This is a genomic window from Thermoactinomyces intermedius (assembly GCF_013912365.1).
GTDB classification, from domain to species: domain Bacteria; phylum Bacillota; class Bacilli; order Thermoactinomycetales; family Thermoactinomycetaceae; genus Thermoactinomyces; species Thermoactinomyces intermedius.
This window is the reverse complement of record NZ_JACETT010000063.1, coordinates 1-56,249: the sequence shown is the minus strand read 5'-3', so window position 1 is coordinate 56,249 and position 56,249 is coordinate 1. Positions and strand designations below refer to the sequence as shown.

Here is a 56,249-nt window from a genome sequence, read left to right as displayed (position 1 = left end):
ATCTCTCCGGAGACCTGCGGGACACCATTGACAAGATGAAAGACCGGATGGACTTTGTCACCGTCCATCAACAAGAACAGATCCCTTTTTTGAAACCATTGCTGAAAGCGGCGGTCCGGCAGGAAGTGTTAAACATCCGGTATCAAACGGGTGAAAAAACCAGTTGCCGGAAGATTCAACCGGTCGGGGTTTATGCCAGAGACGGAAAATGGTATTGTCCGGCTTATTGTTTTTTGCGAAAAGAATACCGGGTTTTCCGGTGTGACCGGATCCTGTCGGCGGAAGTTGACGAAAACACGAAGCCGGTCGATTTATCGGAGGTCGGTTTGAAAAATCGTTTTTCGCTGATGAACCGGAATCGGGAAATGATGGAAATGGTTGTGGAGCTCACCCGAAACGGGACAGAAAAATTTCAACCGGTTCCGTGGCCCGGTCTGTCGCTGGAAAAACGGGAAGACGGTTCGGGTTTGATTACGGGGAGAATTGCCAAAGACGATCTTCCTTTTTTCGCAGACTATTTTCTGGCATACGGCGAGCATGCTTTGGTCAAGAAGCCGCTTGCATTAAAAAAGCTTCTGAAAGAAAGATTGGCAAAAGCTCTTGAACAATACCGCACGGTTTAGTTTCTTGCAGGCGGTGAACGGCCAACGGGATGGATGCGGCACAGGTTGTTTGTGTGGCAAGCAGAGGTTGCATTCTCTTACATTGACTCCTTAAAATAAGCGGATGTATAATAAAATTCAATGTGATTCTTATCGGATGGAGGGTACACAGGTGTTAACGACAATTAAAGAAATAGCCAGCCATGTGGGAAAAGAAGTTAAACTGGGCGGATGGCTTTACAATAAACGTTCGAGCGGAAAAATCCAATTTTTGCAGCTTCGGGACGGAACCGGCTTCATTCAGGGGGTGCTGGTTAAAAGTCAAGTGGCTCCGGAAGTTTGGGACGCCGCCAAACAATTGACACAAGAAAGCTCATTGTACATATGGGGAACCGTGCGGGAAGATGAACGGGCACCCGGCGGTTTTGAGTTGGATGTGACCAACCTCGAAGTGATTCAGGTGGCGGAAGAATACCCGATTGCGAAAAAGGAACACGGGGTGGACTTTTTGTTGGACCACCGCCATTTATGGATCCGTTCCCCCCGGCAACGTGCCATTTTGACCATTCGGGCTGAAATTATCAAAGCCTTGCAACAATACTTGAATGACGAAGGCTTCACATTGGTGGATCCGCCGGTTTTGACGCCGTCTTCTTGTGAAGGGACCACCAACCTGTTTCACACCAAGTATTTCGATGAGGACGCCTATTTGACGCAAAGCGGCCAGTTGTACATGGAAGCCGCCGCGATGACGTTGCGAAAAGTTTATTCATTCGGTCCGACGTTCCGTGCGGAAAAATCCAAAACCAGACGTCATCTGATTGAATTTTGGATGATCGAGCCGGAAATGGCTTTTGTGGAACATGAAGAAAGCCTGAAAATCCAAGAGAATATGGTGGCCCATGTTGTCCGGCATGTATTGGACAACTGCGAAGCGGAATTAAAAACATTGGGACGGGATATCAGCCGCCTGGAAAAAGTGACTGCTCCGTTCCCGCGCATCACTTATGATGAAGCCGTGGAACTTCTTCACAAAGAAGGATTTTCCGATTTTGAGTGGGGGGAAGACTTCGGGGCGCCCCATGAAACGAAAATTGCCGAAAGCTTTGAGAAACCGGTCTTTATCACCCACTATCCGACAGAGATCAAGGCTTTCTATATGAAGCCGGATCCGAACCGACCGGAAGTGGTTTTGTGTGCGGATTTGATCGCTCCCGAAGGCTACGGGGAAATCATTGGCGGAAGCCAGCGGATTGATGATCCGGAACTGATGCGTCAACGATATGAAGAACATAACTTGCCGAAAGAAGCTTATCAGTGGTATATGGATTTGAGAAAATACGGAAGCGTCCCCCATTCCGGATTCGGATTGGGATTGGAAAGGACGGTGGCCTGGATTTGCGGATTGGATCACGTCCGGGAAACCATCCCGTTCCCGCGGATGCTCAATCGGTTATATCCATAATAGAAAAGGATAAAGCATCGGTTTTTTTGCCGGTGCTTTTATCCATTTTTCAAGTCTGTCTCGGAAAACCGGATCATGGTATAGTGGAGGATAAGAGAGGTGTGAAAGAGCATGGACCGGAAGGAAACGGTGCAAGCGGCAATGGTTCATCTCCTGAAACAAGGATTCGTGTCTTTGCCCGTTCTTTTGTTTACGGAGTATAAACGGCTCGGACTGACGGAAACCGAAGCCATGTTGCTGATTCATCTTTATATTTATCAGGAAAAAGAAAACAAGACGTTCCCGACTGTGGCGGAATTGGAAGAGCGCATGAGCCTCAGCCAACATCAAATCGTGGACTTGATTCAGCGTTTGTTGCACGGCGGATTTATCCGGATTGAAGAAGGTCACGAACACGGGATCCGGAGTGAAAGTTACGAGTTGACCCCGCTGTTTCAGCAATTGGTCTCATCGTATCTGGATCATAAACAGAAAAAAACCGAATCGGACAGCGAAAGTTATCAACAAATATTCCGCATGTTTGAACTGGAATTCGGCCGGGCCCTGTCCCCGATGGAATGCCAGATGTTGTCCCAATGGATTGATGAAGACGGCTATTCAGAGGAGATCATCGAAGCCGCTCTCCGCGAAGCCGTGTTTTGCGGGAAAGTGAATTTTCGTTATATTGACCGGATTTTGCTGGAATGGCATAAAAACAATGTGCGCACGGCGGAAGAGGCGGCCGAGTATTCGCGCAAATTCAGGCAAAAAGGAAGTTTATATCAGGCCAATGTGAAGGAAAAGCCGGTTCTGAGTGAAAATGGGTTTTCTTTTTACAACTGGGTGAATCAAGAGTAGCGGAAGAACGTTCTTCCGTTCTTTTTTTACCTGCATGCGAAATGGAATTTTATATGTAATTAATTTATATTGAAATAATATTTCATATTGGATATAATGAAAGCGCATTCAAGATTGGGGGGTATTACATGGAAGAAGAGCTGAGTCGTCTGACGACCGAGTCCCGAAATGAACGAAGCAAACAGATTGACAAGATGGATACAATAGAGATTTTAAGACAGATCAATGCGGAAGATCAAAAAGTGGCTCAAGCCGTCAAGGAGGTGCTTCCGGATATTGAGGTGGCGGTGGAGTATGTTTGCGATTCTTTTTCCCGCGGAGGGCGGCTGATTTACATGGGAGCCGGAACCAGCGGACGGCTGGGGGTTCTCGATGCCGTTGAGTGCCCGCCCACCTTCAGCACGCCTCCGGAACAGGTTGTCGGTTTGATGGCGGGGGGCGAAAAAGCGTTTGTGAAAGCCGTTGAAGGGGCGGAAGATAACGAAAAACTGGGGGAAGAAGATTTAAAGACGATTGGCTTGACGGAAAAGGACACAGTCATCGGCATCGCCGCCAGCGGAAGAACCCCGTATGTGATCGGAGCACTCCGGTATGCGCGAAGCATCGGAGCCCACACGGTGGCCCTTTCCAGCAATCGCGATGCACGCATCAGCCAGGTGGCCGGTCATGCCATTGAAGTTATTGTGGGACCCGAAGTGTTGACGGGTTCGACCCGGATGAAAGCAGGAACCGCCCACAAAATGATTTTAAACATGATTTCCACCACTGCGATGATTCGCATGGGGAAAGTGTATGAAAATTTGATGGTGGATGTCAAAATCAGCAATTACAAATTGCAGAAACGGGCCATCAACATCATCCGCACCATTACCGGCTTGTCCGGACGGGAAGCGGAAGACTTGCTCCGGCGTGCCCGGAATGAAGTGAAAACGGCCATTGTGATGCATTTGTCTGAAACCGGCTATGAAGAAGCCAAAGGATTGCTCGAAAAGTCCAACGGGCACGTCCGCGAAGCCATTACGCTCGGGATCCGGTCCCGTTAACGGGAGGGAAGGAAGTTGTCTGCAGGAGGACTTCATCGTTTGCGCTTGATGTTGGATCAATTGTCGGCGGCCGAGCGGAAAATCGCCGAATATATTTTGGCTCATCCACAGGAAGCGGTTCACGAGACTGCGGCCGGGTTGGGGAAACGGACGGGCACCAGCGGGGCAACGGTGGTCCGTTTATGCAAGTCCCTGCAATTAAACGGGTTTCAAGATTTAAAAATGCGAATCGCCGGTGATCTGGCCAAGCCGGAGGAAAGCGGCTACCGGGATATCCGGCCCGAAGAGCCGGCCGGGTTGATATTGCAAAAAATGACCATCAACAGTGTGCAAAGCTTGCGCGACACGGCCGAGGTTCTGGACTTGAAAGAGTTGGAAAGGGCGGTGGATGCTTTATTAAAAGCCAACCAAGTCCACTTTTTCGGAGTGGGGGCTTCCCACATCATCGCTTTGGATGCCAGACAAAAGTGGCTGCGAATCAACAAAGGGGTGACTGCTTTTTCTGACTTGCACCTGGTTGCCACCCAAATTGCCAACGCCAAACCCGGGGATGTGGTGTTTGCCATTTCATATTCGGGGGAGACCCCGGAAGTTGTGAGGATTTTGCGCTTGGCCAAAGAGTATGGACTCAAAACCATCAGCCTGACCAAATATGGTTCGTCCACGGTGGCTGATCTATCGGAAATCCGCTTGCATATCGCTTCTTCCGGGGAAGCCGTTTTTCGCAGCGGGGCGACTTCTTCCCGGATTGCGCAGCTTCATGTGATTGATACCTTGTTTTTGGCGATGGCCGGAAAAGAGTATGACCAAACCGTCCGCTTGTTGGATAAAACCCGGAAAGCCACCCGGCGGCTGAAAGAAATTTAACCGGCAGGAAGGAGAATTGGGATGGGAAAAGACAACAGCGTGCTGGCGCAAAAGATTTTGCAGCATTTGGGGGGAGCCTCCAATATCGCTTCTTACACCCACTGCATGACGCGGCTTCGCGTCAAACCCAAAAATGAAAGCCTTGTCAATAAAGAGGCATTGAAGGAAATCGAAGGCGTCATCGGTGTGGTGGAGGAAGAAACGCTGCAAATTATTTTGGGGCCCGGAAAAGTGGCAAAGGTATACGAGGAATTCAAAATATTAATGAAAAATGCGGGCGAGTGGGATTTAAACGAACAAGCAAAGCAAAAGAGGGAAGAAATCAAGGAGAAAAACAAAACCCCGTTTAAACTGTTTTTAAGAAGAATCGCCAACATTTTCATCCCCTTGATTCCGGCTCTGGTGGCTTCGGGGCTCATCACGGGGATTACGAAAAGTGTGATGCAGGCCGGTTGGATTGCGGAAACTTCCATGATCGCAACCGTCTTGACCGTGATGGGATCCGGATTGTTTTCATTCCTCGGGATTTTGGTCGGTTTAAATGCGGCCAAAGAGTTCGGAGGTTCCCCGGCTTTGGGAGCGTTGGCCGGCATTTTGGTGATCAACCCCGAAATTGCGAACATCACCTTGTTCGGGGAAGAATTGGTGCCGGGACGCGGCGGTCTGATCGGTGTCATGTTTGCCGCCATTTTTATTGCTTTTTTGGAACAACGGATTCGCCGCATCGTCCCGCAAGCGCTGGATATCATTGTTACGCCGACAATGGCCTTGCTGATTACCGGAATCATCACCTATGTGGTCTTTATGCCGATTGGCGGTTTGATTTCCGACGGGATTACCAAAGGATTGATGGCTATCCTGGATACCGGCGGAGTGATTGCCGGATTTGTGCTGGGAGCCACCTTCCTCCCGCTGGTGGTGACCGGTTTGCACCAAGGTTTGACCCCGGTTCATCTGGAATTGATCCAATCCATCGGCAATGACCCGTTGCTCCCCATTCTGGCCATGGGAGGCGCGGGGCAAGTCGGGGCGGCCTTTGCCATCTATGTGAAAACAAAGAAGAAACGGTTGAAAAGGGCAATTGGCGGGGCGCTTCCGGCCGGTTTGCTCGGCATCGGGGAACCGCTGATTTTCGGGGTGACCTTGCCTTTGGGAAGGCCTTTTTTGACGGCGTGTCTGGGAGCAGGCGTGGGCGGGGCTTTTCAAGCTGTGTTTAAAGTGGCCACCATTGCCATCGGGGTTTCCGGTCTTCCTCTCACCTTTTTGGTGCTGCCCGGCCAAATCCTGTTGTATTTAAGCGGATTGGTCTTGTCTTATGCGGCAGGGTTTTTGTTTACCTATTGGTTTGGTTTTCGCGATGAAATGGCCGGCGGATTTGAATGATCGCGCTAAAAATACAGCCCGCTCCGGGCTGTATTTTTTCTTCTGTATAGATTGCATCTTCCTTTCGGATACTAAACAGGACAATCAAGAATTTGCGGAGGAAGATTTCCAATGAGCTGGTATTTGGTTGTGCTCAAAACCGCTTTTACGGTTGTGATCCTTTTGGTTCTCACAAGATTGATCGGAAAAAAGCAAGTTTCCCAACTTTCCCTGTTTGAATACATCACGGGAATCACTTTGGGAAGTATTGCGGCATATATCCCTTTGGAATCGGAACCGACTTCATGGTATTTGGGGGCGCTATCCCTTCTGGTGTGGGTGATCATGGCATTTGTCATCGAATATCTGGAGATCAAAAGCAAAAAAATGAGAAAGTGGATTATCGGGACAGAAACGGTGTTGATCAAGCAGGGAAAGGTGCTGGAAGAAAATTTAAAGAAAGAGCGGATGACTGCGATCGAATTGATGAGCAAATTGCGGGCGAAAAATATTTTCAACTTGTCGGAAGTAGAGTTTGCCATCATGGAGCCGGACGGATCGGTCAATGTGATGCTGAAAAAAGAACATCAGCCGCTAACGGCCAGCATGCTTCATCTCCCTGTGAACCGTGAACGGGAGCCTGAAATGGTCATCATTGACGGACAGATCGAAAAGGAAGTATTGTCGCGCATTGGGAAAAACGAAAAATGGTTGTTGAAAGAACTGGAAAAACAAGGGTTAAAACTGGAAGATGTGTTTTTGGCCCAGGTGGATTCGTCCGGGAATTTGTGGACGGACCTTTATCAGGACCGTTCTTCTTCCCGTTCACGGCCCCACTGGCGGGCAAACCTCATACAGGCATTGGAAACGTGTGAGGCCGAGTTGAAAAAGTCGGGGCAATTGGCCCAAGATCCGGATGAGAAACAAATGTACCTGAACACCGCCCGCGATCTGAAGGAGATCACCAAGGACATCCAGTCCCGTTTTTTATCACTGTCATGAGAATCATTGCATTTTCTGTTGGGTTTCTATTATTATTTTTACAGGCCTATTTATAAAAAAAGAGGTGCAAACCATTGGAACAATTTACATTTTATAACCCAACCCAAGTGTTTTTTGGCAAAGGCACTTTGGCAGCAATCAAAGAACAAATCCCCCGTTACGGCAAAAAAGTATTGCTGGTTTACGGAGGCGGAAGCATTAAAAGAAATGGGATCTATGATCAGATCATGAAATATTTGCAAGAAATCGGGGCAGAAGTTCTGGAATTGTCCGGGGTTGAACCCAATCCGCGCTTGTCCACGGTACATAAAGGCGTGGAAATATGCAAGAAAGAAAAGGTGGACTTTTTATTGGCGGCCGGCGGCGGCAGTGTGATTGACGCCACCAAAGCCATTTCTGCAGGAGCCAAATATGACGGGGATGTGTGGGACATCATTATTAAAAAAGCCGTTCCCAAAGATGCTTTGCCGTTTGGAACGGTTTTGACCTTGTCGGCAACCGGTTCGGAAATGAACAGCGGTTCGGTGATCACCAATTGGGAAACCAAAGAAAAAATCGGCTGGGGCCATCCGTTGGTCTTTCCGAAGTTTTCGATCCTCGATCCGGTTCACACCTTTACCGTTCCCAAAGATCAAACCGTTTACGGAATTGTGGACATGATGTCCCATGCGCTGGAACATTATTTCAGTCCAGCCCCCAATGTTCCTTACAACGAGCGAATGGTGGAAGGATTGCTGTCGACGGTTATCGAGACGGCACCCAAGCTGCTTGAGGACCTGGAAAATTATGAAGCCAGAGAAACGATCATGTTTTGTGGAATGATGGCTTTAAACGGAGTGATTAACCAGGGAATGCGAGGCGATTGGGGAACGCATGGAATCGAGCATGCCGTTTCCGCCGTTTATGATATCCCGCATGGCGGAGGTTTGGCGATTTTATTTCCCAACTGGATCCGGTACAATCTGGATGTGACCGAAGCCAAAATGAAGCAATTGGCGATTCGTGTGTTCGGTGTGGATCCGCAAGGAAAATCGGACCGTGAAATCGCGGAAGAAGGAATTGACCGCTTGCGGGAATTCTGGAGTTCCATCGGCGCTCCCAGCCGTTTGGCTGATTACGGAATCGATGATTCCAAACTGGAACTGATGGCAGAAAAGGCAGTGGCTCACGGTTCATTGGGACGGATGAAAAAATTAACCAAAGAAGATGTTTATGAGATTTATAAAATGTCCTTATAAAACAAAGGCCGGGAAAACCGGCCTTTGTCCAGCTGTGTTTTGTAAGCGTTTTAACGAAAATGGCATGATTCCATGTTTTTCCATAAAGTGGTTTGTTGACAGTGGGGAATAAAAGTTTTTATAATGCATTGTACTGTTAAATTATAGTCTGTAAATAATAAATATACTGAAAATGCACAGAAGAAAAAAAGTTCGCCTGTGCATTTCAAAATGCGGCAATGGTTGCAACAGAACAAAAAGGAGACATCTTCAATGCTTAAGAACACCAAATTACTCACAATCGGTTTGATGTTGTTTTCATTATTTTTTGGCGCCGGAAATTTAATTTTTCCGCCGCTGTTGGGGCAAGGGGCCGGAGACCAGTTCTTCACGGCGATGCTTGGTTTTGCGGTCACCGGAATCGGCCTTCCGTTGTTGGCTGTGATTGCAGTCGGTTTGTCTGACGGCGGTTTGCAAGAAATCGGAAGCCGCATCCATCCGGTATTTGGTCTGATTTTAAGTTTGATTGTTTATTTGTCCATTGGTCCTTTCTTTGGAATTCCCCGGACCGGAACGGTTTCTTTTGAAATGGGCTTGTCTTTCCTGCCGGATGCCATCCGGGAAGCGGTATGGGCTTTGCCTGTTTTCACAATTATTTATTTTCTGATTACATTGTTGATCAGTTTGAACCCTTCCAAAGTGATTGACCGTGTCGGAAAGATCCTGACCCCGGTCTTGTTGACGTTGATTGTCGTGCTCTTTCTCCGAAGCTTGTTTCATCCGGTCGGAGATTTGGGAACCCCGACGGATGCCTATGCGCAATTTCCATTTTTCCAGGGATTTCTTGACGGCTATTTGACGTTGGATGCGCTGAGTGCATTGGTGTTTGGGGGAATGGTGGTGGCAGCCATTCGCGATGACGGAATCCGTGACCGGAAAAAAGTGGCCGCCACAACACTGAAAGCCGGTTTGATAGCGGTTACTTGTCTGGCTTTTGTGTATTTTTCACTGGCTTATATGGGAGCTACCAGCCAGCAGTTGGGGATGATGGACAACGGCGGTGAAATTTTAACGGCGATTGCTTTTGAACTTTTTGGCTCATACGGTTCCGTTCTTTTGGGGATCGTTGTTTTGCTTGCTTGTTTGACGACTTCGGTCGGGCTTTCGACATCCTGTGCGCAATTTTTAAACCGGGTTTTCCCGAAACTTTCCTATAAAAAATGGTTGTTGATTGTAACCGTATTCAGTGCCTTTGTTGCCAATGTCGGATTAACCCAGCTGATTGCATTTTCCGTGCCGGTTCTCAGCATGATTTATCCGGCGGTGATTGTCTTGATCTTATTGTCTTTCCTGCACTCATCCTTTCATGGTTATCGTGCGGTGTATGCCGGAGGAATATCAGGCGCCTTTCTGATCAGTGTTTTGGATACGCTTACCGGTATCTTCGGGTTTGATTTTTCATGGCTTGAGGTATTGCCGCTTTATGACCAGGGAATCGGTTGGCTGGTGCCGGCAGTGATCGGAAGCTTGCTGGGATATGTCATTGGAAAAGCATTCGAAAAAAAAGCTGCCCTTACGTAAGGAAAGGGCGGCTTTTTTCCGTTACAGCCTTTTTAATTGCCTGACGAGCTTTTCGAAATGCAGGGAACGGGAGGCTTTGAAATAGATGACTGCATTTTTCGGGGTTCTTGCCAAGTGGTGCAATGCTTGCCGGAAATCATCACAAGCCAGAACCCTTTGGGGGCTCATTCCATTGGCGACAGCGGACCGTGCGATGATTTTTCCGCGTTTCCCCAAAGTGATGAGTTGGGTCAATCCCAAGCGGGCCGCATATTTCCCTGATTGCCGGTGAGCTTGATGTGAATATTCCCCGAGCTCCAGCATATCGCCCAAAACGGCAATCTTGGGGCGGGATCCGCTGACATTTTTCAGGACGTCCAATCCGGCTCTGAGAGCTGTTGGATTGGCGTTCCAAGCATCATTGATCAGGATGCGCCCGGATTTTGTACGGATGAATTCCAAGCGCATTTTCGGCGCTTTAAAGGTGGCGAGCCCTTTTTGAATTTCCGGAATCGTGGTTCCATAAGCCCAGGCAACCCCGATGGCGGTCAGGGCGTTATAAACATTGTGTGTGCCGAAGACAGGGATCCGGACGGGGAACGAACGTCCCTGAAGCACGGTGTCAAAGGCCATCCCGTTTCGGGTATAACGGATGTTTTTTCCCCGGATGTGGGCCGGATTGCGGATGCCGAAGGTAAGGATTTTTCCCTGGAAGCGGTTGGTTTTCAGTTTTCTTGACCGCGGGTCGTCCGCATTTAAGATCAAGGTTCCGTTTTTGCGGACACCATCCACCAGTTCCTGTTTGGCTTTTACGATGAGATGAAGTCCACCCAAGCTGCCCGCATGCGCTTCTCCGACATTGGTGACGGCACCGATCTCGGGCCGGACGATTTGGCATTGTTTGCGGATGTTATTGAGCGATTTCATTCCCATTTCCAAGAGGAGCAATTTTTCTTTGCCGGTCAACCGGGTCAGATACGTTGGCAAAAAAGAAAACGTGTTCAAGTTGCGATGGGTTTTCACCATCGGCGCACGATATTTCAAAATGGAAGCCACCATTTCGGTCGTGGTCGTTTTGCCCGCACTTCCCGTGATGCCGATCACTCTGGCCGGGCATTGTTTCCAGTTCCAAAGACCGGCTTTAAAAAAAGCCTGATAAGCATCTTGCACCCGGATGATCGAAGTGCCCGGCGGGATTCCCCGGGAAGAGAGGTGTGCGGGAAGCACGACGGCGAGCGGGCGGATCCGTTGAATGGCCGGCAGTTGCTTTTCGTGCCACCGGATTTTGCGGGTGTAAAAGTACACTTGGTGCGGTTTCAATTGTTTTGGATTTCCAAAATTGAGGGACTGGACGATTTTTGACGGGGAACCTGCAGTCAATCTTCCGCCCATGATTTGGGCCAGTTTGTTTAATTGGATTGCTTTCATGTATATATCCTCCCATGGCGAGACGATCTCATGGATCCATGTGTGACTATCCTATTCAGAAGGCAATAAACCGGCTTGGATGAAAGCCCATAAAAAGAAACCGGTCATTTTTGCCGCTTATTTTGAGGACAAAAAAAGCAGCGCCTTTTCATGGCACTGCTTTTTGAAACGGGTTATTCATGGGTTGAGACGACAGGCTTTTTGCTAAGCTTCACTCGGGTGTCACCCATGAACAGAATGGCTATGGCCGCCAGCACGATCGGGATCAAAGCCAGGGCAAAGATATGGGTGATCGATGAAGACATGGCGTCCACGATTTTATCCAGAATGAAATCGGGGATCGCGGCACGGGCACCGGGCTCAAAGAGTCCTTGCGGGTCGTTGAGGTCAAAAGATGGCCCGTGTCCTCTCTGCATCCCGCCAAAATCCAATTGATCCGTAAAAAAGCGGTTTTGCAGGGAGCCGAATAAGGTGATCCCGATGGTCATGCCGAGAGAGCGGAAGAAGGAGTTGGTTGAGTTTGCCGAACCGCGGTGTTTGGCATCCATGTTGTGCACGGATGCGATGGGCAGCAGTGAAAAAGAAAATCCGACTCCAAATCCGGCGATGACCATGTAGATGGTGACCAGCCACCGTGCCGTTTTGGGCGTCATGGTGCTGAGCAAGGTCATTCCGGCGGCATAAGCAATGATCGAGAGGATCATCAGATTACGATAACTGGTCTTGGTTTGGAAGATACCGCCGATCGCGCTTCCGACAACCGACCCGAGCATCATCGGGGTCAGGATCAGTCCCGCATTGGTGGCGGACCCGCCGTACACCGCTTGCACAAAGATCGGGATATATACGGTCAACACGACAAAAGTGGCGCCATATAAGAAAACGGCGATTTGGCTGGCGGCAAATAACCGGCGTTTAAACATCCAGAAGGAAATAATCGGTTCTTTTGCTTTGGTTTCAACGTACAAGAACACAAGAAAAAAGACCGCAAAGATGACAAATAAACTGATGATGGGAAGGGAGTTCCAAGCATACTCTTTACCTCCCAGTTCGAGGGCAAACATGAGGCTGACCACGGCAGTGACCAGGGTGACGGCTCCCCACCAGTCAATGGATTGTTTTTCATGGTTATCCGACTCTTTGTAAGCTGTGAGAATCAGAACAAGGGAAATGATTCCGATGGGTAAATTGACATAAAAAATCCAATGTCAGCTGATGTAATCGGTAATATAAGCACCGAGCAGGGGGCCGGCGACACTGGATGAACCAAAAACCGCCCCGAGCAATCCGGTCATTTTCCCTCTTTGTTCCGGCGGGAAGATGTCAAAAACAATGGTAAAGGCAATGGGCATCAAGGCGCCGCCGCCGATTCCCTGGATGGCCCGGTAAATGCTCAGCTGGACAATGGTTTGTGCGGTTCCGCAAAGTGCTGAACCGATCATGAAGACTGCCAGACCGAAGATAAAAAAACGTTTTCGCCCGTACATGTCCGACAGTTTTCCGAAGATGGGCATTCCGGCCATATATGTGACCATGTAAGCGGAGGTGACCCAAACGAATTGGTCCAATCCCCCCAATTCCCCGACGATCGTCCCCATGGCTGTCGCGACAATGGTATTGTCCATGGCCGACATGAAGATCGCCAGCAGTAAAGATGCGACGACAAGTTGAAAGTTGCTTTTTTTTGAGTTCATGATGTTCCTCCTTTGTTGTGGCACACAACAACATTATAATCCCAACCGGTTATTTAATATAAGTAATATTTAACATACGAAATAATGATGAAAATTTCTGTGAAAGACAAAGGGTTTTGCATCGGAAAGATTGATTTTGGTTAAAAATAAAAAGGTTACCAACTATTTTTAACAGATGGCAACCTTTTCACAATAATTCTGACAATTATAAATTATGTATTTACACAGCCGGGGGCTCGCCACAACAAAGTTTGTGGAATCGCATGATTTCACCTCGCTTGATCATTTTCTATTACTTTATTTGCGATGTGTGTTTAAAATCCTGCTAATCCGATAAATTTTTTAAACCGATTTCTCCGCGAATTCGCAAAATGGCTTCAGTCAGACCGTGATAGGATGCGGATTTTTCATTGAGCAATTCCGATAATCCGCACTTTTCAGCACATTTTTTGCAAACTTTGACCCCGTCTTCAAAAAGCCCCTCGGGATCTTCAACGATGCGTATATGTAAACGGTGTGTTTTTTTGTAACAAAGAGAGCAGTTGTCCATCACTTCGGTCAGATGAGGTTGAGGAGCATAATTTAATAATTTTTGCAAAATCTTTTCTTCTTTATCCGCAATGGATTGGATTTTTGCTTTCCATTGTGAATTCACGGTCCATCTCCCTTCTCGAATCAGAAATCTTCATTCAAAATTCTATCGCTTTCGTCACTATTATACAACCGATTTTAACCAAATTTTTTTAAAAAACCGGTTCTTTGCCCGGGATAATGTTTGAGGTTTTTAAATTTATTTTTGAGATGTTTTTTCTTTAATGTTTTTTGGCGAACTCCGTAGCCGGAAATCCGTTTCACCGGCGCGCCGGTGCATCGGGATGTTCATTCAAAGATGACAATGACATCATGTCGGAGAAAGTTTTTATAAAGGCGGAAGGATGCATGAGAAAAGAAATCAGAGGGATATTATAGACAGGGTGATTCAGATGAAAAAATTTTTAATTGTGATGTTTTCCGTACTGATTGCGTTGACGGGATGTGCCAAAAACCAAGGAAGTCCGGAGCATGATGCCACTCCCCGGCAAGTGGTGGACCGGAACGGTCAACCCGGGAATGAGCCCATTTCAAGCCGGGGAAGGGTCTTGCCGGATGAAAGAGGAGAAAATGAGCTGAATCTGAAAGGAAAAACCAAACGCATCGAAAGCATCGGCTTTTTGGAAGCCACTTCCCCGGATCAAGCGGTGGAGGATGCATTGGAAGCGGTCCGCGATTTAACATATGTTGCCTTTTTCAGTTACCAGGTCCGGCCGGATGGGAGTTTGATCCCCCTGAAGGATGAAAAACCGCTTCAGGCCATTCAAAACAAGGCCGTTCCGATGCTGGTGCTGACCAATTTTGCAGATGGAAATTTCCAACCCGATTTGGCTCATCAAATTTTTACAAACCGGCAATCCCTCAACCGGCTGATGAATCAAGTCGAACAAGTGATGAAGGAAAAAGGGTACAAGGCGATCAACATTGATTTTGAACACATCTACGAAAAAGATCGTGAGCTGTACCACGGGTTTTTGGAAACCTTTGTGCCCCGGATGAAAAAACACGGATATGTGGTGTCGACTGCCTTGGCTCCCAAAAGCAGCGACGAACAGGCCGGAGCTTGGCACGGGGCACATGATTATGCGTTTCATGGGAAGATTGCCGACTTTGTCATTTTAATGACGTATGAGTGGGGATGGACCGGCGGACCTCCGATGGCTGTGGCTCCACTTCCCCAAGTTCGGAAAGTGGTGGATTATGCCGTCCAAAAAATTCCCCCGGAAAAAATTGTGATGGGAGCGCCGCTCTACGGTTATGACTGGACGCTTCCCTATAAAAAAGGAGGCCCTCCGGCGAAACGGATTGCTCCGCATGAAGCCGAAACGTTTGCCAAAAAACGAGGGTTGAAGGTGGAGTATAACAACCGGGATGAAGCTCCTTACTTTTACTACCGGGATGAACAAGGGAAAAAGCATGTGATTTGGTATGAAAATGAACAAAGCATGCAGGCGAAGCATAATCTGATCAAAGAATACGGTCTCCGGGGTGTCAGTTATTGGGTTTTGGGTGAGGATTTCCCGGAGAACTGGAAGCTTCTGCGCCAAAATTTCAAGATCAACAAATATTGATGTGAAAGCAGCCTGGATGGGAAATCCGGGCTGCTTGTTGCTTCCCGGGAGTTTAAAAATTTGTCAAAGGGAAGGTTCCTTGAAAGGAATATGATTTGACAAAATGGAAGGAAAATGGAGCCACCGGTTGCATACGGTGGGGGGGTATCCTATAATAAAGATGTAAGAAGATGTAAAAAACTTTGTAACAGCAGGAGGAACAGATAAAATGAAGGAACAAATTCGGGTTGCCGGAATGTCCTGTGAGCATTGCGTCAAATCGGTCGAGGAAGCATTAAAACGAATCGGGGTTGCAGCCAAAGTTAATTTGTCCAAAGGAATGGTCGATGTGGATTTTGATGAACAGACGGCTGATTTGGACAAAATCAAGCAAACCATTGAAGATCAAGGGTTTGATGTCCTTTCATAAATTGCATCACAGCAGGAGGCGTTTTCGTTGTCCAGTGAACTCAGCTCGATTCGGTTGCCGGTGGAAGGGATGTCTTGTGCGGCCTGTGCCAACCGGATCGAAAAACGTCTTTCAAAGTTAAACGGTGTCGATTCGGTCCATGTTCACTTGGGCATGGAAGAAGCCCATATCGTTTATGACCCGAAGCAAGTCCGGTTGCCGGAGATGGAGAAGATCATTCAAGATCTCGGCTACCGCGTTCCCAAAGAAGAAGTGGATATGGAGATTACCGGGATGACCTGTGCCGCCTGTGCCAGCCGGATTGAAAAAGTGTTGAACCGGATCCCGGAAGTTGCCAATGCTTCCGTCAACCTGGCAACTGAATCGGCGCGGGTCGCTTATTACCCGGGGACCTTGGCCGTATCCGACGTGGTGCAACGGGTGGAACGGTTGGGATTCGGGGCAAAGCCGAAAAGTGCGGAGTCAGGGAAGCGGAAAGAGGAAGAATGGAAGAAAAAAAGAGTCCGGTTTTATGCGGCGTTGGCATTTTCCATCCCGCTTCTGTGGACCATGGCCGCCCATTTTTCTTTCTTTCATTGGATCCCGGTTCCGTCTGTTCTCATGAACCCTTGGGTCCAATGGATTTTGGCCACACCGGTGCAATTTGTGATCGGGGCTCCGTTTTACCGCGGAGCATGGAAGGCGTTGCGCAACCGCAGCGCCAATATGGATGTGCTGGTGGCACTCGGCACCTCGGCGGCCTATTTTTACAGTTTGTATGTGATGTTGACTCAACCGGCTTCCCGCATTCATGAGCAGGGATTGTACTTTGAAACCAGCGCCGTTTTAATCACACTCATTTTGCTTGGCAAATTGCTGGAATCCCGGGCCAAAGGAAAAGCCTCGGATGCCATATCCAAGTTGATGCGGTTGAAAGCCAAAAAAGCATTGGTCTTGAAAGACGGCAAGGAGGTAGCCGTCCCGGTGGAAGAAGTCAAGCCGGGGGATCTGATTCTTGTGAAGCCGGGCGAGCAGATCCCGGTGGACGGAGAGGTGGTCAAGGGACGTTCGTCCGTCGATGAATCCATGTTGACCGGTGAAAGCATCCCGGTGGAAAAACAGGCGGGCGACCCGGTGATCGGCGCCACCATCAACCGGCAAGGCCGGCTCCTCTTTAAGGCGACAAAAGTCGGGGAAGAGACGGCGCTGGCACAGATTATACGGGTGGTTCAGGAAGCGCAAGGCTCCAAGGCGCCGATCCAACGGATTGCAGACCGGATTTCGGGGATTTTTGTTCCCGTTGTGTTGGGGATCAGCGTGCTTACGTTTTTGCTTTGGTTTTTCGGTTTGGAGCCGGGTCAATTTCAGGGCGCCTTGGAGAAAGCGATGGCTGTGTTGGTGATTGCCTGTCCTTGTGCCTTGGGGCTGGCCACGCCCGTTTCGATTATGGCCGGTTCCGGCCGGGCTGCGGAATGGGGCATTTTGTTTAAAGGCGGCGAACATTTGGAAAAGGCGCAGCAAATCACGATGGTTTTGTTTGATAAAACCGGAACGATCACCCACGGGAAACCTGAATTGACCGATATCATCATCTTTCATCCGGAAGAGAGAGAAAACGTTTTGCGCCGGGCCGGATCGGCGGAAAAACATTCCGAGCATCCGTTGGCGCAGGCCATTGTGAACGGGATTGTGAAAGAAGGAGTGACATTGCAAGATCCCGACTCCTTTGAAGCAATACCCGGCCACGGGGTCAAAGCCGTGCTGGACGGACGGGAAGTTTTGCTGGGAACCCGCCGGTTGATGGCACAAAACGGAATTGAAACGGATTTGATTGAGGAGGAATTGGTCCGGCTCGAAAAACAAGGGAAAACAGCCGTGATCATCGCAATAGACCAAAAATGCGCCGGGATTTTGGCCGTTGCCGATACGGTGAAAGAAACTTCCCGCGCAGCGATCGAAAAGTTGAAACAAATGGGGCTGAAAGTGAGGATGATCACAGGCGATAATGAACGGACGGCCCGTGCCATTGCCAAACAGGTCGGCATTGAAGATGTTTCGGCCGAAGTGTTGCCGGAAGGAAAAGCGGAAGTGGTTTATCAGTGGCAGAGACAAGGGGAAAAAGTGGCGATGGTCGGGGACGGCATCAACGATGCGCCGGCTCTCGCGGCGGCCGATCTGGGCATTGCGATGGGAACCGGAACCGATGTCGCGATGGAAACCGCAGATGTCACCTTGATGCGCGGGAATCTCGAGCAGGTGGCCGATGCGCTGTGGATGAGCCGGAAAACCATGGCCAATATCAAACAAAATCTGTTCTGGGCTTTGGCGTACAACAGCTTGGGAATTCCCGTCGCCGCGGCCGGATTCCTGGCTCCCTGGCTGGCAGGAGCGGCCATGGCTTTCAGTTCCGTCTCCGTGGTGCTGAATGCCCTCCGGTTGCAGCGGGTCAAAGCTTTGTCGTAAGTTGTTCAGTCCATCGGAAAGATGGGCTGTTTTTTATGAATTAATTTGGTGAATTTTCATTTTTTATATTATGATTGAAATAGATTCTATTAACAAAAAATAATAACGCAGCCGTTTGGAGGGGTTCAAATGGAAGAAAAAACCGTTGTCCTGACCATACAAGACGGCGTCGGCCTGATCCGGCTGAACCGTCCCCAAGTGTATAATGCCATCAACCGCCAATTGGCCGAAGAATTGACAGCAACTTTGCGAAAGGTAAACGAAGATCCGAAAGTCCGGGCCGTGGTTTTGACCGGGGAAGGAAAAGCGTTTTGCTCGGGACAAGATTTGAATGACCGGTCGGCCATTGTCACCAAGGGGGATGAAATTTCATTGGGCGAGAGTGTGCGCTCCCGTTATAACCCTTTGATTCAAGCTATCATGGATCTGAAAAAACCCATTATTGCCGCGGTAAATGGCGTGGCGGCCGGGGCCGGTTGCAGTTTGGCGCTGGCTTGCGACCTGCGTGTGATCACCCCTCGCACCCGTTTTGTCGAAGCTTTTGTCAGGATCGGATTGGCTCCCGACAGCGGTTCCAGCTACTTTTTGCCCCGGTTGGTCGGGCTGGGAAGGGCATTGGAGATCGCGATGACCGGACGGGATGTGGAAGCGGAAGAAGCCGTCCGGATCGGGCTGGCCAACCAATTGGCGGAGGAAGACAAACTGCTGGATGAGGCGATGGCACTGGCCAAGCAGTTGGCACAAGGGCCCACGGTGGCCATCGGATTAACGAAAAAAGCGATTTACCGCGGGATGGAAACGACGATTGAAGAAGCGCTGGAGTATGAAGCCGTGGTTCAGGAACAAGCGGGGAAAACCAAAGACTTCCTGGAAGGCATTCAAGCTTTTGGCGAAAAAAGAAAGCCGAATTACCGCGGAGAATAGCATCCTTTTCAAACAAAAGCCGGTTTTGTTGATAAATCGGCTTTTGGTGTTTTCCGGCATTTTAAAGAACGGTTAAAGACTTTGGCACCACTTTGACCGTGATGGGGGTTTCATCCAGGATTTCGCCATCCACATGGGCCAGACAAGAACCTTGCGGCGTGATGGTGAATTCTTTGCCGCGGTGGAAAATCACGGATTTGTGCCGGGTGTGCTTGCCGGAATAAGCCGTCGGGAACAGGCGGAGAAACTCAAAGGAGCTGAGGTTTTGAATGCAACAGAGATCCAGCAGGCCGTCGTTTTTTTCCGCCTGGGGGCATATTTTGATTCCGCCGGCAAAGTTCGGAATGTTGGACACCGCAATCAGCCAGACATGTTCGTAATCATAGCGAACGCCATCCACGGTCAGGGTGACGGGCTGCGGAGTGTACGAACGGAAGACTTTCAAGGCTTCCAAGCCGTAAGTCAAGCGCCCGAACCACTGCTTTTCCCATCTTTTCATTCGGACCGCATTGGCCACTTTGGCATCAAATCCCGCACCGCCGAAGCTGATCAGGCAACGGTTGTTCATTTTGGCGGTGTCCACCTGGTAGGTTTGGTGCCGCAAAATTCGTTTTAATGCAAATTCCGGATCCAGGGGAATCTGATGCCCCAAGGCAAAATCATTTCCGGTTCCGGCCGGGATATACCCCATGGGAATATCGGTGCCGATGAGCCCGCTTCCCACTTCGTTCACGGTGCCGTCCCCGCCGACGGCGACCACGGCTTTGACCGGGTGATGTTGTTTGATGTCATTGACAATCCGGGTGGCATCTCCCGCTTCTTGCGTGAAGAATGCCTCATATTCCACGCCCAGTTCTTTTAATCTGCGATGGATATAAGACCAGACCGTTTTTCCCCGCCCATTGCCGGATAATTGATTGACCACGAAAAAATACATGGTGACACTCCCCCTTAAATTTCAGATACGGAATGAGATGGACTTTTGTGCGGGTTTGGGTCCAGTTGCCGGTAAATTCGCCGGGTGGCCCAAAAATAAAGGGAGGGAAACCATTTACGCAATTGAAGCGCCCATTTCAACTTTTTGGGAATCACCACAGTTTTGGGATGCTTGATCATTTTCAAGGCATAACGGGCGACTTCCTCGGCCTTTAACATTTGGCCGGCGATCAGGGGAGGGAAATGGCGGCGGGGATTTTCTCCCCTGAAAAAAGGCGTCATGACGGGTCCCGGGCAAAGAACTCCCACCCGGATCACCGGTGCGTACTCCAAATTCAGAGCTTCCGAAAAGCCGATCAAGGCAAATTTGCTTGCACAATATCCGGCGAGGTTTGGGATGCCGGTCAATCCGGCCAGGGAAGCGATGTTGATGATCCGTCCGTGCCCGGCACGCAGCATGTGCGGCAGGACGTGGCGGACCATACGGACGGCGCCCAAATAATTGGTCTCCATCATCCCCCGGTAGTCCTCCGGCGAAACATCCAAAAACCCGCCAAAACACCCATAGCCGGCATTATTGATCAACACGTCAACCCGGCCGTAAGTTTGGATGATTTCCTCCACGACCGGTTTGACTTCCGCTTCGTTGGTGATGTCACAGGGATAATAAGATCCCCGGTTGAGTTCGCGATGGATTTCTTTTAAACGGGAGGCTCTCCTTCCGAGCAGAACCGGGACATATCCCTGATCCGGCAACTTTCGGGCAATGGCTTCTCCGATCCCGCTGGTTGCGCCGGTTACCAGAACAACAGGGTTGCTCATTCCATTTCCTCCTTTTAACTCATCGGAACCTGCGGAATGATTTTGCCTTCAATCCGTTCAAAAATATCGTCAAGGTCTCTTCCGGTAATGGTCAGGCCGTGGTTTTTCAACCCGATCACGGCCCGGGATGGATCTTCGGCTTCGCGGATCAGGCCGGCAACCGCTTCGGCCAGTTGTACGGTTCCGCATGGATAATTGATTTCCGTGGAAGGGACTCCTTCCATCCAAGCGTGGATATGCACAATGGCTCCGACTTCAGGGTGCTCGTTGTAAATCATCCAATGCTCGATGGCATCCACCGAAACGCGGTTGGGCTTGATATTGGAAGGAACGCTCAATTCCATGGCCGACTGGTCTTCATCATACCCTTTCACCAGCAAAATATCCTTTCCGATCCGTCTCAGGTTTCCTTTGTTGACACCGCTGGCGCTCATCCAGAATTCATTTTTATCCCGACGGGCACTCAGGTTGCCGTAACTGAGCCCGCCGATGCCGTATAAACGCTTGATATGGCGGAATTCTCTGGGAGGCAACAATTCCTGGATCGGAAACGGCGCGGGAAGCAGGTTCATTTCATCCAGTTTTTTGCCCGCCCGGGAGATGCTTTCGCTGGTTTCATCCCCCTCCCACAGGTCTTCGGGGAGATCGGGGTGAAAAATATTGTTGATGACCAGACGGGAAGTGGCCAAGGGACGCAAGCGCTCGAAAACTTCTTGGAAATAGCGGTCATCGTCTTCCGGACGGGAGACGGCGTAACATCCCTGTTCCAGCGTGATGAAATGCGTGGACGAAACGGGACGGGAACGATCAATGAAAATCATCAGGTTTCCCAGGGAACGGATCAAGATCGGATAACCGGTTTTCAGGGTATCGGATACGGGCTCATCAACCTCGGTGATGGACACGACAAACGTTCCGTTTCCTTTGCGGCGAAAAGGTTTCGGACGGTTTGGATCCACGAAATTCAGCACCAATTGAAGTTGCGGAAACTCGGTGGATACCCGTTTAAAACCGTGTTCTTCCATCTCTTGTTGGATGCCTTCGGCAAAGCGTTTTAAATCCGGTGTTCTTTCATAATCTCCAAACAATGCGAAGTGAATCATTGTGCTAAACCCCTCCTTTAATACAAGACCTAGTTTCCCGAAGGATTTGGAAAAATATACATCTTGGCGCCGGGACTTTCAGAAGGAGATTCAGAAAATTGAACCGCGGGACCGGAAAAAATGGTATGTTAAATTTCGAGGATTCCTTACTGGGGAGGATTGTTTATGTATACCATCCGAAATATTTATTGCATCGGCAGAAACTACCGGTTGCACGCGAAAGAGTTGGGCAATGAAGTGCCGGAGGCCCCGTTGGTTTTTTTAAAGCCGACCCATTCACTGGCCAAAGCGGACGGAAGGGTTCTTTCGCTTCCGGGAACCAAAGGGGAAGTGCATTATGAAGCGGAGTGGGTTTTAAGGATTTCCCGCCCGGTTGCGTCAGGGACACCCGTGGATGAAGTGGTGAGTCACATGGGGCTCGGCATCGATTTTACCTTGCGGGATGTACAGAGTGGGTTAAAGAAAAAAGGACATCCCTGGCTTCCGGCGAAAGGGTTTCCTAATGCAGCGGTGTTAACGGATTTGAAACCGTTCCCGGGGCTTGCAGCATGCGCATCGAAATCGTTTTCGTTGTTTAAAAATCAAGAAAGAGTGCAAAGGGGAAGCATCGATGACATGGTATTTTCCCCGCAACAACTGGTGGATTTCTGCGCGGAACACTTTGGGCTGGGCGAAGGAGACATTATTTTTACCGGTACGCCGGCCGGTGTGGGAAAAGTGGAGGACAACGATCATTTCAGGCTGTATTGGGAAAACGAACCATGGGGAGAATGCCGAATCCGGTTGAAATAAAAAGGAAACCGCCTTGGAGCAAGGCGGTTTTTCAGTGTGAAAACAAGTCAGTTTCCGTTTTTTTGTAACCACTTTTGTTCAGCCCGTGCAAAGTTGGCGGGGCCGTCATGCTCCAAGGCATCATAAACGAATTCATATGCATGGGAATCAAAGGCGATACCGAGGTGAGCCGCCAGATCAGCCGGCACTTGATCCTGAATCGTAATATTGGACACTTGGTCTTCGGGTCCATCCAAAAAGGCGGAGGTGTAGGGAACGACAATTTCATCGTATTTGGTGCTGATCACGGTGTATGAAACATCTCCCGGGGTTTCATCGCCGGCGTTTAAATCATTCAGGAAGTCAGAGCCGGTTTTTTGCTGATCGCATGCCGTGCATCCCAAAAGACCCGGAAGAATCATAATGGGTTCAATGCCGAGAACCCCGATGGTTCCGTGGTTGGATGGAGCCAGTCCGATCAGGTCTTCCACTTTTTCCGCCCCGCCCAGGTATTTGATATAGTAGCGCGGCATCATGCCTCCCTGGCTGTGCCCGACAATGGAAACTTTCTCCGCGCCGGTTTGCTCCAACACCTGATCGACAAACGCTTTCAATTCTTCGGCCGATTTTTCAATCGGTCCGGTACTGAAGCCGAGATGGGTGATGCCGTAGTTTAAAGCATATACGCAATAACCTTTCTTCGCCAAAAGGGGTGACAGTTTGCTCCAGTTAAATGCCATGCTTTCAAAAGTGCCCGGCACCAGGATGACCGGATAAGGATGTTCCTCGCTCGGCTTGCAATCGGGAAGATTGGCGCCGGGAGGTGACAAAGCGGCTTCTTTCAGGATGTCTTCATCCGTTTGGGCATGGGCGGATGAGACCCCGAAGAGACAAGGAGCCAGTGTCAACACCGAAATCATGAATATTCTGAAAATAAATCGGAAGGCAGACATCGTCTCTCCCCCTTCTTTGGATTTTTAATACTTATCTATATTAAATTTTATCTTACTGAAACAAATCAGGGAAGGGGAGAGGAATAAAAAATCAGATCATTCAATCATTTTTTGCGGCATGGTTCCTTGGAAGATTGGAACCATTTCATTTTCGGGGCGATTCACCGGGAACGGGGACAAAGTCGAAGATTTCTCCGCTTTTAAAGGTGTTTGCCAACTGGCGGAGCCAGGCATAATACCGTTTGGCATTGGCCAGTTTTTCAAGGTCTTGTTCCACTTGTTTTTTCTCTTCATTTTTGACCCCGGAATCATGAAGCAGTTTTGTCAGCTTTTCTTCACTGGCACGAAGCGCTTTCTCATTCAGCTCAATTTCTGTTTCCCACAGGTGGACGAAAAACTCGATAAAAGACCGGAACTGGTCTTGTTCGGCCTGGTACAAATCTTTCCGGACGCCTTTGATCCATTTTTTTTGCACCAGTTTTAAACGGGATAATTCCCGTACCCCCGTACTCATGCTTGTTTTGCTCATGCCGGTGCGCTGGCGCATTTCATCCAGTGTCATCGGTTCCTGATGGAAAAACATGATGCCGAACAGCCGGCCCATGGAGGGACTGAGTCCGTACATCCGCATCGTTTCAGCCAATGATTCGATGTAATCGCGTCTTGCTTCTTCCAATTGATCCATCGCACATTCCTCCAATCGCTTGCGTGTCCTTTTGTTTAATCCAATCATCCGAAGCAGGTGCCCACATCTTAAACATAAGGGAGGATTTTGTCAAACCGAAGGGGAGGTTGCGGAAGAAAAAAATTCATGTTAACGTAATTTATATACAGTTTGTACAGAAAAAACTGCACAAAAGGAAATTGATGGTTAAAGGGGGAGGGGAAATGTTCAAGCGCATGTTCATCGGCGGAAAGTGGATTGAAGCTGTCACGGGGGAAGTGCGGTCCATTTTCAATCCGTTTAACCAGGAAGTGATCGGAGAAGTGCCGGAAGGCGGGCGCGAAGATGCGAAAAGAGCCATCCAAGCCGCCCGTCAGGCGTTTGATAAAGGAAGCTGGCCGGACACGCCGGCTGCTGAACGGGGAGAGAAGTTGTTCCGGCTGGCGGAGGAGATACAAAGGAACAAACAGGAACTGGCCCGGTTGGAAACGTTGAATACCGGAAAGACACTGACGGAAAGTGAGGCAGATATGGACGATATCGCCAACGTGTTCCGGTATTACGCGGGGCTGGCGGATAAGGACGGGGGAGAAATGCTGTTTCCTCCGGCCAAGCATGCCGAAAGCAAAGTGGTTCGTGAACCGGTCGGTGTTTGCGGAATGATCACCCCTTGGAATTATCCGTTGCTGCAGGCGGCTTGGAAGCTGGCTCCGGCTTTGGCTGCCGGTTGCACGATGGTGTTGAAACCGAGTGAACTGACGCCGCTGACCACGTTGAAGTTGGCGGAATTGATCGAAAAGGCGGGCATTCCTGAAGGTGTGGTAAACATCGTGACCGGCCCGGGGGAAACCGTGGGGGCCGAACTGTCCGAATCGCCGGACGTGGACCTGATTTCGTTTACCGGCGGAATCGAAACCGGCAGAGCCATCATGCAAGCTGCCGCAAGCAATATGAAGAAAATCACTTTGGAATTGGGAGGAAAAAACCCGAACATCGTTTTTGCCGACAGCGACTTTGAGGCGGCGGTGGATTATGCGCTGAACGCGGTCTTTTTCCATGCCGGACAGGTGTGCTCGGCCGGGGCCCGGCTGCTGATCGAAGAAACGTGGCATGATGCCTTTGTCGGGGAACTGGTGAAAAGAGCCAAGCAAATCCGGTTGGGCAACGGGTTGGATCCAAATACACAAATGGGACCGCTCATTTCAGCCGAACACCGGGCCAAAGTGGAGAAATATATCGGGATCGGGCAAAAGGAAGGAGCCGTTTTGTTAACAGGCGGAAAACGGCCGGTATCAAAGGAACTGGCCGGCGGCTTTTTTGTGGAACCGACGGTGTTTGACCATTGCACAAGTTCCATGCGTATTGTACAGGACGAAGTTTTCGGCCCGGTTTTGACGGTGGAAACTTTCCGTACAGAAGAAGAGGCGGTGGCTTTGGCCAATGACACCCGTTACGGGTTGGCCGGGGCGGTGTGGACCGGCGATATGAACCGGGCGGAAAGAGTGAGCCGGGCGTTAAGGATGGGAACGGTTTGGATCAATGATTTTCATCCGTATTTCCCGCAAGCGCCCTGGGGCGGATATAAACAGTCGGGAATCGGAAGAGAACTGGGGAAAACGGGATTGGAAGAATATACGGAACAAAAGCATATTTACAAAAATTTGCAACCTGCCCCCATGCGTTGGTTCGGATAAAAAAGACAGGAGGGAAGCACCATGATGCGAACAGAACAAATGTTGGAGAAGAAAGAGTTTGTCATGCCCACCAAAGTGATTTCGGGCATCGGCGTCTTAAAGCATGTGGGAGAGGAAGCGAAGGCGTTGGGCATCCGGAAAGCGATGATTGTCACTGACCAAGGGCTTTACCGGAGCGGACTGATCCAACCGGTTGCCGAACAGTTCAAACAAGCCGGCATTGATGTTCATGTGTTTCATGAAATCGCGGGGGAACCGGACACCTGTTTAATCGCATTGGGAGCGAAAACGTTTCAGGAGCAAAAGTGTGACGGATTGGTTGCGGTGGGCGGCGGAAGTTCCATGGATACTGCCAAGGCGATCGGAGTGGAAGCCGTTCACGGAGAACCGGTGATCCGGTTTGAAGCTTCCGAACGGGGCAAGCCGCTGGAAAAACGGATCCCGCCGCTGGTGACCATCCCGACCACGGCCGGCACCGGAAGTGAGGTCACGCAATGGGCCGTGATCAAAGACCCCGAACGGCAAATTAAATTTAATGTGGGAGGACCTTTGATCCCCGCGCACCTTGCGGTGATTGATCCGGAACTGCACCTGACGATGCCCAAAACGATTACGGCGGCCACCGGGATTGATGCATTGTCCCATGCGATCGAGTGTTACACCATGAATCAATCGCAACCGTTGACTGATGCAGTGGCATTGATGGCCATTGAGTATGTGGCCAAATACATTCGCCGGGCATATGCCAACGGGCACGACATCGAGGCGCGTTATCATATGGCGCAAGCGGCGATGTTGGCAGGCCTTTCGTACGGGAGTGATTCAGCGGGAGCGGCTCATGCGATGGCCCAAACATTGGGGGGAATGGTGCCGGTCATGCATGGACAATGTGTTTCGGCCATCCTTCCGGGCGTAATGGAATATAACTGGATGGGAGCTCCGCAGAAATTTGCCCGGATCGCCCAAGCGATGGGCGTTGATACCCGGGGCATGAGCACCGGGGAGGCGGCAAAGGCCGCGGTGAAAGAAGTGGAGCGGCTTGTCCGTGATTTAAACATCCCGTCTCTTCAAGAACAAGGGGCAGATCCCGGACAAATCGACCGATATGCCGAAGCGGCACTGGAAGACCCGCAAACCTTCGGCAACCCGCGTGATTTGGATCTGGATGCTTACCGCTGGATTTACCGTCGCGCATTCGGGTTGGAAACCTCCATTTTATAAATCAAACACACCCCTGGTGATTTGTTGCCAGGGGTGTTTGTTGTTTTTAAACCGATCTGGAGAGGACATATTCCACAACGGAAATGATCTCCTTTTTTTGATTTTCGTCCAAAACCCGCCCTTTCCAGAGAGCAGTTTCGTTTTCGGAGGACAAGATTTGCCAGATGTCGCATGGGTTGCTGTCCCCGTTTGTGTTTTTCTGCAACAAGTCTTCATACCCGCCGGCCCGCATCAAATCTTCAAAGGGGTATTGGTATGCATCGGCCAATTTTTTCAAGACATGGGCCGAAGGTTTGATCGGTTTGCCTGTGGCGCGGCGGATGCCAAGTTCCAGATCCCGGATGTAGGTGTGGGAAAGTCCGGTTTTTTTCGAAACATCACGCAATGTTCTTTTGCCGCGGAGTTTTTCCAGTAAAATCCCCAATTCGCTGCGCATGGTTGAATCCGTTCCTTTCTGAACAGGGAATATTCCACTTTCATTATAAGGGAAACCGGGCTTGAAGATAAAAACTGATGCCCGCTGAAACCGTGAAGAAGGGATCGGGGAGCGGGAGAGGGAAAGGGCATGATCCTGAAGTGCAGAATGAAAAAAAGGGGCTTAAAGGGCGATAAATCCCTTGCCGGACACCCAAGGTTACAAAAGTTTGGTTTTGTAACGGTATAAATCAGAAGCAAAAAACGCGAAAACCCTTGATTTATCTATGGTTTTGGCGTTTTTTCATTTACGCAGGGCATGGGAGGGGGTCTTTTGTAAACTCGGTACAACAAAACATCGCCTGAAAAAACGGCCTTCTTATTTTGGTTTTAAGGGTGGTTTATTTTCACATCCATCCAATGAGTCGAAAAAGGGGGATGAGCGCTGTATGACCCCTTGGAGTCCGTCTCATGTGTTTGTCAATGATTTCCACGAAAAAACCGGACAAATGCGTCCGGTTTTTTCAGAAAATATTATTCTTTGCTCACGGTTTCCAACGCCATGATGATCATGTCGTTAAAAGTGGTTTGCCGTTCTTCGGCGGTGGTTTCCTCTCCGGTGAAGATGTGGTCGCTGACCGTTAAAATCGAGAGGGCTTGCGCCTGGTGTTTGGCAGCCAGGGTGTAAAGGGCGGTGGTTTCCATCTCGACGGCCAGAACGCCGTGTTCTCCCAGTTTTTTCACCATATCCATGTTGTCCCGGTAGAAGACATCGGACGTCAAAATATTTCCGACGCGAACGGATAACCCTCTTTCCACCCCGGTGTCATACGCTTTTTTGAGCAATTCAAAATCGGCGCACGGGGCGAAATCAAAACCAGGGAAAGTTTGCCGGTTCATGTTGGAATCCGTGCAGGATGTCATGGCGATAATCACATCACGGACCCGGATGTCTTTTTGTATTCCGCCGCAGGTTCCGACGCGGATCAATTGCTTGACGCCGTATTCCCGGATCAGCTCATTGACATAAATGGAAATGGAAGGCACCCCCATGCCGGTTCCTTGTACCGAGACGCGGGTTCCTTTGTATGTACCGGTAAAGCCGAGCATGCCGCGAACCTCGTTGTAACAGGTGACATCTTCCAAGAACGTTTCCGCAATATATTTGGCACGAAGGGGATCGCCGGGCAAAAGGATTTTTTCGGCAATCTCTCCTTGTTTGGCTCCAATGTGAACACTCATGTTGACACCGTTTCCGTCAATTCCGGACCGGTGTTCACCTCCTTTATTCTCGATCTAAATATAACTATAACAGGAGAAAGAGGCATTTGAAAGAAAAAGGACTTGTGAATTGCATACAGATTTAATATATAAACAAGTTTGCTTTGCAAACAAAATAAAACCACAAAAGCGATCCGTGCCCCAGACGAAATCTTTTTTCAATCAAAGGATGGCATCCGGCCGGTTGATATAAAATGATAATATGGGAATGAACCTTTTTTTAGCGATGCAGTTTTTGGAGGGGTACAGATGAACGAAGTGATCAAAACGATAATGAACCATCGCTCCATTCGTCGATATGAAGACCGTCCTTTGACGGAAGAACAAATCCGGACCATTGTGGAAGCGGCCCAATCTGCTTCGACGTCCAGTTATATCCAAGCATACACGATCATTGGCGTTAAAGATCCGGCCAAAAAGAAAAAGCTGGCGGAGTTGGCGGGAAACCAACCTTATGTGGAGAAAAACGGCCATTTGCTGATTTTCTGCGCGGATTTGCACCGGCATGATTTAATCGCGGAGATGGAAGAGGCCGATTTGACCATCAGTCTGGAAAGCACCGAAAAATTCATGGTGGCCGTGGTCGATGCGGCACTGGCGGCCCAAAACGCAGCCATCGCCGCGGAGTCGATGGGCTTGGGCATTTGTTACATCGGAGGGCTTCGCAACAACCTGGAAGAGGTGACGAAGCTGCTCAACACCCCCCGGCGGGTTTTGCCGCTTTTTGGCATGACGATTGGTTATCCTTTGCACGAATCATCGAAAAAACCCCGTTTGCCCTTGGAACACGTTTATCATGAAGAAGAATATGAGCAGGATGAACAGCGCTTGAAAGAACAACTGAAAGAATACAACGAAACGGTCCAATCCTACTATATCGAGCGCACCGGAGGAAAACGGGAGGACACTTGGACGGGACAAATGGCGCAAATGCTCTCCCACCCGCGAAGAATGTACATGAAAGAATTTGTGGAGAAAAAAGGCTTTAACAAACAATAACGGTGAAGACCAAAATGGCTTGAGTGCATGGAGGGTGCTCAAGTCATTTTGGTTTCATCGCTGAACAACAACCGGGCCATGTAATATTCATCCGCATACCGGTCCTGGATAAACAAGGATTTTTTTCGCATCCCCTCGATTTGGAACCCCATTTTTTTATAAAAGTAGACGGCTTTCAGATTGGGACGCAGGATGGAGATTTCCAACCGCTTAATATCTTGTTCCCGGGCCCACTGAATGGCTTTTTCCAGCAACCGGGTGCCCACCCGTTGGTTTTGGTACTTTTTCAAAACCCCTGTCTCCGGACGCGCGGTATGCCGGTTGTGCGGATCATCTCCACGCCGGATGGCAACATGGCCCGTCAACTTTCCGTCCGTTTCCGCTACGAAAACGTGCCGGTTGCCGTCGCTGATCTTGCCCGGGTCCGCATCGCCGCAAGGAAACAAAAGGTACGGACTTTCCTCATTCAATTGGTTCAACAGCCGAAGGTAAGCCTCATGATCCTCCGGGCAAATTTCGCGTATCTGCAAGCGCCTCCCCCCCTCTTAAGCACAGATCCTTGTCTCCCAACCATCATATGATCGTCTTACCCAGTTAATTCGAGTCTGTGGTGAAACCTATTTCCATTTTGAGTTGGTGACTGGTTGGACGATGATCCTTTGTGGCCGGCAGGGGAGCTGTTGCAGGAAAACCAGCCGGAATTGAGTTAATAACGGTTTGAAATTTTTCAGGTGGGTTAAGGCTGATTATCAGGTGGAGGTTTATTCCGATTGTGTCAATGCAGCAATGCATGCTTCCCGTATTTCCCACACTTTTCTCCAGTCCTTAATGGGTACACTCGGGGATGTCACCCAGTGTTTCAAATAATCTTGATGAAACCGGTTTTTTCCTCCCCGATTCCTTCGGGTGTAATCTCTTTTTCAACCAAAAATGATAGGGGGGTCCCATTTGTTTGACCGGTCAGACGCGTGAAATCCAAATACTGTCCCTCAAACCGCAAATAACAATTTGCTTCCGGGAGCTCCTTAAGGCCGTAACGTTCCAACACCTTGCCGACACCGGGGGTGTTGTCCTCATTCATCAAATAAATGCCGATCATCAACCGGACGGGCATGTTGTTTTCCTCCGCCAAGATGGCCAACAGCGCGTGCTTCATACTACAGGTCCCTTTCCCCTCGCGCAAGACCGATCGCGCATCTGCCCGGTTGGCATTTCGCCCGTAAGGCAACGCCTGCAAATAACAGGCGGCTTTTTGGAACGTTTGAACACCCAAAGACTGAAACGCTTGGGACATTTCTCCTGCCGGTTGCAGACAAAAATCCAAACGTTGTTTAGCTATTCATTTCCTCACCCTCACAAATAAGATCCATTTGATTTAATCATACTTTTTCGATATTCATTCTAAAAAGTTCCTTGAATAAAAATATTCTCGTTAACCTGATAGGGATAAATTGGAACGAAGTGATCTAAATCATCGCTTGATCCGGAAATGCGAGGATTGTCCGTTTTCCGTTTGTTGATTTTCTGTGCAGGGGCATTGTCATGAATTGATCAGGGAGATGAGAGGGGGAAGAGATTTGACCGCCAGTCTGGAAAGCACCGGGGAATTTTTGGCAACCGTAGCAAAGAATCCTGAACGTGGTTTTGAATTTAACATACCGTCCGATCTTTAGTCTCTGAGATGGGTCAGTTTCTCTTAAGGTGCAACAATGAGTAAAGCAAATGGACATTAAAAAAGGAGCCGTTTGCGGCTCTTTTTTAGTTAAGAGGTTCCACAATGGATGCAATTAAACAGATTCGTTCGTTCCCGTTCCTAAAAGGGGACGTGGGTTTCAATTCCACAATGGATACAATCAAACCCCTTGCGTAAACACCAGTTATATCAAGCACTTTAAGTGTATCAAAAATCAAGATTTGCAGCAAACCACCGGTTGTGTCCGGCAAAGTTTCATGCGGAGGGCGATTGATGTTTAAAGAAGCTGCCAGACGAACGGACAGCTTCTTTAAAATCAAAGGTTTGATATGTTCTGCTGTCTCAGCCGGATAAAAACTTTCCGCCACACCACCCATGAAGCAGCTCCCAGGATCACTGAGGTGAGAATGCTTCCTTCGATCCCGAAAGGGCCGCCGTGGAACCATTCGGGGCCGTGTGTCGTCGCGTGAAGAAGCGGGAAGGACAGGCTTTGTCCGCTCACAGCCAATCCGAAAACCGAGCCTTGTGCCCAGTTCCAAACAGAGTGAATGGCGCAAATTCCCCACAGGCTTCCTTCGTTTAAAACGTGACCGACGGCGAACAAGCCGAACAGACTGATGTTCAAGAAAGAAATCACGTTGATCCCGTCATTTAACAAATGCATGGCGGCAAAGAACAGAAAGGAGGTGCCCACCGCAATCCAGAATGGTGCGCGCATGGCCATGACAGGGAACAACCAACCGCGGACCACGATTTCTTCCGTTGCGCCCTGGATGATGAAGGTGATCATGGAAAGCAGTAAAATGAGAAGCGCGGGGAGATGGATTTTCGTGATCTCAAAGGTCAGAGAGCCGGTGATCCAAAGGAGGAACACAGGGGCGGAAATGAGCAAAAAACCCCACATCCACCCGGTTATGTACTTTTTAAAAGCCCTCTCTTTCGTAAAGCCGATGCTGGAGACCGGCCGTTTCTCCACCAACCGGACCCAGGCGAAAGTGAACAGTGCGGTTCCGCTGAAGGAAACGATCAGTTCCAAATGAAACCAAACACTTTGCATCAGCGGGGAAACAGGGGGCGGAAACAAAATGAGAAAGAAGATCCCGAGCCCACCGAAAAAAAGGAAAGAAAAGGCGATGACCGGGGCCAAAACCGGATGAATTTTTCTTTCGCCGGTTGCGGCCAGTTTTAACAGGGTAAACGTTTGGAAGTTCATAATCGGTCCTTTCGAAAAGTAAAGTTTTCAATATAATCTATCATATATGAAAACGACAACAAAAACCATCGGTGATCCTTTTTCTGTCTAATCGGTCAAAAAAAGTGTATACTAGTAGGGGATAGAAGAGAAGATTTTTTCTGACAACTGGGGGACTATCAGTGTTTAAAAAACAAAAGACGAGTTTGTATTCCAAAACGTTGATGGATATTACATCCTTGATCGTGGAGGCGGCTGAGCTGTTTCGCGAAAATGTGGAAAACCTTGAACAACGGGAGCAATATGGAGAGAGAATCAAACGCCTCGAGTCCAAAGGGGATGAATTTGTCCAGCTTTTGATTTCCCAATTGAACAAAGAATACTTCCCGCCGATGGACCGGGAAGATATTTTCCAATTGGTGGCCAAATTGGATGACATTTTGGATGGCATTGAGGCTTGTGCCGAACGTTCGTTGTATATCGAGAAGACGACACCGCAGCTGATCCGGTTTGCGGATATTTTGGTGCAAACGGCCAAAATTTTGCAGGAAGCATTCACCTCATTAAACGACCGCCGGTTCGAAGCGCTTCATAAGGCGACCATTGAAGTCAATTCCTTGGAAAGTGAAGCGGATCAATTGTTGCGGGACAGTCTGAGCGAATTGTTTTTTGATCCGAAAGATGTGGTCTTGCTGATCAAAATGAAGGATATCTATGAGCGGCTGGAAAAAACAACCGATGACGCCGAAGACATTGCGGATGTTTTTGAAAGCATGATCATTAAATACGCATAAGGAACGGATAAAAAAACACCGGCTTTACGGCCGGTGTTTTTTATATAAACAGGCGGACGATTTGGGTGATGGTGAAGGTGACGGCAACCGCGATGGCGGTGGGAATGAGTGCGGCCAGGAGAGACCATTTGACGCTTTTGGTTTCTTTATAAATGGTGAACAAAGTGGTCCCGCACGGATAATGAAGCAGGGAAAAAAGCATCATATTGAGTGCCGTCAACCATGTCCATCCGTGGTCGAGCAGGATTTGTTTCAGATCGGCCAACTGATCAACTTCCACCATGGAGCCGGTTGCCAAATAACCCATGAGCAGGATGGGAAGAACCACTTCATTTGCCGGCAATCCGAGGATAAAGGCGAGCAAAATGAAACCATCCAGTCCCAGCGCATGTGCAAACGGGTCCAAAAAGCGGGCGGCATGTTCCAGAATGCTGGCCGAACCCATATCGATATTGGCCAGGATCCAGGTGATCAAGCTGGCCGGTGCGGCGATGATGACGGCACGTTTTAACACAAACAAGGATTTATCCATGGTGGCCCGGTAAATGGTGTTCCAAAATTTCGGCCGCCTGAACGGCGGGAGTTCCAACGTGTAATGTGTGGGAACCCCGCGAAGTGCGGTTTTGGACAAGGCCCATGACACAAATAGCGTGACGACGATGCCGAACAATACCAGTCCCATCACCACGGCGGCGGTGACCATGGTGCCGATGCCGGAGCTGAAACCGGCCGCCATGAACAGTGATGCCAAAAGGATCAGAAGGGGCCACCGGCCATTGCAGGGAACAAAATTGTTGGTCAAAATGGCCAGCAAACGTTCCCTCGGGGATTCAATGATCCGGGTGGAAACGATGGCCGCTGCATTGCATCCAAACCCCATGGCCATGGTGAGGGCTTGCTTGCCGTGGCCGCCGGATTTTTGGAAGACCCGGTCCATATTGAAAGCTACTCTGGGCAGAAATCCGAAGTTCTCCAACAGTGCAAACACAGGAAAGAAAATGGCCATCGGCGGCAACATGACGCTCACCACCCAAGTGGTTCCCCGATAAAGCCCGAACACCAAAAGATCATGAAGCCAAACGGGGGAACCCAAAGCCTGAAGGACTAGGGAAAGAACCGGTTCCCCGGCGCCGAACAGACGGGCCAGGGCCTGGGAGGGAAGATTGGCTCCCCAGATGGTCATATAAATAATCAAGCCCAGGATGGCCAGCATGATCGGAAATCCCCAGGTCCGGGAAGTCAAAATCCGGTCCAGCCTGGCGTGGGAGGGGGGGATCCGGTGTGACCGGGTGTAGCGAACGCTTTCCTCGCACAGTTGATGTGAGTTTTGATAAATCCGGCTGACAATCTCGTCGCGGATATTTTCGCTTCGTAAGGATTTGCTTTGTTCCATCAAATGATCCAATTCGCCCAGAGGAAATGCGGATGAATTTGCCATGATCCTTTCCTCCTTCTGTTTAGCCGTGAGCACGGGTGACGCGGGCAGGTGGCTGCTTTCGGGCAAATTTTTGCTTTAACACCCGAAGCAAAGACTCATCGCCCTCCAACAAGCGCAAAGCGAGCCAGCGGGCGGGGAGGGAGTCGCCGAATATTTCTTTGATTTTCGGTTCGATGCGTTGGATATGGTTTTCAATTTTCTCGCTGTACTCAATCCGGTAAGGCCGGGTGATGATTTGTCCGCTTACCATCTTGTGCAAGGTGTCAAGCAACCGGGTGATGCCTTCACCGTTGCGGGCGGACATTTTGACCACCGGAATGCCCAGTTTGGACGCGATTTTTTGATCATCGATCACGATGCCGTGCTTGGAAGCCTCGTCGATCAGGTTGATGCACAAAATGACCCGTTCGGTCATCTCTAAAACTTGCAATGCCAAGTTCATGTTCCGCTCCAATGAAGTGGCGTCCACGACGACTATGGTCACATCCGGTTGTTCGAAAATGATATAATCGCGGGCCACTTCTTCATCGGCGGAGTTTGAGAACAGGGAATATGTTCCGGGCAAATCGATCAAGCGATAATCGTTGCCTTTATAGTGAAAGGTTCCTTCAGCAAGTGACACGGTTTTTCCCGGCCAATTTCCGGTATGTTGGTTGAGTCCGGTCAGGGCATTAAAAAGAGTGCTTTTTCCTGTGTTTGGATTTCCGGCCAGTGCAATCCGGTATTCACTCATTGGTTTCATCCCCCAATTTTTCACCCCATATTTTTTGGCTCTCTTCTTTTCGGAGTGCGATGGTGGATTGGCTCACCCGATAGGCGACCGGATCGCCCAAAGGGCTTTGATACAGCACTTCGACCAACGCCCCCGGAATGAAGCCGAGATCCAGAAGTCTGCGCCGGAGGACGCCTTCCACACGGATTTCCCGAATGCGGAAACGATCCCCCGGCTTTGTATCAAAAAGAGTATGATGATTCATTTTTTCACACCCGCTCTTTTTTCTATTGAGACAAATTTGTTGGCTTAGGGCAAAATTTAATTTAAAGAAAATCAATTATACTATATAAAGTATATATAATCACATATATAAATTCAATATGGTTTCAAAGGATATGTATCGTCTTCCACGCCGTTTGTCAGGGGTTTTGCGTTTGGTCGGATTCGAGTGATACCATTTTATGTGGTATGATGACAATGTGTGTCACATCCCTTTCACTTTTGTGAAGATTATCCATAAGGGATTTCATGGTAAGATAAAATACGGAAACAGGCTCTTGTACAGAATGGAGGGATTTGGTGTCTGCGTCGCAAATTTTATTCCAAATCTTTTCGTATCCCAGCAATTGGAACTATCAATTGAATCTGCTTTTCATCCTGATTGCGGTGGTTTATTTGTTGATCACCGGTCCCTTGCGGCATCGGTTCAAAGATGCGACTGCGGTGAAAGGATCCAAGAAAGCGGTGTTTTTGACCGGCTTGATTGTTTATTATTTTGCCGTGGGAAGCCCGCTGGCCCTTTTGACGCATGAGTTGTTCACCATGCATATGCTGCAAATGGCTTTGATGTTTTTTGTGGTTTCGCCTCTTTTGCTGATCGGGATTCCGGTTTATTTATATCGTGCCGTTTTCCGCATCAAGCTGTTGAAAGCGGTGTTTTCGTTTTTGTCCCGTCCGTTGTTGACGGTGTTCCTTTTTAACGGTTTGTTGTCGTTGTACCATGTGCCAGCCGTTTTTGATGCGATCATGAACAGCGAGGCGTTACACGTGATCTCGCACACGCTCCTGATGGTTGCGTCCCTTTTCATGTGGTGGTCGATTGTATCGCCGGTGCCGGAAATGGATACATTAAGAGACAGGCATTTAATAAAAATTGCGTTGATTCTCGGGGGGACGGTCTTGATCACTCCGGCTTGTGCACTGATCATTTTCACGGATACGGTTTTATTTGAAAGATTCCAAGAGACCTCCCAAATGGTGCCGCTGTTTGCTCCGCTGATCGACCAGCAATTGGGCGGGGTCATCATGAAAATCATCCAGGAGATTTCCTTTATGGCGGCCATCGGTGCCGTTTTGGCCCGCTGGTTTAAAAGCGAGCGGAAAAAAGACCAGGAGGATTTGATGCAAATTGAAAAGGAGCGGCAACTCAGACTTTCCAAAAATCAGGTGTGAAGGTGTGAAACATGAAGAAGATGTGGATTGCGGGTTTGATCGCGGGAAGCGCCGTCTTGCTGGCCGCCTGCGGATCAAACGGGAATGAACCCAATCAAAGCGGACAAGTGACGGAAGGGCCGGAGAAAGTGTATATGCAGCACTGCGCGAATTGTCACGGTGAACAATTGCAAGGAGGGTACGGCCCGGCACTCAAAGAAGCGGGAAAAAAATATTCCGAAGCCGAAATCTTGACCATTATTCAAAAGGGAAAAGGAAACATGCCTTCGCAAGGCTTTATCAATGAAGAAGACCAAAAACAGCTGGCCAAGTGGCTGTCGGAGCAATAGGGACAACTTGTCTTTCATCAACCTGTCAGGGGTTGATGTTTTTTTATGCGCAGACGGGAAACCGATGAATATAATGGTACGGAATTCCATGAAAGAGAAAAGGTCGATCGCGATGGAAGAAAAAAAGAATTCCTTGTTGATCCGGTTTCCCTCTTCGATTCCTTCCGCATACATGGCGCAATTTCCGGCCAGACAAGGCATTCCGGTGGCCGACAGTCAGGAAGCAAGGTCCTTGATCAGCCGGGAGCCGGAGCAGACGAAGGTGGAATTGGTGAATCCCCCGGCGGCGGTGTTAAAGCAGTTGCTGGAGGAAGGCCGGAATCCGAAAAACATCGTTTTGTATTATGATCATTTGCCCCAAGCGGAAGAGGGAACATTTCTCCGTTCTTTCCGCGTCCGGGTTCCGTCGCTTTGTTTTTATTATTTTTTCCGGCAACGGGAAGTGGACGTGGAGCTGGTTCATCCGCTGCCGGTTGAACCGTTAAAAGGCTCCGGGGCCGGGGAAGAGGCCCCAAAAGACTTGAGGCGGAAAAACAAAGTTTGCTTGTGGATCGATGACCGGTTGGTGGCCCCGCGTTATCGCAAAGGATTGGCACTGATGGTTTTGAAAGTGCTCAAGCAGTCGGATGATCTTGAAGTGATTTGGGCCGGGCAGCAAAGGGAGGACCTTGATCAACGGATCCGGGTGGTTCCTCCGGAAGAAGCAGACCGGAAACATCTTTGGCTGGCGGGGGATATCGTGGTGACATTGAGCCCGGTGTCCCAGTCGATGGCCCCGCTTCATGTCCGGTGTTTGGTGAATCAAAAGGCGGTGATCACGGATGACCGGGGGGATCACGGGGAGTGGGTGAATCATGCATTGACCGGCTTCTTATTGAGCCAAAAAGGAATGTTTCCGGAGTTGCGCAGGTATTTGTTGAGGCTGTTGCATCACCGGGATTTGCTGATCCGCTTTCAGCAAAACGGACCTCTCATGGTTGAAAAGGTGCTGAAGAAAGGATGAAACCTGAAGTCAGCTTGATCATTCCCCACCAAAACGATTGGAAATGCATGCGGGTTTGTCTGGAAGGGATTTTGGCGTATACGCACGGAGAATATGAAGTGATCATCGTGGATCATGCCCCGGGGAAGATCCCGGAAACATTCCTGCAACGCTCCCGGTTAACGGTCATTCGGCATCCACCCGGTTTGGGGCGGGCCGCTTCACTCAACTTGGGAATGAAGAGGGCGAGGGGAGAGTATATTCTCTGGCTGAGCCCTTATGCCGTTCCTTCACACCGCTGGTTGGCACAGTTGCTTGCTGTTTTCAAAGCACGGGATCGGGCGGGGATGGCCGGACCGGTCACCAACCGCGGAAATGCCAAGCAAAAATTAAGCATTCCCTTTAAAACCATCTCCAAAATTCACCGGTTTTCCAACCAATTTAACCACAGCAATCCCGCAAGGTGGAAAGAGACCGAAGTGTTGTCGGGATTTTGTGTGTTGTTTCCGCGAAGGCTGGTGGATGAAATCGGATGGCTGGATGAACGGTTTGGAGACGGCATCCATGCGGAGATGGATTATTGCCGGCGAGTGCGAATGGCAGGGTATTCTTTGATCATCGCTGCCGATACGTATGTTCACCAACTGGCCAAAAAACCGTTGAGCAAAGAAGAAGTGCGGGATCAAATCAAAATCCGCAAACAAAACCAGAAATATTTTGAGTACAAGTGGTTTTATTTACAAGATCACAATGGAGGCCAATCAACACTTCATCCGTAAAATACAAACCTTGGCTGGTTTGTATTTTTTTTATCGGGTTATATAAATACAGGGCTGGCAATCAGCCGGAAAATGGCTGCTGGACAGGCAGTGTCGGGAAAGGGGGATCGGGGGATGCTTGGTGTTTTCATGGTCGTGATCGTGTTATTGGGCGGAATTCTTTATCTTTTCCTGAGTCCGAAGGTTCCGTCCATCAGTCCGGATGATTTGAAGAAGGTCATGGAAAATAACCAAAACATATTAATCATTGATGTCCGCGAAAAACGGGAATATGAGTCCGGACACATCCCCGGAGCAGTCCATGTTCCGTTGCGCCAGCTGGAACGTCTCAAAAAAGAGGCAGATCAACAAGAAAACGGCGGGGGAGTGTATATCTACTGCCGCAGCGGTTCCCGCAGTGCGATTGCCGTGCGTGAATTACGGAAGCTCGGGTGCCGGAATGTGTACCTGCTGCGGGGCGGGCTCATGAATTGGAATGGCCCGGTGCAAAAAGTGGAGGAAAAAACAGAGGAATGAAGAGGCTCACATGACAAAAGAGAGATCCGATTGAAAAAGTCATTGCACCCCGTCCATTTACCAATGCTCCTTGCCATTAAAGCACAGTTCCCGGCTGAGGAAGGAAGTGCGGCTGGCTTTCCGGGTACTTTTTGGTTCCGGCAGGCCCGACTTTTTGATATCGGCATGATGATTTGATGTGGATGTGCGAAGGAATGCATTTCAGTTATTTAAAACTTGTTTGTATTACAAACCACCGGTTGAAACCGAATATTTTAATAGAAACATGACCGGCCGCTTTGAGCGATTTTAAAATGATGGGTTTGAAATTAAAAAACCTCTGGTTGTGAAAACCAGAGGTTGATTTTCTAAAGAATCGTTTACCACCAGGAGCTGCATTGATACGTACCACCACCGGAGATACAAACGCGGAAGCGGCGGTTCGGATCGCTGGATGCCGGATATGCCCAAGTGGAAATGGTGGATGTTCCGGAGGTGATATAATCATACGTGCCAATGGTTTGTCCGCCATCAAAGCTGACATCAAAGAAAAGGGTATAGCCGGAGCTGGAAGTCGTGAGCCTTCCCCAACCATATTGTTGTCCGTTGTAGTAGCCCACTCTTAATTCCGCATTACTGATAGTGCGGACGGTTGACCGGTTTGTGGTGCAATCAGCGTCCGTAAGCCAGGCATTGTAGATTTCACAAGCTTGCGTTCCAACGTCTGCCGCATGCGATACTGCCGGCACTCCCAAAAAGCCCATCACCGCCACCATGGCAATCGCAAACAGTCGTTTCAATCCAAACGCCTCCCGTTGAATCATGCTGGAAATTCAAAACAAACTTATAATTATAATCTTTATCGAATGGATTGTATAGAATAATTTTCAAATTTCTGAAAAAACGTCAGGAAAGGTTGTATCAGCCGCGGTATTAAAAGAGCGTCTGTTTACTTCAACGCGGTCGGATTTTCCGGACCATGTCATTGAACCGGAAGCGAAATCGATTATACTATACAAAGATGTAAAGATTTTCTAAGGAGGATATGATCATGAATCATTTAATGACCGGCAAGAATGTTGTCATCATGGGGGTGGCGAACCAAAGGAGTTTGGCGTGGGGGGTGACCAAATCCCTGCAAGCCGCGGGGGCCAATTTGATCTTTACATACCGGAAAGAACGTTCTTATCAAAAGCTGACTTCTCTGTTGTCAGAGGCTGGAATCGATCCTTTGCTCATTGTTCCGTGTGATGTTTCCGACGATGCCAGTATTGAAAACGCCTTTTCCGAGATCAAACAAAAAGTCGGGACAATCCACGGCTTGGTTCACTCGATTGCATTTGCCGACAAGGATGAGTTGTGCGGGGAGTATGTGGAAACTTCCCGTGACGGGTACCTGATGGCGCAAGAGATGAGCGCATATTCACTGGTTGCAGTGGCCCGGGAAGCAAAAAAACTCATGCGTGACGGTGGGAGCATTGTGACGCAGTCCTATCTCGGGGCCGAGCGGGTCGTGAAAAACTATAACGTGATGGGCGTAGCCAAAGCGGCATTGGAAGCCAGCGTAAGGTATTTGGCAGAGGATCTGGGGAAATATAACATCCGGGTGAATGCCGTTTCCTCCGGGCCGATCCGGACCCTTTCCGCAAAAGGCGTTTCCGGTTTCAACGACCTGATGGGAATCATTGCCGAAAAAGCGCCGCTGAGAAGAAACGTGGATCAAAGCGAAGTCGGGGACGCCACATTATTTTTCTTAAGCCCCTTGTCCAGAGGGATTACCGGGGAAGTGCTCCATGTCGATGCGGGTTATCATATCATCGGGGTGTAAACAACTCTACGGTTCATAAGCAATCGTTTCATATCAATTAAAACCAGTTTGCGATGCAAACAATATAAAAATACCCAAATCACTCAAAGTGGAGACCAAGGGACCGGAATCGCTCACGGGAAAACCTTATCTCCAACCATGTTGATATGAAAATAAAGCAATGAACAGGTTTTTTATCACAATTTCTTCTAATCTTTTATAAGGAGAAAACCAACAAACCGGCTGTCCATCGGCACAGGGAAGCCGGTTTGTTTTTTGGAAAAAAGATTAACCGGCAGAGACTCCTCCGTCGACGATCAGGATATGTCCAGTTACATAGCCGGCTTCGTCGGAGCACAACCAAGTTACGGATCGGGCGATGTCATCCGGGTCACCGATCCGGTGGAGGGGGATTTTGGATTCATATTGGCTTGGGGTGAATCCTGTTTGCTTGAAGACCTGTTCCAGCATCGGGGTGCGAATGGCCCCCGGGCAGATGGCGTTGATCCGGATGTTGGATTGGGCATATTCCAAGGCGGCAGATTTGGTTAAACTGATCACTCCGCTTTTGCTTGCCGAATAAACGGATGCGTTTGGATGGCCATCCAAGCCGTTAATGGAAGAGATGTTTACAATGGTGCCGGATCCTTGTTTTAACATCTGGCAAATCTGATGTTTCATACAAAGCCAGATCCCCTTCAGGTTAATTGCCATGGTGAGATCAAAATCTTCTTCCGTGATGTCGGCCAGAGGGGCCAATTTCCCCCCGGTGCCCGCCGCATTGCATGCGAAATCCAAGCGTCCGAAGCGGTCCATGGTTGTTTGGATCATTTTCCGGACTTGCTTGTCTTGCGAAACGTCGGCTTGAACCGCAAGGGATTCTCCGCCCAAACCCCTGATCATTTCTTGTGTTTCCTCAATGTTCTCTTTCGTGCGCCCGACGACCACGACTTTTGCGCCTTTTTTGGCAAAAGCCAGGGAAGTTGCTCTTCCGATTCCGGAACCCCCGCCGGTCACCATGGCCACTTTTCCGGCAAATGGCTTCATCTGTTCATCCCCTTTGCTTTTTTTGTCCGGTGTGAATCATAAATTTGCAAATAAAACAAATGATTAGCAATCATAAAAATCGTTATACTGATTGTATCTTATCATGTATGAAAAAACCTGAATGAAAAAAGTACCCTTTTTGGATCCAGGAAAAAGAGCGAAACTGCCTCGTATTTATCTCACGGGAAAGAGAGGGAACGGATTTGGTGAAAGACGATTGGCATAATCCGGAGTTTGCGCTTCACTGGGATCAAACCGCTTTGGCAGGAAACCCGACCCGGAAGGAACAGAAGGACCTGCTCATTTTTCTGCTTGAGCAAAAACTTTTTTCAAACGCAACCCTTCTGGATCTGGGGATCGGTTCGGGGCAGATCGAGGAGAAATTGTTGGCCCGAAGGGCGGATATCACGGTTATCGGAGTCGATGCTTCCAAAGCGATGCTGGACTTGGCCCGGACATGGTTGGATCCGGCGCGTTGCCAATTGATTCAGCATGATATCGGCGACACCGATACACTTGCCGTTCCAATGGTGCAAGCAGTCATAATCGTTCAGACGCTTCACCACCCGCCGCATGACAAACAAAAGGCAGTGTACCGCTTCGTCCATCAACATCTTGAGCCAGGGGGCCTGTTCCTGATCATGGACCGCATCCAATTGCCGGATGAGGCTTTACATCCCGTCTGCGCGGACATGTGGGACTGGCTTGAACGGAAAACGGATCATTCCGACGGAACAACGGGGGAGGAATTTCTTAATAAATTCCAACACAAACATGATCACCCGGCAGGATTGGAAGAGCATCTTCATTGGCTGCGGGAGTCCGGATTCACCACCACATGTTTGCATTTAGCTTTAAATCGCGCCTTGTGGGTCGGGGTGAAAGTGTGAGAAAAGCATTGGAGAAGGAAGAACGAAGTACCGCATGGATTGCAGAGAAGGCATCACAGACGAACACGATGGACGAATCGATTGCCGTCGGACAGAATATCATGAATAAATTATTTGATTAAATTCAAACAAGTTTGTATTGCAAACAAACAAAACGCTTTTTTCTTTCTGCAGATTGGGTACTCATGCAACTATCGAGCCGGACGTCATCTGGAACAAGATCTGGATGTTGTTTTATTTCACAGAACGTCTGCCGGCATTGAACTGACGGAAGCCGGGGAACGTTTTTATAATCGGATTGTGCCCGTACTTGATGAGCTGAATGCGGTTCGTCAAGAGTTAAGACGATTTTGTCAAACCACGCCTGTGGCCATTGGGAGTCTGCCCAGTCTCGCGATCTATTATTTGCCGCCGAGGATCAGGGGAAACCGGTTTTCAGGCCGGTCCATGACCTTGATGATTCAAAACACCTTTTGGGAGCTGATACAATCCTTGCAGGAAGGAAGGCTGGATGCAGTCTTTGTGGATACATCCTATGTGGGGGATTCTTTGTGGAGTTGCGAATTGTTTATGGAGTCTTATTATGCGGTGTTTCCTTTGCATCATCGTTTCCGTGAGCGAAAAACGGTGCATCTTTCGGAACTTTGCGATGAACCCCTCATCGTTCATCAAGCCCCTTGTGATACAAGGAAGCATATTATCGAACAAATGGAATTGCTGGGTCGCAAGCCAAACATTATCAGTGAAGTGGCCTTTGGCGACTTTATCCTTGGAGCAGTAGCGGCAGGAATGGGAATCACGATTATTCCCGAATTGATGGCGAAAAATATTGGCCATCTCCAGCTGTTTGCTCTGCCTGTAACGGATTTCGGCAGGGAAAGGTCCATTTCGATCGCTGCCCGTCATCGTAAACTAGGAAGGCAATTATATCAATTGATATCGACTGCAAAGTGACACCGGACTGCGGGTGGGAATCTCAACATGATCAACAGGACCCATGTGAATGGGTGCTTACTTCTGGGATATGAACATTAACAAAAGAAACATGTGTGGGTTACAACAAGAAAATCAACATATATACCTCGATGATCCGAAAAGCGCTGCGGGGAAAGTGTGACTTATCATGAAGCGAAAAACGTTATCCAGAAATATATCCGCCAGTAAACTCCAATATTATATGTGGAAAGAGTTTTTAAGGTGGTGGGAGGAGAGGGGCGCCCATGGATTCTGGATGAGGGAGTAGAAGCGATGATTGAAAAAGTATCACGGACCGGAGTGTGCGAAATCGTGTTGTCAGGATTGATGAGATAGAGCTTTTTGGAAAGATAATGGCCAAGGGCCAATTCCAAAGGATGTTTGATCGTGTTCAACAATGGATTTTGTTTGAATAAGAAAAGGCCCGTGTGGGCCTTTTTTATTTATTCTCCTTTTTCTACATGCTCCAAAGTCTTTCAAATCTTCGCGAACCCACGACCCGCCATAAGCCCCAAGCCATGGTATTGTTGGGCTATCTGTATGGCCGCTTTGGGACTTATCTCGAACTTTCCCCTTTGTTTATTTTCTGCCATTTTTCCAGTTCCATATTGGGGAATTCATCTGCAGTATCGATTTGAAGCGGAGAAATTAGTTCTAAAAGGTTTCCATCAGGATCTTTAAAATAGATAGCTGCATGTGCGTGAGGAACGTTTGACAATACAAGAGGTTGTCTGTCGGGTGAAAATCCAAAGAAAGGACTCACTTCAACCCCAATCGACTGTAACCATTCTTTTGCTTTTTTAATATCCTCTACATAAAAGGCAATATGACGTAAAGAAACATGATAAGGCGTATGAACTTGTTCACATTGCCATAACCCTAACCAACTCTTGCCTTTTTGAATCCAAAAAAAAGCTAAATTTTCACTCCGGTGAGCCAATTCAAGACCTAAGTTTTCATAAAACTCAATTGAACGATCTAAATCACTGACAGGCAAATGGGCTTCATATAATCCTTGAATCATTTTGTCCCCTCCCTCAATATCCGGCATAGCCGAAGGTAATAAAAATCAGAAAAATGAGGTTACTCAATCGATAACATATTTACACACCCAGTCTTATACCCCTTTAATTATATTTTTTAAACATATTTGTTTATTAAGTGTGAAAAAGAAAAGAGAGCAACGCCATCTCTCACCCAAACATTCAAACACTCCCCGGGGAATGCCACATTCACGATCCACGTGACCATGAAGTCATCACCAGATCCTCGTTAATGAACGTCCTTAGAAGGAACAAAAAAAGCTGCCTTATTCAGGCGGAGGGGGATTTACATGATATGTTTCAGCCCATTCATGATGATCTTCAAAAAACTCCCGTACTCTTTTTTTAAACAATTCAACCACTTTATCTCTTTCATAACGAGGCTTAGGCACACCTCGCCCACTAAAAGGATCATACCAAAAATGTTCACCTAAACCCATATTTACTGACCGGTCATAGTCATCCTCCAAAAATGACTGATCATGAATACCGACTTTTCGAATAAATAATTGCTTTGCCTCTGGTGAGCTATTCGCTTCTACAATAAAGCATTGATTATGTATTGTGTCTTGATTAACTTGTTCCCCTTCTATAACCAGATAAGAAGCCATCAAAGTTTTAAACAGGATACCCTCAGTGATTAGATATCACTAAGGTGGATGACGCATATTTGAAGTATGTTGAACGATTCATTATCGAAAACGAATTGTATGATTAGCCTTCCGTAATGGAGAGATTTTTTCTTTTATAGTCGAATAAGGTGAGTGGGGGGATGAAAAAAGATGAAGAGATAAAAAAAGAAGAGATATGGTTTGGTCGCCTAGGGACCGCATATGAGCAAGCAGAAGCTAAGATCGAAAATATCACGGCCCGGAATGTGCAGGTGTCGTTTAACCAAGTTGTCCAGGTGAAAGGAATACGACTGCTTGGTGAAGTGTTGTCAAAAGGGAAATTCCGTCAGATGTTTGATCATGTTCAACAATTGAATTTGTTCAAATGAAAAAAGGCCCATCACAGGCCTTTTCTTATTTGTACAGAGGATAACCGGTTATGCAAATGTCTTCACCGAAACGCTCAACAGTCACATTTTCAAGTTCTACCGCCAAAGCCATTCGTTCAAATCCTTTTCCTGAAATAGGAGTAATACTCTCTTTCCCACCGAGCAATTTGGGAGCAATGAAGGATACCACTTTCCCAACAAGTTTGGCTTCAACCATTGACCAGTTGAGTCCACCGCCCCCCTCAAGTAAAACTGATAAAATTCCGTTTTCAGCTAAGTATTTCATGGCTTTTACCAAATCAACTTGCGGGCCGCTACCGGTACGTATAACTTTTACTCCACGATCCACAAGTTGTTTTTCTTTCTCTTCATCTGCGGCATCAGTACAAAATACCCAGGTTGGCGCTTCTTCTGTGGTCGTCACTAGTGGAGTATCCAGGGGAATACGTAAATGGCTGTCAGCAACAATACGGGTTGGATTTTTGCCTCCACCTTCGGGTAAACGCGTTGTCAGTCTCGGGCGGTCTTTTAAAACAGTTCCGATCCCGACCATGATTCCGTCATTCCAATGACGCATGTAATGAACGTCTTTTCTCGAAAGTTCATTGGTTACCCATTTACTGTCGCCGTCAGCAGTGGCGATTTTCCCATCTAAAGTCATCGCCGTTTTGAGTGTTACCAAAGGAAAACCGGTTTTTTTGTAATATTCCAAGGCTTCCTGTTTGGTTTGTTCATGTCTCATATTTAGACCCCCAATATCTACAAAGTAAATTTATATACAAACTTATAAAGATCCGTCCGACTAGTGAGTTGGCAGTATTCAACGAGCTTGCTGGAAGCATCAAATGTTTTCCGGGTGATTCTCGCAACAGGAACGCCTTCAGGCATTTCTAAAAGTTCACGTTCTTTTTCTGAAGGGTAATCAATGACAATTGTTTCTTCACAGGAAATCGGCTTTCTTCCAAAGGATTCCAGAGTTTTATATAAACTCAAGGTGGGATTCTGCTTTACTTCTTTCAGAATGCTTGCTAATTCCTCAAGCGGAAAGGAGTGGGGGATATACGATTTTGAGATCGAGACAGGGGTCCCGTCTCGTAGTTGCAAAACGTGGTATAACAGCACGGGTGGTTGCAACTCCCCACTCAATTCTTCCGGCATTGCATCTAATTGCCGGAGATCAATGTATTTTTTTGTTGCTTTGCTGTGATCTCTTCCAAATCCTCTGCGTGACGACTCAAACCGACCAAGAAGCGAGTCGGTGGATACCCCAAAGAATTCAGCGATTTTTTTAATGTTCTCAATGCTTGGTTCATAAATTCCCTTTTCCCATTTCGATACTGTGGTGTTATCAATACCAAGGTGACTCGCTAATTCTGCTTGGGTCACTTTTTTTCTTTTTCTAAGCTCCTTGAGCCTGTTCGCAAAAGCCATGCATTTCCCTCCTTCCTGTTTCCATCTCCGAGTACATCTTAATATAAAGTTGATCAAATAGCAATTTAAATTATTGACATTTGAGTAAGTATCGAATATTCTTAAATCAAGAACTTGAGCAAACATCAATTTATTGAGTCGTGACCTTCGTAAAAGCTGGATACTGAACTTTTAGTATTGAGCAAAACGCCAATCGGAGGTGGGAAGGGATGAACAAATTATTGCCTTCAAAGGCAGTGAAAATTGTGAAGATTGAAACTGGGGAGAAAACAATTTATTTTCCGCTGTCGCATTTGATTCATGCAGAAATTGAGCCAGGAAAAGTGATTTTTTCCGGATTCAGTTACGATATTTTTTCTTCTGCTAATTCAGAAAAGTATGAATAGGGGGTCGGATTTGTCGACTCCCCCCAAAAAACAAAGGAGTGATCTAGTTTAAAACTGAAAAAACTTTTAGGAGATCTGATTCCCATGTATCTGGTCCAGTTGAAGCGCGGTGACAGATGGAGTTTGAGAAAAAACCAGAAAAAGGACGTGAATTCATTAAAGGCTTATTTTTTCCCAGAGCTTGGGCAAACCCAGAATCTCACCCGAAAATTGGATATTTTTTCTCGGAGAATATCCCGGAAAAGCAAGGTGATTGTATCTATTTATTCGAGGACCGTTGTCGACTCGGAAATAACAGCATTGGACTAGAAAATCAAGAAAAAGAAACCGAAGTCGTGTCATTTATCTATAAGAATGGCCAGTTAGCCCGATCGTGCACAACCGATGAAAATGGGAGAGTGATTAGTGAGTGTTTCTGTGATGACGACCAGCTCACTTACAAATTTGATTACGATGAGCAAGGCTGGATTCGGAAAACTTTCTATGACGAAAAACAACAGGAGCGAGGCTTTTTACAATGGATAAGGTACTTTATACATTCGCTTTGCTACTTTTTTTAACGATATATGTCGCGCCTGTCGTAGTAGTGGCAAGTGTTGTTTATGATTTCATTAGACGGAAGTTATTCAAGAAATAAGAGGGAGAGAAGAGAATGGGAGCACCTGATCTCAAGGGGACGATTGCGTTTATCTCGAGCTTCGCTGATCTGTTCATGCTGTTTGCTGCTGTTGCGATTGTCATCCTAACATTTATAGCTATCTGGCAGATTGGCTTTAAAGGAAAAAAGCCTGTTAAAGTCTTTACCCAATATTTTGTTCGTATTCTCGCATTGTGGATCATCTCTTCATGCCTGATCATCATGGTTGCAGCCCAATTGATGTCCTCGTTGTGGGACAGCGTTTTATTGGTGATCGATATGGTCGGGGGCAAACTTGCAGAGGCTGCGAAAGGAGATATGTGATGGAATTAATCCAAGGACTGATGTTTTTGAGCGGTCAGTTTGCAGTGACGGTTTTTTCAGTAATCTTCGCACCGCTAGTCATACTTATCGGTTTTCGGACCAATTGGAATATATCCAGGATGTTGAAAAAAATTGCTTCAATGCTTTTAGCCTTTATCATTGTGTCTGGCTTCTTTATATCGGTTGGAAGCTATGGTCATGAGGAAGAGGCTGAACAGTGGGAAAAAGAAGTGAAGGCGTCGAAAAAATGATTTGGTATTTAATCTTCACTATTTTCGTGGCGGTGCTCGGAGCTTTCACTTTTTGGTTTAGGAAGAGAGAAAGAGTGGAAAACCAAGCGCTAACCACCAAACCGAACACAGAAGATGTTGATGAAATAGAGGACTAGCGAGGCAGGCTAGTCCTTTCTACTGAAAGGAGTGATCCTGATGAAAAACCACTCATCCCGGTTTCATTCGTCCCGAACTCAAAAAATTCCTACTTGGTTGAAAAAAGCTGGGGAGATATTGAAAACGGACGTTTTACCGGAGGTATTAGATGCTTTGTTTGAACCAAAAGAACGGAAGAAGATCGAGGAATGGTTTAAAACAGAACCACTAGATGAGAAAAAAGAGGAAAAGAAAGAGCAACCGAAGCGCGGTCGGATCGCCGGGAAAATGGTGACGGATTCCCCGAAGCATATCGCATTTGCTCGTCACAGGTCTGGAAAAATCCTCTCCTTGGTCCGGGAGGAAAATGAAGAATCGAAAGACAGTCTTTCCACTCCGATGATGGTGGTGGGAAAACAAGGAGCCGGAAAGAGCACTTTGTTCATCAACATGGCCTTGGAGTTTTTCGGGGTTCGTGCAAAGAACCGAAAAGAGTGGGAACAAATTGCCCGATCTGTCTTCTTGTTTGATGTCGCAGATGGCGTGATGTTACCGGAAATTCTGGCTTGCGTGCCAGAGTGGATCAGGGACCGGGTGGTCATCCTGAACCATGCCAATGTGGAGCGTGTTGTTCCTATTGATTGGCACGATCTCATGAAACTGTACCAGGATGACGAATCCATTGCTGCTGAGGTGGCCGAGATTGAAACCGAGCTATTGCGGAAGTTTCTCAAAGATGACACTCAAACGGTATCTATTGAAAGATTTTTCAAAAGCGCTCTTCAAGCATCATATCGTGTCGGTGAAGGAAACTTGCTTGACGCCATGAGGATTCTGAAGGATGGAGAGTATCGGGACGAACTCATGGAAAGACTCAGTGAGACTGATTTTGAGTTGGAGATTGCGATGAATCAGATTGACGAAGAGAGCGAAAAAGAAAACAGCCGAGTGCTAGAAACCATCGAAAACCGAATTGCACAATTGAGATCATACAAGCGCCTTTTCTACTCGCTCAGTCAGACAAAAGATGAAAACATCGACTTTTGGGAATGGATGAATGAACCGTATCTAGTACTAATCCACATTCCAAACTCTAAAGAGACTTTCCAAGATTTTGCTTTTACCCACTATATTATCAAGATTTGGCGTATGATGATGGCCCGTGAGATGATCCCGAATTCATGCCGCAAGGAATGTGCGGTGATCGTAGATGAAATTGATCTGATCATCAAAAACAAACCGGTTCAAAACATATTCCTACAAATGACTAAGAAACCGCGGAAGTATCGGACCAAGTTCATTTTCTCATTTCACGATTGGTCATCATTCGCGAAAGCTGGCCAACGCAAGAGTGATATTCTGAGGTCATTCAAAACAGGAATGGATATGGTTCTGTTAAAGGGAAGCGATGAAGTGTTTCAGGATTTTGAAGTAGAACTGGATCCGTTCACTGTTGAGGATTTTCACAACTTGGAGAAATACCAAGGGATCATGCGGATTACTTGCAATAAAAAGGAGTATGTATTCCGCGCGAAGCTACTTGAACCAGCTTTAATGCGGTTGTCATCGTTCTCTGTCCCTGATCTGGAGAATCAATTCGGTATGACGAAAGCATCAATTATAAAAAAAGCAAGGGAAGTTCTCTTGCCTCTGTATGCCAGAAAAGAGGCAAAATCCAAAAGAGAAAACGTGACTACAAAGGATAAAGTATTGGTATTGTTGCGTGAGACACCCGGTTTAACAACAAAGGAAATTTGCGAGGAACTTAATATTTCCCGAATGACATTCCAGCGTATAAAAAAAGAGTTGAAACTTCAAGAACAAAGAAACGGAAAAAAACTAGTGTATTTTGTCTAACTGTAACATGTAACATGGATTTCCTTTCCCGGATTTTTGCTAAGAGAAAATATCGAAGTTATATGGGTTTTCGGCTACGATGTGTAACATCATTTCACTTCGATGTTACACATCATGTTACAAGAAAGGAGAGGGAAAATGATTGAAAGTGGAGCAAAAATTATTGAGTGGATTATGATAATTTCAAATTCTATATTGATATTTTTGCTAACATATAAACTGTACCAAATTTTTTTGATTTGGATTGGTCTGGAAGTACAAAGAAATCCGGTCATTGACCGGTGGGCATGGAGACTAATTCTCATTGGATATATGTTATTGTTTTTGTGTTTTGGGTTACTGATTCTGGTTTATTATTGGGTGTTTCTTGTGCTTTTTTTGGTGATTGGATTTTTGGGGAGAAAAACATTCGCTCCTTTCGTCAATCCATTTGTTTGGATTGGGAAATATCCGTGGAAAGTGGCTACTATTCTATTAAAGGGAAAAAGAGGAATAAAAGATTAAAACTAAAGTTAATGTCTGTCTGTTCGACCGCCGCTGTAATGCTTTTATGAAGCGCAAAGGATGGAAGGTTATGCGTTTTACTTATAATGATATAAAGAAGAAAAGAACACAATCTATTGATAAAATCATAAACTACACTCATAAGAAATAAGCTGCCCTATAAAGAGAAAGGATGGCTTATTTTATTGAAAAAGCTTCTGATAGAAAATAAATTAATCATGGTATTGTATAAAGATCGTTTTATTATGAATGTTCGGATATAATTGTGTTGGAAATAATAACTAAGGAGGAGTTCTATGAAATCTATTTTGACAGTTTGGCTTGCCATAATCCTGGCGCTATCTGGTGTTACCTTTGATATGCCAACAGCCTCGGCGCTTCCTGATACTCCATCGCTGGCAGAGGCTCAAGCTGAACTTAACGCACTGACCGTTGCTCCCGAAGGATCGATGACAGGGTACTCGAGGGACAAGTTCCCACATTGGATCAATCAAGGAGACGGTTGTAACACTAGACAAGTTGTTTTAAAGCGCGATGCTGACTATTATGAGGGTGAATGCCCTGTAACCTCCGGAAAATGGTATTCCTACTACGATGGGGTTACCGCCTATTCACCATCCGAGATCGACATCGATCATGTAGTTCCCCTCGCAGAAGCATGGCGAAGCGGTGCCAATGCATGGACCCAAGAAAAGCGCCAAGCATTTGCAAATGATCTTGACAACCCCCAACTCATCGCAGTGTCTGCCAGTAGCAACCGAAGCAAGGGAGACCAGGACCCATCAACGTGGAAGCCATCAAGGGCTGGCGCACATTGTGCGTACGCTAAGTGGTGGATCCGAGTGAAATATAAATGGGGTTTGACTTTGCAATCGTCGGAAAAGACTGCACTACAAAGCATGCTCAATACTTGCTCTTATTAATTTGCAACCCGAGAAAGGAGTTACTCGGATGCAAGAAATAACATCAACATTTACTGCAACTCATGGTGTGATGACAAACGAAGTCGGTGTGATTAGTGGCGACCTCATGTTACGAACTACATGCGATGACGCCGGAACTCTTAAAATGTCTATTACATACGTCGGCGCCGAGGAGTGGTACACACTGCCAGGTAAGAACTATCGCCTGCACGATCCGCGCGACCACGAGGTTATCCACCGTATTCTCGTCAATGTTTTGGAACGTCCTTAAAAGAAAAAAAGCTGCCTTATTCAGGCAGCTTTTTTTGTGCGCAAAAACAAAAAAATTAATACTTTGACCCTAAAAATGACCCCCTGATAGGTATATTACTTATGAAGGGGGGAGATTTGGAGATTTGCAAAAAAATTTCATCCCAAATGTCTAATTTAGAACTGTGGCTTCCCATTATGTTTTAGTGAAAAGAGTTAAGGAGAGAAAAAATCATTTCCTGTTCTTCCATATTGCTTGTGAAATCATTACTAATTCAAAAAAGACGCCATAATGGGCGTCTTTTTTGAAAGGAGGAATTTAAATGAATGCAAATTTGGTGACCTGGGAGCAACTAGCAGTCATTGTCAGTATTATTTTAATGGTAATATCTATAATGAATCAGAACGGACGTAAAAGATAATGATTCCATTGACGATTCAGCAATTCATAAGATGAAATCTTGTTGTTTTTCAAAATTTGCTAACACTAATGTGGTTAGCGTTAGTGCTAGCATAAATGCTAGCATCATGGACGTTGTGCATGATGTCCAAGTGAAAATGAAAAGCGAATAATGAATGGCAAAATAGAATCTCTTAGGCGTATGTTAGTGAGCTTCTATTTTTCCTTCTGAGACGTTTTGAATCCCTATCGAGTTTAAAGAAAGGGTTTTAATTTTTGAGTTTATTTTACAACACCAAAAATGTTGCGCCGAGGGATTTGGAAAACACATGAGCTGTTTAATCAAGGTGTAGCCTATTACATGAATTTTCTGTTGCTGATACGTCAGGAAGCAGTGGGAAGTCAGAGTAAAGAAGAGATTCAGCGACAGCTGATGGACCACATCCGCCAGCGACAAAGTCGGACGGGTGAAGTCGGAGAACCCGAAGACATTTTATCTGCACTTCGAAAAATGTATGAATGTATTATAACCGGAAATGCATCTCAATCAGCAAGTACCTGGTTGGGGCGTCTTGTGGATCCCAACACTGTATCAGGAAAAGGAATATCCAAAGCAGGGAGAAAACCTCGATGGATGAAACTGAAAATGCAAGGAGACCCACGATGGGAGGAAGAGTATCAAAAGGACAAAGAAAGAAGCAATCTGATCCTTGGTTGGACATCTTAAATACTTTGGAAACCTACAGGTTACAACCAATTCTTCATTTATACACGGATACCCGCGAAGATATTCAGTGGAACCCAAAGCGACAGACCCAAGTTGTACGAAAATGGGATAAAGAAATGTTCCAACAAGCAATGACTTTTATTGGAGTTCTAAAAAACTGTCAGCTCAAACAACAACCGAAAAAAAGATTTTTTGCCGCATATGAGCGGCGAATGCATGATACTGTGACCCACCCTCTTTTTCAATACAAAATTAATTACCGAAGGACTCTTGATTTGGAAGTTCGTCTACTGGCCAGATTTCTCGAGGGGGGAAGAAAAGTTACTAAAAGACATTTCTTCATAGTAAAAGATGGTAAACAATATAAATATGAGTGATATGGGGGGCTTTAATTATGAAGTGGTACAAAAATATAAATGAAGATGCCAAAGTTGCTTTTGTATTAACTTTGACAGAAAAACTTTCAGATCAAACGAAAAACTACGATTGGTATGATCGGATCAAAAGAGTGGTGGATATGTGCTGGGATTGGGTTAAAAATAGAAAATATAGTGCTGTGGACATTTATGACGTGTTTGCTGATGAAGATGAAGCACTGGTTTTCATTGAGCACTATCCGGGAGTGGTTGATAATCCTGCATTACTATCTCTATTCTTCTGCATATTTGATGGCATCTGTTATGCTATATGGAAAGCCTATCAATTAGAGAAAGATTATTTCCCACAATTGCTTGAAAGCGAAAGTGATCAATCCATCGAGATCTTTATGGAAAAAATCGTAAAAGTAAACGGCTACCAAGAAGAATGGGCAGATCGTTTAAAACAATACCTATTGGAAAATTATCCGGCAGGCAGTGATAGGAAAATTAAGAGAGAAGAATTGTTGAGGTTGATTGCATAAAAAAATGATTAAGTGGAAACATTTCCGCTATATTTGGCGTAATATATGAAGGGGATTTTCCCCTTTTAATCGTCCCAATTGTTCAGAAGCAATTGAGTAAAAGACTTTTTGATGATTTCCAAAGCCGATACTCTGAAATCATCAAACCCTTTCCCATGGCCATTTTTGGCTGTGGGATTCTTTATTTTGTTAAAGCACAGTTCATTTCACAGTTCAAACCACAGTTACACAGACAACATTATAAATAAATAACTATAAAAAGAAAAATATAAATAATTAAGGCTAAAAAACAAAATGTTTTTTAGCCTTGAATCAAGGTGTATTTAACAAGTCTTTTTATAAGAAATCAATCACAGAGAGAAAAGAGTTAAAATAAAAATTCTTCATTCATTCAACTTTTCTGCTGTGAGAATCTTCAATTCAAAAAATATCAGTCAGAGTTTCGCCAGCAAAGAAGGCGGCCACCTGTACGAAGTTGACACAATGGCATTTTCGTTCACTGTGAAAGTGGCGTGCCGGGAGATTGACTAAAGAAAAAGGAGGTTATCGTATGAAAAAATTAGACGAGAGACAAAGCCGGTTCATTGAATCCAGTTTAGAATAAAAAAAGACCGTCCGATATGGACGGTCTTTTTTATGCATGCAAAAATACATGCTGATCCAATATTAAAGTTCCCTGGTATTTTTCATAACCACTCGACATTTGAATTTCAAGAGGTTTCGGTGGTTATCTGGACTTTCCTCACCATATGCTTGGGCAATAATTAAAAGCCCTTTGCGAGGATTTGCCGAAGCGCAAGAAGCCCTTCAACGAATGTTTGAAGAACGTTATTGTTAACCAAATATTGTAAATAAACAAAATAAGGGGATTTTCCCTTTCCACACAAGAGACTGAATATTCAGTCTCTTGTGTGAAGGAAACCGGTTCCCTATCCATTCCAAATCCATTTCAGAGATACCCTATCTATCTTACATTACACAAAATTCTTGACGGTACCATTGTAAACTTTGTATATTATGTATATAGTGTATATGTAAT

The 56,249-nt window shown here is 47.3% G+C and carries 60 protein-coding genes and 2 pseudogenes (1 of these 62 running past the window's edge); 39 read left to right on the top strand and 23 right to left on the bottom strand.

Annotated elements, in window-relative coordinates; translation table 11 throughout:
• The 9 genes from H1R82_RS13535 to brnQ all read left to right on the top strand — a co-directional run.
• Window positions 1–623, top strand: the 3' portion of a protein-coding gene (locus H1R82_RS13535; protein ID WP_181732853.1) for a helix-turn-helix transcriptional regulator. 328 nt of this gene lie to the left of the window's left edge; the window shows 623 of its 951 coding nt (coding positions 329–951); its start codon lies beyond the left edge, outside the window; it ends in the stop codon at window positions 621–623.
• Between the two features lie 136 nt (window positions 624–759).
• A complete protein-coding gene (gene asnS, locus H1R82_RS13530; protein WP_181732854.1) occupies window positions 760–2,067 on the top strand; it encodes an asparagine--tRNA ligase in 1,308 nt (435 codons plus the stop codon).
• 111 nt (window positions 2,068–2,178) lie between these two features.
• The gene (locus H1R82_RS13525) at window positions 2,179–2,904 is read left to right on the top strand and encodes a DnaD domain-containing protein (RefSeq protein WP_181732855.1); all 726 of its coding nucleotides are present in this window, start codon (window positions 2,179–2,181) and stop codon (window positions 2,902–2,904) included.
• A gap of 128 nt (window positions 2,905–3,032) precedes the next feature.
• The gene (gene murQ / locus H1R82_RS13520; protein ID WP_181732856.1) at window positions 3,033–3,947 is read left to right on the top strand and encodes an N-acetylmuramic acid 6-phosphate etherase; all 915 of its coding nucleotides are present in this window, start codon (window positions 3,033–3,035) and stop codon (window positions 3,945–3,947) included.
• A 15-nt stretch (window positions 3,948–3,962) separates the two neighbouring features.
• A complete protein-coding gene (locus tag H1R82_RS13515) occupies window positions 3,963–4,814 on the top strand; it encodes a MurR/RpiR family transcriptional regulator (RefSeq protein WP_181732857.1) in 852 nt (283 codons plus the stop codon).
• A 21-nt stretch (window positions 4,815–4,835) separates the two neighbouring features.
• Window positions 4,836–6,197, top strand: coding sequence for a PTS transporter subunit EIIC (locus H1R82_RS13510; RefSeq protein WP_181732858.1), 1,362 nt, complete (start codon window positions 4,836–4,838; stop codon window positions 6,195–6,197).
• 111 nt (window positions 6,198–6,308) lie between these two features.
• Window positions 6,309–7,178: a DUF421 domain-containing protein gene (locus tag H1R82_RS13505; protein ID WP_181732859.1), complete on the top strand. Its 870-nt coding sequence runs from the start codon at window positions 6,309–6,311 to the stop codon at window positions 7,176–7,178.
• 74 nt (window positions 7,179–7,252) lie between these two features.
• Complete coding sequence (locus H1R82_RS13500) at window positions 7,253–8,416, top strand: iron-containing alcohol dehydrogenase (protein WP_181732860.1); 1,164 nt, start codon at window positions 7,253–7,255, stop codon at window positions 8,414–8,416.
• 252 nt (window positions 8,417–8,668) lie between these two features.
• Entirely contained in the window at window positions 8,669–9,976 is a 1,308-nt protein-coding gene (gene brnQ, locus H1R82_RS13495; RefSeq protein WP_181732861.1) for a branched-chain amino acid transport system II carrier protein, read from the top strand.
• 21 nt (window positions 9,977–9,997) lie between these two features.
• Here the strand turns inward: brnQ and H1R82_RS13490 are convergent, their stop codons facing one another.
• The 3 genes and pseudogenes from H1R82_RS13490 to H1R82_RS13480 form a co-directional block, all read right to left on the bottom strand.
• Complete coding sequence (locus H1R82_RS13490) at window positions 9,998–11,383, bottom strand: UDP-N-acetylmuramoyl-tripeptide--D-alanyl-D-alanine ligase (RefSeq protein WP_181732862.1); 1,386 nt, start codon at window positions 11,381–11,383, stop codon at window positions 9,998–10,000.
• Window positions 11,384–11,556: 173 nt separating this feature from the next.
• Window positions 11,557–13,077 (bottom strand): annotated as a pseudogene (locus tag H1R82_RS13485) (MFS transporter).
• Between the two features lie 325 nt (window positions 13,078–13,402).
• The gene (locus tag H1R82_RS13480) at window positions 13,403–13,732 is read right to left on the bottom strand and encodes a hypothetical protein (protein WP_181732863.1); all 330 of its coding nucleotides are present in this window, start codon (window positions 13,730–13,732) and stop codon (window positions 13,403–13,405) included.
• A 328-nt stretch (window positions 13,733–14,060) separates the two neighbouring features.
• Between H1R82_RS13480 and H1R82_RS13475 the strand changes: the two genes are divergently transcribed.
• From H1R82_RS13475 to H1R82_RS13460, 4 genes are all read left to right on the top strand, one after another.
• A complete protein-coding gene (locus H1R82_RS13475; protein WP_181732864.1) occupies window positions 14,061–15,239 on the top strand; it encodes a glycosyl hydrolase family 18 protein in 1,179 nt (392 codons plus the stop codon).
• Window positions 15,240–15,447: 208 nt separating this feature from the next.
• Entirely contained in the window at window positions 15,448–15,648 is a 201-nt protein-coding gene (locus H1R82_RS13470) for a copper ion binding protein (RefSeq protein WP_181732865.1), read from the top strand.
• Window positions 15,649–15,675: 27 nt separating this feature from the next.
• Window positions 15,676–18,090 carry a heavy metal translocating P-type ATPase gene (locus tag H1R82_RS13465; RefSeq protein WP_258873912.1) on the top strand — a complete coding sequence of 805 codons (2,415 nt, stop codon included), beginning with the start codon at window positions 15,676–15,678 and terminating at the stop codon, window positions 18,088–18,090.
• 129 nt (window positions 18,091–18,219) lie between these two features.
• The gene (locus H1R82_RS13460) at window positions 18,220–19,014 is read left to right on the top strand and encodes an enoyl-CoA hydratase/isomerase family protein (protein ID WP_181732866.1); all 795 of its coding nucleotides are present in this window, start codon (window positions 18,220–18,222) and stop codon (window positions 19,012–19,014) included.
• Window positions 19,015–19,075: 61 nt separating this feature from the next.
• On the opposite strand, the gene H1R82_RS13455 is transcribed toward H1R82_RS13460, so the two are convergent.
• The 3 genes from H1R82_RS13455 to H1R82_RS13445 are packed head-to-tail and all read right to left on the bottom strand — an operon-like array spanning window position 19,076 to window position 21,875.
• Complete coding sequence (locus tag H1R82_RS13455; protein ID WP_181732867.1) at window positions 19,076–19,951, bottom strand: diacylglycerol/lipid kinase family protein; 876 nt, start codon at window positions 19,949–19,951, stop codon at window positions 19,076–19,078.
• Between the two features lie 14 nt (window positions 19,952–19,965).
• The gene (locus H1R82_RS13450) at window positions 19,966–20,772 is read right to left on the bottom strand and encodes an SDR family NAD(P)-dependent oxidoreductase (RefSeq protein ID WP_181732868.1); all 807 of its coding nucleotides are present in this window, start codon (window positions 20,770–20,772) and stop codon (window positions 19,966–19,968) included.
• A 14-nt stretch (window positions 20,773–20,786) separates the two neighbouring features.
• The gene (locus H1R82_RS13445) at window positions 20,787–21,875 is read right to left on the bottom strand and encodes a class II aldolase/adducin family protein (RefSeq protein WP_181732869.1); all 1,089 of its coding nucleotides are present in this window, start codon (window positions 21,873–21,875) and stop codon (window positions 20,787–20,789) included.
• A 165-nt stretch (window positions 21,876–22,040) separates the two neighbouring features.
• On the opposite strand from H1R82_RS13445, the gene H1R82_RS13440 reads away from it, so the two are divergent.
• Complete coding sequence (locus H1R82_RS13440) at window positions 22,041–22,667, top strand: fumarylacetoacetate hydrolase family protein (RefSeq protein WP_181732870.1); 627 nt, start codon at window positions 22,041–22,043, stop codon at window positions 22,665–22,667.
• Window positions 22,668–22,714: 47 nt separating this feature from the next.
• On the opposite strand, the gene H1R82_RS13435 is transcribed toward H1R82_RS13440, so the two are convergent.
• Complete coding sequence (locus H1R82_RS13435) at window positions 22,715–23,599, bottom strand: alpha/beta fold hydrolase (protein ID WP_181732871.1); 885 nt, start codon at window positions 23,597–23,599, stop codon at window positions 22,715–22,717.
• 145 nt (window positions 23,600–23,744) lie between these two features.
• Entirely contained in the window at window positions 23,745–24,284 is a 540-nt protein-coding gene (gene cudC, locus H1R82_RS13430; protein WP_181732872.1) for a choline uptake/conversion transcriptional regulator CudC, read from the bottom strand.
• 203 nt (window positions 24,285–24,487) lie between these two features.
• On the opposite strand from cudC, the gene betB reads away from it, so the two are divergent.
• Together betB and gbsB are read left to right on the top strand one after the other, a co-directional pair.
• A complete protein-coding gene (gene betB / locus H1R82_RS13425; RefSeq protein WP_181732873.1) occupies window positions 24,488–25,957 on the top strand; it encodes a betaine-aldehyde dehydrogenase in 1,470 nt (489 codons plus the stop codon).
• 24 nt (window positions 25,958–25,981) lie between these two features.
• Window positions 25,982–27,178 carry a choline dehydrogenase gene (gene gbsB, locus H1R82_RS13420; protein WP_181732905.1) on the top strand — a complete coding sequence of 399 codons (1,197 nt, stop codon included), beginning with the start codon at window positions 25,982–25,984 and terminating at the stop codon, window positions 27,176–27,178.
• A gap of 46 nt (window positions 27,179–27,224) precedes the next feature.
• On the opposite strand, the gene H1R82_RS13415 is transcribed toward gbsB, so the two are convergent.
• Entirely contained in the window at window positions 27,225–27,614 is a 390-nt protein-coding gene (locus H1R82_RS13415; RefSeq protein ID WP_181732874.1) for a helix-turn-helix domain-containing protein, read from the bottom strand.
• A 512-nt stretch (window positions 27,615–28,126) separates the two neighbouring features.
• Window positions 28,127–28,834 carry a purine-nucleoside phosphorylase gene (gene deoD, locus H1R82_RS13410; protein ID WP_037996043.1) on the bottom strand — a complete coding sequence of 236 codons (708 nt, stop codon included), beginning with the start codon at window positions 28,832–28,834 and terminating at the stop codon, window positions 28,127–28,129.
• A 288-nt stretch (window positions 28,835–29,122) separates the two neighbouring features.
• Between deoD and nfsA the strand changes: the two genes are divergently transcribed.
• On the top strand, window positions 29,123–29,872 hold the full coding sequence (nfsA, locus tag H1R82_RS13405) for an oxygen-insensitive NADPH nitroreductase (RefSeq protein WP_181732875.1): 750 nt from the start codon (window positions 29,123–29,125) through the stop codon (window positions 29,870–29,872).
• A 38-nt stretch (window positions 29,873–29,910) separates the two neighbouring features.
• Here nfsA and H1R82_RS13400 read toward each other — a convergent pair whose 3' ends face one another.
• The 4 genes from H1R82_RS13400 to H1R82_RS13385 all read right to left on the bottom strand — a co-directional run bounded on the left by H1R82_RS13400 (window position 29,911) and on the right by H1R82_RS13385 (window position 32,778).
• Window positions 29,911–30,402, bottom strand: a complete 492-nt coding sequence (locus H1R82_RS13400) for a GNAT family N-acetyltransferase (protein ID WP_037996039.1) — start codon at window positions 30,400–30,402, stop codon at window positions 29,911–29,913.
• A 329-nt stretch (window positions 30,403–30,731) separates the two neighbouring features.
• The gene (locus H1R82_RS13395; RefSeq protein WP_049720152.1) at window positions 30,732–31,166 is read right to left on the bottom strand and encodes a transglutaminase domain-containing protein; all 435 of its coding nucleotides are present in this window, start codon (window positions 31,164–31,166) and stop codon (window positions 30,732–30,734) included.
• A gap of 464 nt (window positions 31,167–31,630) precedes the next feature.
• On the bottom strand, window positions 31,631–31,942 hold the full coding sequence (locus tag H1R82_RS13390; protein ID WP_181732876.1) for a hypothetical protein: 312 nt from the start codon (window positions 31,940–31,942) through the stop codon (window positions 31,631–31,633).
• Window positions 31,882–32,778, bottom strand: a complete 897-nt coding sequence (locus H1R82_RS13385; RefSeq protein WP_049720151.1) for a CPBP family intramembrane glutamic endopeptidase — start codon at window positions 32,776–32,778, stop codon at window positions 31,882–31,884. The genes H1R82_RS13390 and H1R82_RS13385 overlap by 61 nt, the downstream gene beginning before the upstream one ends.
• 161 nt (window positions 32,779–32,939) lie before the next feature.
• Between H1R82_RS13385 and H1R82_RS13380 the strand changes: the two genes are divergently transcribed.
• Complete coding sequence (locus H1R82_RS13380; RefSeq protein ID WP_037996035.1) at window positions 32,940–33,551, top strand: DUF47 domain-containing protein; 612 nt, start codon at window positions 32,940–32,942, stop codon at window positions 33,549–33,551.
• A 40-nt stretch (window positions 33,552–33,591) separates the two neighbouring features.
• On the opposite strand, the gene H1R82_RS13375 is transcribed toward H1R82_RS13380, so the two are convergent.
• The 3 genes from H1R82_RS13375 to H1R82_RS13365 are packed head-to-tail and all read right to left on the bottom strand — an operon-like array spanning window position 33,592 to window position 35,966.
• The gene (locus H1R82_RS13375; protein ID WP_232334035.1) at window positions 33,592–34,989 is read right to left on the bottom strand and encodes a nucleoside recognition domain-containing protein; all 1,398 of its coding nucleotides are present in this window, start codon (window positions 34,987–34,989) and stop codon (window positions 33,592–33,594) included.
• A 19-nt stretch (window positions 34,990–35,008) separates the two neighbouring features.
• Entirely contained in the window at window positions 35,009–35,722 is a 714-nt protein-coding gene (locus tag H1R82_RS13370; protein WP_181732877.1) for a FeoB small GTPase domain-containing protein, read from the bottom strand.
• Complete coding sequence (locus H1R82_RS13365) at window positions 35,715–35,966, bottom strand: FeoA family protein (protein WP_037996031.1); 252 nt, start codon at window positions 35,964–35,966, stop codon at window positions 35,715–35,717. The genes H1R82_RS13370 and H1R82_RS13365 overlap by 8 nt, the downstream gene beginning before the upstream one ends.
• Before the next feature lie 317 nt (window positions 35,967–36,283).
• Between H1R82_RS13365 and H1R82_RS13360 the strand changes: the two genes are divergently transcribed.
• From H1R82_RS13360 to H1R82_RS13335, 6 genes are all read left to right on the top strand, one after another.
• Window positions 36,284–37,156 carry a cytochrome c oxidase assembly protein gene (locus H1R82_RS13360; protein ID WP_181732878.1) on the top strand — a complete coding sequence of 291 codons (873 nt, stop codon included), beginning with the start codon at window positions 36,284–36,286 and terminating at the stop codon, window positions 37,154–37,156.
• Between the two features lie 11 nt (window positions 37,157–37,167).
• Entirely contained in the window at window positions 37,168–37,485 is a 318-nt protein-coding gene (locus H1R82_RS13355; RefSeq protein WP_181732879.1) for a c-type cytochrome, read from the top strand.
• 64 nt (window positions 37,486–37,549) lie between these two features.
• Window positions 37,550–38,488 carry a hypothetical protein gene (locus H1R82_RS13350; protein WP_181732880.1) on the top strand — a complete coding sequence of 313 codons (939 nt, stop codon included), beginning with the start codon at window positions 37,550–37,552 and terminating at the stop codon, window positions 38,486–38,488.
• Window positions 38,485–39,246, top strand: coding sequence for a glycosyltransferase family 2 protein (locus tag H1R82_RS13345; protein ID WP_181732881.1), 762 nt, complete (start codon window positions 38,485–38,487; stop codon window positions 39,244–39,246). The genes H1R82_RS13350 and H1R82_RS13345 overlap by 4 nt, the downstream gene beginning before the upstream one ends.
• Before the next feature lie 114 nt (window positions 39,247–39,360).
• Window positions 39,361–39,762 (top strand): rhodanese-like domain-containing protein, encoded by a 402-nt coding sequence (locus tag H1R82_RS13340; protein ID WP_181732882.1) that lies wholly within the window; start codon window positions 39,361–39,363, stop codon window positions 39,760–39,762.
• Window positions 39,763–39,792: 30 nt separating this feature from the next.
• Window positions 39,793–39,939, top strand: a complete 147-nt coding sequence (locus tag H1R82_RS13335) for a hypothetical protein (protein ID WP_181732883.1) — start codon at window positions 39,793–39,795, stop codon at window positions 39,937–39,939.
• A 182-nt stretch (window positions 39,940–40,121) separates the two neighbouring features.
• On the opposite strand, the gene H1R82_RS13330 is transcribed toward H1R82_RS13335, so the two are convergent.
• Complete coding sequence (locus H1R82_RS13330) at window positions 40,122–40,541, bottom strand: hypothetical protein (protein ID WP_181732884.1); 420 nt, start codon at window positions 40,539–40,541, stop codon at window positions 40,122–40,124.
• Between the two features lie 251 nt (window positions 40,542–40,792).
• Between H1R82_RS13330 and fabI the strand changes: the two genes are divergently transcribed.
• Window positions 40,793–41,569: an enoyl-ACP reductase FabI gene (fabI, locus tag H1R82_RS13325; RefSeq protein ID WP_181732885.1), complete on the top strand. Its 777-nt coding sequence runs from the start codon at window positions 40,793–40,795 to the stop codon at window positions 41,567–41,569.
• 267 nt (window positions 41,570–41,836) lie between these two features.
• On the opposite strand, the gene H1R82_RS13320 is transcribed toward fabI, so the two are convergent.
• Window positions 41,837–42,595 carry a glucose 1-dehydrogenase gene (locus H1R82_RS13320; protein WP_181732886.1) on the bottom strand — a complete coding sequence of 253 codons (759 nt, stop codon included), beginning with the start codon at window positions 42,593–42,595 and terminating at the stop codon, window positions 41,837–41,839.
• 206 nt (window positions 42,596–42,801) lie between these two features.
• Between H1R82_RS13320 and H1R82_RS13315 the strand changes: the two genes are divergently transcribed.
• From H1R82_RS13315 to H1R82_RS13310, 3 genes are read left to right on the top strand one after another with little or no spacing between them, the layout of a single operon-like run.
• Window positions 42,802–43,485, top strand: a complete 684-nt coding sequence (locus tag H1R82_RS13315; protein WP_181732887.1) for a class I SAM-dependent methyltransferase — start codon at window positions 42,802–42,804, stop codon at window positions 43,483–43,485.
• A complete protein-coding gene (locus H1R82_RS14755; RefSeq protein ID WP_255516909.1) occupies window positions 43,482–43,607 on the top strand; it encodes a hypothetical protein in 126 nt (41 codons plus the stop codon). Before H1R82_RS13315 ends, H1R82_RS14755 begins: the two co-directional genes overlap by 4 nt.
• Window positions 43,600–44,439, top strand: a complete 840-nt coding sequence (locus H1R82_RS13310) for a LysR family transcriptional regulator (protein ID WP_220215073.1) — start codon at window positions 43,600–43,602, stop codon at window positions 44,437–44,439. Before H1R82_RS14755 ends, H1R82_RS13310 begins: the two co-directional genes overlap by 8 nt.
• Before the next feature lie 577 nt (window positions 44,440–45,016).
• On the opposite strand, the gene H1R82_RS13305 is transcribed toward H1R82_RS13310, so the two are convergent.
• Window positions 45,017–45,484, bottom strand: coding sequence for a VOC family protein (locus tag H1R82_RS13305; RefSeq protein WP_181732888.1), 468 nt, complete (start codon window positions 45,482–45,484; stop codon window positions 45,017–45,019).
• Between the two features lie 285 nt (window positions 45,485–45,769).
• The gene (locus tag H1R82_RS13300; protein WP_181732889.1) at window positions 45,770–46,114 is read right to left on the bottom strand and encodes a hypothetical protein; all 345 of its coding nucleotides are present in this window, start codon (window positions 46,112–46,114) and stop codon (window positions 45,770–45,772) included.
• Window positions 46,115–46,275: 161 nt separating this feature from the next.
• On the opposite strand from H1R82_RS13300, the gene H1R82_RS13295 reads away from it, so the two are divergent.
• Entirely contained in the window at window positions 46,276–46,503 is a 228-nt protein-coding gene (locus H1R82_RS13295) for a hypothetical protein (RefSeq protein ID WP_181732890.1), read from the top strand.
• 25 nt (window positions 46,504–46,528) lie between these two features.
• On the opposite strand, the gene ribD is transcribed toward H1R82_RS13295, so the two are convergent.
• Together ribD and H1R82_RS13285 are read right to left on the bottom strand one after the other, a co-directional pair.
• Window positions 46,529–47,245 (bottom strand): bifunctional diaminohydroxyphosphoribosylaminopyrimidine deaminase/5-amino-6-(5-phosphoribosylamino)uracil reductase RibD, encoded by a 717-nt coding sequence (gene ribD / locus H1R82_RS13290; RefSeq protein ID WP_181732891.1) that lies wholly within the window; start codon window positions 47,243–47,245, stop codon window positions 46,529–46,531.
• Window positions 47,246–47,262: 17 nt separating this feature from the next.
• Window positions 47,263–47,934, bottom strand: a complete 672-nt coding sequence (locus H1R82_RS13285; protein WP_181732892.1) for a helix-turn-helix domain-containing protein — start codon at window positions 47,932–47,934, stop codon at window positions 47,263–47,265.
• Between the two features lie 209 nt (window positions 47,935–48,143).
• On the opposite strand from H1R82_RS13285, the gene H1R82_RS13280 reads away from it, so the two are divergent.
• The 10 genes and pseudogenes from H1R82_RS13280 (at window position 48,144) to H1R82_RS13235 (ending at window position 55,210) form a co-directional block, all read left to right on the top strand.
• The gene (locus tag H1R82_RS13280; protein WP_181732893.1) at window positions 48,144–48,320 is read left to right on the top strand and encodes a hypothetical protein; all 177 of its coding nucleotides are present in this window, start codon (window positions 48,144–48,146) and stop codon (window positions 48,318–48,320) included.
• 116 nt (window positions 48,321–48,436) lie between these two features.
• Window positions 48,437–48,880 carry a hypothetical protein gene (locus tag H1R82_RS13275; RefSeq protein WP_181732894.1) on the top strand — a complete coding sequence of 148 codons (444 nt, stop codon included), beginning with the start codon at window positions 48,437–48,439 and terminating at the stop codon, window positions 48,878–48,880.
• 92 nt (window positions 48,881–48,972) lie between these two features.
• Window positions 48,973–49,281: a hypothetical protein gene (locus H1R82_RS13270; RefSeq protein ID WP_181732895.1), complete on the top strand. Its 309-nt coding sequence runs from the start codon at window positions 48,973–48,975 to the stop codon at window positions 49,279–49,281.
• The gene (locus H1R82_RS13265) at window positions 49,281–49,532 is read left to right on the top strand and encodes a hypothetical protein (protein WP_181732896.1); all 252 of its coding nucleotides are present in this window, start codon (window positions 49,281–49,283) and stop codon (window positions 49,530–49,532) included. The genes H1R82_RS13270 and H1R82_RS13265 overlap by 1 nt, the downstream gene beginning before the upstream one ends.
• Before the next feature lie 177 nt (window positions 49,533–49,709).
• Window positions 49,710–51,506, top strand: a complete 1,797-nt coding sequence (locus H1R82_RS13260; protein ID WP_181732897.1) for a helix-turn-helix domain-containing protein — start codon at window positions 49,710–49,712, stop codon at window positions 51,504–51,506.
• Window positions 51,507–51,644: 138 nt separating this feature from the next.
• Window positions 51,645–52,010: a hypothetical protein gene (locus H1R82_RS13255; protein ID WP_181732898.1), complete on the top strand. Its 366-nt coding sequence runs from the start codon at window positions 51,645–51,647 to the stop codon at window positions 52,008–52,010.
• 296 nt (window positions 52,011–52,306) lie between these two features.
• Complete coding sequence (locus H1R82_RS13250) at window positions 52,307–52,933, top strand: HNH endonuclease family protein (RefSeq protein WP_181732899.1); 627 nt, start codon at window positions 52,307–52,309, stop codon at window positions 52,931–52,933.
• A 28-nt stretch (window positions 52,934–52,961) separates the two neighbouring features.
• The gene (locus H1R82_RS13245; RefSeq protein WP_181732900.1) at window positions 52,962–53,204 is read left to right on the top strand and encodes a hypothetical protein; all 243 of its coding nucleotides are present in this window, start codon (window positions 52,962–52,964) and stop codon (window positions 53,202–53,204) included.
• Between the two features lie 679 nt (window positions 53,205–53,883).
• A pseudogene (locus tag H1R82_RS14960) lies at window positions 53,884–54,686 on the top strand (hypothetical protein).
• Window positions 54,687–54,703: 17 nt separating this feature from the next.
• Complete coding sequence (locus H1R82_RS13235) at window positions 54,704–55,210, top strand: Imm6 family immunity protein (RefSeq protein ID WP_181732902.1); 507 nt, start codon at window positions 54,704–54,706, stop codon at window positions 55,208–55,210.
• Window positions 55,211–56,249: the final 1,039 nt, after the last annotated feature.

Bases quoted from the DNA above. Each gene is read 5' to 3' on its own strand.
- asnS (WP_181732854.1), top strand. From the start codon at position 760: ATGGAGGGTACACAGGTGTTAACGACAATTAAAGAAATAGCCAGCCAT.
- H1R82_RS13525 (WP_181732855.1), top strand. From the start codon at position 2,179: ATGGACCGGAAGGAAACGGTGCAAGCGGCAATGGTTCATCTCCTGAAA.
- murQ (WP_181732856.1), top strand. From the start codon at position 3,033: ATGGAAGAAGAGCTGAGTCGTCTGACGACCGAGTCCCGAAATGAACGA.
- H1R82_RS13510 (WP_181732858.1), top strand. From the start codon at position 4,836: ATGGGAAAAGACAACAGCGTGCTGGCGCAAAAGATTTTGCAGCATTTG.
- H1R82_RS13505 (WP_181732859.1), top strand. From the start codon at position 6,309: ATGAGCTGGTATTTGGTTGTGCTCAAAACCGCTTTTACGGTTGTGATC.
- brnQ (WP_181732861.1), top strand. From the start codon at position 8,669: ATGCTTAAGAACACCAAATTACTCACAATCGGTTTGATGTTGTTTTCA.
- H1R82_RS13490 (WP_181732862.1), bottom strand. From the start codon at position 11,383: ATGAAAGCAATCCAATTAAACAAACTGGCCCAAATCATGGGCGGAAGA.
- H1R82_RS13475 (WP_181732864.1), top strand. From the start codon at position 14,061: ATGAAAAAATTTTTAATTGTGATGTTTTCCGTACTGATTGCGTTGACG.
- H1R82_RS13470 (WP_181732865.1), top strand. From the start codon at position 15,448: ATGAAGGAACAAATTCGGGTTGCCGGAATGTCCTGTGAGCATTGCGTC.
- H1R82_RS13460 (WP_181732866.1), top strand. From the start codon at position 18,220: ATGGAAGAAAAAACCGTTGTCCTGACCATACAAGACGGCGTCGGCCTG.
- H1R82_RS13455 (WP_181732867.1), bottom strand. From the start codon at position 19,951: ATGTATTTTTTCGTGGTCAATCAATTATCCGGCAATGGGCGGGGAAAA.
- H1R82_RS13450 (WP_181732868.1), bottom strand. From the start codon at position 20,772: ATGAGCAACCCTGTTGTTCTGGTAACCGGCGCAACCAGCGGGATCGGA.
- H1R82_RS13445 (WP_181732869.1), bottom strand. From the start codon at position 21,875: ATGATTCACTTCGCATTGTTTGGAGATTATGAAAGAACACCGGATTTA.
- H1R82_RS13440 (WP_181732870.1), top strand. From the start codon at position 22,041: ATGTATACCATCCGAAATATTTATTGCATCGGCAGAAACTACCGGTTG.
- H1R82_RS13435 (WP_181732871.1), bottom strand. From the start codon at position 23,599: ATGTCTGCCTTCCGATTTATTTTCAGAATATTCATGATTTCGGTGTTG.
- cudC (WP_181732872.1), bottom strand. From the start codon at position 24,284: ATGGATCAATTGGAAGAAGCAAGACGCGATTACATCGAATCATTGGCT.
- betB (WP_181732873.1), top strand. From the start codon at position 24,488: ATGTTCAAGCGCATGTTCATCGGCGGAAAGTGGATTGAAGCTGTCACG.
- gbsB (WP_181732905.1), top strand. From the start codon at position 25,982: ATGCGAACAGAACAAATGTTGGAGAAGAAAGAGTTTGTCATGCCCACC.
- H1R82_RS13415 (WP_181732874.1), bottom strand. From the start codon at position 27,614: ATGCGCAGCGAATTGGGGATTTTACTGGAAAAACTCCGCGGCAAAAGA.
- deoD (WP_037996043.1), bottom strand. From the start codon at position 28,834: ATGAGTGTTCACATTGGAGCCAAACAAGGAGAGATTGCCGAAAAAATC.
- nfsA (WP_181732875.1), top strand. From the start codon at position 29,123: ATGAACGAAGTGATCAAAACGATAATGAACCATCGCTCCATTCGTCGA.
- H1R82_RS13395 (WP_049720152.1), bottom strand. From the start codon at position 31,166: ATGTCCCAAGCGTTTCAGTCTTTGGGTGTTCAAACGTTCCAAAAAGCC.
- H1R82_RS13390 (WP_181732876.1), bottom strand. From the start codon at position 31,942: ATGGGTGGTGTGGCGGAAAGTTTTTATCCGGCTGAGACAGCAGAACAT.
- H1R82_RS13385 (WP_049720151.1), bottom strand. From the start codon at position 32,778: ATGAACTTCCAAACGTTTACCCTGTTAAAACTGGCCGCAACCGGCGAA.
- H1R82_RS13375 (WP_232334035.1), bottom strand. From the start codon at position 34,989: ATGGCAAATTCATCCGCATTTCCTCTGGGCGAATTGGATCATTTGATG.
- H1R82_RS13370 (WP_181732877.1), bottom strand. From the start codon at position 35,722: ATGAGTGAATACCGGATTGCACTGGCCGGAAATCCAAACACAGGAAAA.
- H1R82_RS13365 (WP_037996031.1), bottom strand. From the start codon at position 35,966: ATGAATCATCATACTCTTTTTGATACAAAGCCGGGGGATCGTTTCCGC.
- H1R82_RS13355 (WP_181732879.1), top strand. From the start codon at position 37,168: ATGAAGAAGATGTGGATTGCGGGTTTGATCGCGGGAAGCGCCGTCTTG.
- H1R82_RS13350 (WP_181732880.1), top strand. From the start codon at position 37,550: ATGAATATAATGGTACGGAATTCCATGAAAGAGAAAAGGTCGATCGCG.
- H1R82_RS13345 (WP_181732881.1), top strand. From the start codon at position 38,485: ATGAAACCTGAAGTCAGCTTGATCATTCCCCACCAAAACGATTGGAAA.
- H1R82_RS13340 (WP_181732882.1), top strand. From the start codon at position 39,361: ATGCTTGGTGTTTTCATGGTCGTGATCGTGTTATTGGGCGGAATTCTT.
- fabI (WP_181732885.1), top strand. From the start codon at position 40,793: ATGAATCATTTAATGACCGGCAAGAATGTTGTCATCATGGGGGTGGCG.
- H1R82_RS13320 (WP_181732886.1), bottom strand. From the start codon at position 42,595: ATGAAGCCATTTGCCGGAAAAGTGGCCATGGTGACCGGCGGGGGTTCC.
- H1R82_RS13305 (WP_181732888.1), bottom strand. From the start codon at position 45,484: ATGATTCAAGGATTATATGAAGCCCATTTGCCTGTCAGTGATTTAGAT.
- H1R82_RS13300 (WP_181732889.1), bottom strand. From the start codon at position 46,114: ATGGCTTCTTATCTGGTTATAGAAGGGGAACAAGTTAATCAAGACACA.
- H1R82_RS13295 (WP_181732890.1), top strand. From the start codon at position 46,276: ATGAAAAAAGATGAAGAGATAAAAAAAGAAGAGATATGGTTTGGTCGC.
- ribD (WP_181732891.1), bottom strand. From the start codon at position 47,245: ATGAGACATGAACAAACCAAACAGGAAGCCTTGGAATATTACAAAAAA.
- H1R82_RS13285 (WP_181732892.1), bottom strand. From the start codon at position 47,934: ATGGCTTTTGCGAACAGGCTCAAGGAGCTTAGAAAAAGAAAAAAAGTG.
- H1R82_RS13280 (WP_181732893.1), top strand. From the start codon at position 48,144: ATGAACAAATTATTGCCTTCAAAGGCAGTGAAAATTGTGAAGATTGAA.
- H1R82_RS13275 (WP_181732894.1), top strand. From the start codon at position 48,437: ATGGAGTTTGAGAAAAAACCAGAAAAAGGACGTGAATTCATTAAAGGC.
- H1R82_RS13270 (WP_181732895.1), top strand. From the start codon at position 48,973: ATGGGAGCACCTGATCTCAAGGGGACGATTGCGTTTATCTCGAGCTTC.
- H1R82_RS13265 (WP_181732896.1), top strand. From the start codon at position 49,281: ATGGAATTAATCCAAGGACTGATGTTTTTGAGCGGTCAGTTTGCAGTG.
- H1R82_RS13260 (WP_181732897.1), top strand. From the start codon at position 49,710: ATGAAAAACCACTCATCCCGGTTTCATTCGTCCCGAACTCAAAAAATT.
- H1R82_RS13255 (WP_181732898.1), top strand. From the start codon at position 51,645: ATGATTGAAAGTGGAGCAAAAATTATTGAGTGGATTATGATAATTTCA.
- H1R82_RS13250 (WP_181732899.1), top strand. From the start codon at position 52,307: ATGAAATCTATTTTGACAGTTTGGCTTGCCATAATCCTGGCGCTATCT.
- H1R82_RS13245 (WP_181732900.1), top strand. From the start codon at position 52,962: ATGCAAGAAATAACATCAACATTTACTGCAACTCATGGTGTGATGACA.
- H1R82_RS13235 (WP_181732902.1), top strand. From the start codon at position 54,704: ATGAAGTGGTACAAAAATATAAATGAAGATGCCAAAGTTGCTTTTGTA.